Annotated in this window: 49 protein-coding genes (1 of these 49 only partly in view); 27 read left to right on the forward strand and 22 right to left on the reverse strand. The window is 64.0% G+C overall.

Annotated features, from left to right (window positions below; genetic code table 11):
- Positions 1 to 717: 717 nt before the first annotated feature.
- Both MSG32_RS14785 and MSG32_RS14790 read right to left on the reverse strand, forming a co-directional pair.
- On the reverse strand, positions 718 to 3,528 hold the full coding sequence (locus MSG32_RS14785) for a heavy metal translocating P-type ATPase (RefSeq protein WP_348983984.1): 2,811 nt from the start codon (positions 3,526 to 3,528) through the stop codon (positions 718 to 720).
- A complete protein-coding gene (locus tag MSG32_RS14790) occupies positions 3,525 to 3,980 on the reverse strand; it encodes a MerR family DNA-binding protein (protein ID WP_213113556.1) in 456 nt (151 codons plus the stop codon). Before MSG32_RS14790 ends, MSG32_RS14785 begins: the two co-directional genes overlap by 4 nt.
- Before the next feature lie 443 nt (positions 3,981 to 4,423).
- Between MSG32_RS14790 and MSG32_RS14795 the strand changes: the two genes are divergently transcribed.
- On the forward strand, positions 4,424 to 5,677 hold the full coding sequence (locus tag MSG32_RS14795; RefSeq protein ID WP_248380475.1) for an outer membrane protein transport protein: 1,254 nt from the start codon (positions 4,424 to 4,426) through the stop codon (positions 5,675 to 5,677).
- Positions 5,678 to 5,863: 186 nt separating this feature from the next.
- Here MSG32_RS14795 and MSG32_RS14800 read toward each other — a convergent pair whose 3' ends face one another.
- From MSG32_RS14800 to MSG32_RS14825, 6 genes are all read right to left on the reverse strand, one after another.
- Positions 5,864 to 6,946, reverse strand: a complete 1,083-nt coding sequence (locus MSG32_RS14800) for a porin (RefSeq protein WP_165874008.1) — start codon at positions 6,944 to 6,946, stop codon at positions 5,864 to 5,866.
- Between the two features lie 353 nt (positions 6,947 to 7,299).
- Positions 7,300 to 8,895 (reverse strand): ABC transporter ATP-binding protein, encoded by a 1,596-nt coding sequence (locus MSG32_RS14805; protein ID WP_248380600.1) that lies wholly within the window; start codon positions 8,893 to 8,895, stop codon positions 7,300 to 7,302.
- Positions 8,896 to 9,042: 147 nt separating this feature from the next.
- Positions 9,043 to 9,966: an ABC transporter permease subunit gene (locus MSG32_RS14810; protein WP_107335886.1), complete on the reverse strand. Its 924-nt coding sequence runs from the start codon at positions 9,964 to 9,966 to the stop codon at positions 9,043 to 9,045.
- Between the two features lie 14 nt (positions 9,967 to 9,980).
- On the reverse strand, positions 9,981 to 10,907 hold the full coding sequence (gene oppB / locus MSG32_RS14815; protein WP_043337152.1) for an oligopeptide ABC transporter permease OppB: 927 nt from the start codon (positions 10,905 to 10,907) through the stop codon (positions 9,981 to 9,983).
- A gap of 59 nt (positions 10,908 to 10,966) precedes the next feature.
- On the reverse strand, positions 10,967 to 12,604 hold the full coding sequence (locus tag MSG32_RS14820; RefSeq protein WP_248380477.1) for a peptide ABC transporter substrate-binding protein: 1,638 nt from the start codon (positions 12,602 to 12,604) through the stop codon (positions 10,967 to 10,969).
- A 150-nt stretch (positions 12,605 to 12,754) separates the two neighbouring features.
- Positions 12,755 to 14,380 (reverse strand): peptide ABC transporter substrate-binding protein, encoded by a 1,626-nt coding sequence (locus tag MSG32_RS14825; protein ID WP_248380479.1) that lies wholly within the window; start codon positions 14,378 to 14,380, stop codon positions 12,755 to 12,757.
- 419 nt (positions 14,381 to 14,799) lie between these two features.
- Here MSG32_RS14825 and prfB point away from each other — a divergent pair.
- The 6 genes from prfB (at position 14,800) to MSG32_RS14855 (ending at position 20,390) form a co-directional block, all read left to right on the forward strand.
- Positions 14,800 to 15,898 (forward strand): peptide chain release factor 2 gene (prfB, locus tag MSG32_RS14830; RefSeq protein WP_107335890.1). Its coding sequence is split into 2 segments (ribosomal slippage): positions 14,800 to 14,874 and positions 14,876 to 15,898, totalling 1,098 coding nucleotides; the frame shifts between segments, so codons are not numbered across the junction.
- Positions 15,899 to 16,062: 164 nt separating this feature from the next.
- Positions 16,063 to 17,601, forward strand: a complete 1,539-nt coding sequence (gene lysS / locus MSG32_RS14835; RefSeq protein WP_054556548.1) for a lysine--tRNA ligase — start codon at positions 16,063 to 16,065, stop codon at positions 17,599 to 17,601.
- Between the two features lie 367 nt (positions 17,602 to 17,968).
- Positions 17,969 to 18,352 carry a hypothetical protein gene (locus MSG32_RS14840; RefSeq protein ID WP_043336300.1) on the forward strand — a complete coding sequence of 128 codons (384 nt, stop codon included), beginning with the start codon at positions 17,969 to 17,971 and terminating at the stop codon, positions 18,350 to 18,352.
- Between the two features lie 237 nt (positions 18,353 to 18,589).
- Positions 18,590 to 18,901 (forward strand): BolA/IbaG family iron-sulfur metabolism protein, encoded by a 312-nt coding sequence (locus MSG32_RS14845; protein ID WP_043336297.1) that lies wholly within the window; start codon positions 18,590 to 18,592, stop codon positions 18,899 to 18,901.
- 2 nt (positions 18,902 to 18,903) lie between these two features.
- Positions 18,904 to 19,875, forward strand: coding sequence for a hypothetical protein (locus MSG32_RS14850; RefSeq protein WP_248380481.1), 972 nt, complete (start codon positions 18,904 to 18,906; stop codon positions 19,873 to 19,875).
- On the forward strand, positions 19,872 to 20,390 hold the full coding sequence (locus MSG32_RS14855) for a GNAT family N-acetyltransferase (protein ID WP_248380483.1): 519 nt from the start codon (positions 19,872 to 19,874) through the stop codon (positions 20,388 to 20,390). Before MSG32_RS14850 ends, MSG32_RS14855 begins: the two co-directional genes overlap by 4 nt.
- 194 nt (positions 20,391 to 20,584) lie before the next feature.
- On the opposite strand, the gene MSG32_RS14860 is transcribed toward MSG32_RS14855, so the two are convergent.
- Together MSG32_RS14860 and rsmD are read right to left on the reverse strand one after the other, a co-directional pair.
- A complete protein-coding gene (locus MSG32_RS14860) occupies positions 20,585 to 20,845 on the reverse strand; it encodes a cell division protein ZapB (protein ID WP_054556544.1) in 261 nt (86 codons plus the stop codon).
- Positions 20,846 to 21,027: 182 nt separating this feature from the next.
- Positions 21,028 to 21,714, reverse strand: coding sequence for a 16S rRNA (guanine(966)-N(2))-methyltransferase RsmD (gene rsmD, locus MSG32_RS14865; protein WP_248380485.1), 687 nt, complete (start codon positions 21,712 to 21,714; stop codon positions 21,028 to 21,030).
- Positions 21,715 to 21,820: 106 nt separating this feature from the next.
- On the opposite strand from rsmD, the gene ftsY reads away from it, so the two are divergent.
- From ftsY to MSG32_RS18100, 5 genes are all read left to right on the forward strand, one after another.
- The gene (gene ftsY / locus MSG32_RS14870) at positions 21,821 to 23,581 is read left to right on the forward strand and encodes a signal recognition particle-docking protein FtsY (protein ID WP_248380487.1); all 1,761 of its coding nucleotides are present in this window, start codon (positions 21,821 to 21,823) and stop codon (positions 23,579 to 23,581) included.
- Positions 23,578 to 24,246 (forward strand): cell division ATP-binding protein FtsE, encoded by a 669-nt coding sequence (ftsE, locus tag MSG32_RS14875; RefSeq protein WP_248380489.1) that lies wholly within the window; start codon positions 23,578 to 23,580, stop codon positions 24,244 to 24,246. The genes ftsY and ftsE overlap by 4 nt, the downstream gene beginning before the upstream one ends.
- On the forward strand, positions 24,243 to 25,325 hold the full coding sequence (gene ftsX, locus MSG32_RS14880; protein WP_248380491.1) for a permease-like cell division protein FtsX: 1,083 nt from the start codon (positions 24,243 to 24,245) through the stop codon (positions 25,323 to 25,325). Before ftsE ends, ftsX begins: the two co-directional genes overlap by 4 nt.
- 258 nt (positions 25,326 to 25,583) lie before the next feature.
- The gene (rpoH, locus tag MSG32_RS14885; protein WP_043336284.1) at positions 25,584 to 26,459 is read left to right on the forward strand and encodes an RNA polymerase sigma factor RpoH; all 876 of its coding nucleotides are present in this window, start codon (positions 25,584 to 25,586) and stop codon (positions 26,457 to 26,459) included.
- Positions 26,460 to 26,654: 195 nt separating this feature from the next.
- Positions 26,655 to 29,285, forward strand: a complete 2,631-nt coding sequence (locus tag MSG32_RS18100) for a GGDEF domain-containing phosphodiesterase (protein WP_248380493.1) — start codon at positions 26,655 to 26,657, stop codon at positions 29,283 to 29,285.
- 142 nt (positions 29,286 to 29,427) lie between these two features.
- Here MSG32_RS18100 and slmA read toward each other — a convergent pair whose 3' ends face one another.
- From slmA to coaBC, 5 genes are all read right to left on the reverse strand, one after another.
- Positions 29,428 to 30,045, reverse strand: coding sequence for a nucleoid occlusion factor SlmA (slmA, locus tag MSG32_RS14895; RefSeq protein ID WP_248380495.1), 618 nt, complete (start codon positions 30,043 to 30,045; stop codon positions 29,428 to 29,430).
- Between the two features lie 112 nt (positions 30,046 to 30,157).
- On the reverse strand, positions 30,158 to 31,075 hold the full coding sequence (gene argB / locus MSG32_RS14900) for an acetylglutamate kinase (protein ID WP_043336279.1): 918 nt from the start codon (positions 31,073 to 31,075) through the stop codon (positions 30,158 to 30,160).
- A 231-nt stretch (positions 31,076 to 31,306) separates the two neighbouring features.
- Positions 31,307 to 32,689: a phosphomannomutase/phosphoglucomutase gene (locus MSG32_RS14905; RefSeq protein ID WP_054556539.1), complete on the reverse strand. Its 1,383-nt coding sequence runs from the start codon at positions 32,687 to 32,689 to the stop codon at positions 31,307 to 31,309.
- A 171-nt stretch (positions 32,690 to 32,860) separates the two neighbouring features.
- Positions 32,861 to 33,319 carry a dUTP diphosphatase gene (gene dut / locus MSG32_RS14910; protein ID WP_107335897.1) on the reverse strand — a complete coding sequence of 153 codons (459 nt, stop codon included), beginning with the start codon at positions 33,317 to 33,319 and terminating at the stop codon, positions 32,861 to 32,863.
- Positions 33,320 to 34,669 (reverse strand): bifunctional phosphopantothenoylcysteine decarboxylase/phosphopantothenate--cysteine ligase CoaBC, encoded by a 1,350-nt coding sequence (coaBC, locus tag MSG32_RS14915; RefSeq protein ID WP_248380498.1) that lies wholly within the window; start codon positions 34,667 to 34,669, stop codon positions 33,320 to 33,322.
- Between the two features lie 300 nt (positions 34,670 to 34,969).
- Between coaBC and radC the strand changes: the two genes are divergently transcribed.
- From radC to MSG32_RS14970, 11 genes are all read left to right on the forward strand, one after another.
- Positions 34,970 to 35,644: a DNA repair protein RadC gene (radC, locus tag MSG32_RS14920; RefSeq protein WP_192839178.1), complete on the forward strand. Its 675-nt coding sequence runs from the start codon at positions 34,970 to 34,972 to the stop codon at positions 35,642 to 35,644.
- Positions 35,645 to 36,085: 441 nt separating this feature from the next.
- On the forward strand, positions 36,086 to 36,322 hold the full coding sequence (gene rpmB, locus MSG32_RS14925) for a 50S ribosomal protein L28 (RefSeq protein ID WP_043336270.1): 237 nt from the start codon (positions 36,086 to 36,088) through the stop codon (positions 36,320 to 36,322).
- A 92-nt stretch (positions 36,323 to 36,414) separates the two neighbouring features.
- On the forward strand, positions 36,415 to 36,570 hold the full coding sequence (rpmG, locus tag MSG32_RS14930) for a 50S ribosomal protein L33 (protein WP_016417370.1): 156 nt from the start codon (positions 36,415 to 36,417) through the stop codon (positions 36,568 to 36,570).
- Positions 36,571 to 36,726: 156 nt separating this feature from the next.
- On the forward strand, positions 36,727 to 37,542 hold the full coding sequence (mutM, locus tag MSG32_RS14935) for a bifunctional DNA-formamidopyrimidine glycosylase/DNA-(apurinic or apyrimidinic site) lyase (protein WP_043336268.1): 816 nt from the start codon (positions 36,727 to 36,729) through the stop codon (positions 37,540 to 37,542).
- A gap of 130 nt (positions 37,543 to 37,672) precedes the next feature.
- Positions 37,673 to 38,863 carry a class I SAM-dependent rRNA methyltransferase gene (locus MSG32_RS14940; protein ID WP_043336266.1) on the forward strand — a complete coding sequence of 397 codons (1,191 nt, stop codon included), beginning with the start codon at positions 37,673 to 37,675 and terminating at the stop codon, positions 38,861 to 38,863.
- Positions 38,864 to 39,091: 228 nt separating this feature from the next.
- Entirely contained in the window at positions 39,092 to 39,448 is a 357-nt protein-coding gene (locus MSG32_RS14945; RefSeq protein ID WP_213113571.1) for a DUF2007 domain-containing protein, read from the forward strand.
- A complete protein-coding gene (locus MSG32_RS14950; protein ID WP_248380500.1) occupies positions 39,445 to 39,951 on the forward strand; it encodes a thioesterase family protein in 507 nt (168 codons plus the stop codon). Before MSG32_RS14945 ends, MSG32_RS14950 begins: the two co-directional genes overlap by 4 nt.
- Positions 39,952 to 40,094: 143 nt before the next feature.
- Positions 40,095 to 41,216: an alanine dehydrogenase gene (ald, locus tag MSG32_RS14955; RefSeq protein WP_248380502.1), complete on the forward strand. Its 1,122-nt coding sequence runs from the start codon at positions 40,095 to 40,097 to the stop codon at positions 41,214 to 41,216.
- 185 nt (positions 41,217 to 41,401) lie between these two features.
- Positions 41,402 to 42,415 carry a tryptophan--tRNA ligase gene (locus MSG32_RS14960; RefSeq protein ID WP_043333050.1) on the forward strand — a complete coding sequence of 338 codons (1,014 nt, stop codon included), beginning with the start codon at positions 41,402 to 41,404 and terminating at the stop codon, positions 42,413 to 42,415.
- Positions 42,416 to 42,679: 264 nt separating this feature from the next.
- Positions 42,680 to 43,909, forward strand: a complete 1,230-nt coding sequence (locus tag MSG32_RS14965) for a YeeE/YedE family protein (protein WP_348983985.1) — start codon at positions 42,680 to 42,682, stop codon at positions 43,907 to 43,909.
- Between the two features lie 311 nt (positions 43,910 to 44,220).
- The gene (locus tag MSG32_RS14970) at positions 44,221 to 45,900 is read left to right on the forward strand and encodes an NAD-dependent malic enzyme (RefSeq protein ID WP_248380506.1); all 1,680 of its coding nucleotides are present in this window, start codon (positions 44,221 to 44,223) and stop codon (positions 45,898 to 45,900) included.
- 152 nt (positions 45,901 to 46,052) lie between these two features.
- Here MSG32_RS14970 and acnA read toward each other — a convergent pair whose 3' ends face one another.
- Entirely contained in the window at positions 46,053 to 48,812 is a 2,760-nt protein-coding gene (acnA, locus tag MSG32_RS14975; RefSeq protein ID WP_248380508.1) for an aconitate hydratase AcnA, read from the reverse strand.
- Positions 48,813 to 49,188: 376 nt separating this feature from the next.
- Between acnA and MSG32_RS14980 the strand changes: the two genes are divergently transcribed.
- The 3 genes from MSG32_RS14980 to trxB all read left to right on the forward strand — a co-directional run bounded on the left by MSG32_RS14980 (position 49,189) and on the right by trxB (position 51,884).
- Positions 49,189 to 49,554: a CPXCG motif-containing cysteine-rich protein gene (locus MSG32_RS14980; RefSeq protein WP_153636610.1), complete on the forward strand. Its 366-nt coding sequence runs from the start codon at positions 49,189 to 49,191 to the stop codon at positions 49,552 to 49,554.
- A 284-nt stretch (positions 49,555 to 49,838) separates the two neighbouring features.
- On the forward strand, positions 49,839 to 50,441 hold the full coding sequence (locus MSG32_RS14985; protein ID WP_043333044.1) for a peroxiredoxin: 603 nt from the start codon (positions 49,839 to 49,841) through the stop codon (positions 50,439 to 50,441).
- A 486-nt stretch (positions 50,442 to 50,927) separates the two neighbouring features.
- Entirely contained in the window at positions 50,928 to 51,884 is a 957-nt protein-coding gene (gene trxB, locus MSG32_RS14990; RefSeq protein WP_043333042.1) for a thioredoxin-disulfide reductase, read from the forward strand.
- 145 nt (positions 51,885 to 52,029) lie between these two features.
- On the opposite strand, the gene MSG32_RS14995 is transcribed toward trxB, so the two are convergent.
- A complete protein-coding gene (locus tag MSG32_RS14995; protein WP_248380510.1) occupies positions 52,030 to 52,281 on the reverse strand; it encodes a SlyX family protein in 252 nt (83 codons plus the stop codon).
- A 584-nt stretch (positions 52,282 to 52,865) separates the two neighbouring features.
- Between MSG32_RS14995 and MSG32_RS18025 the strand changes: the two genes are divergently transcribed.
- On the forward strand, positions 52,866 to 53,330 hold the full coding sequence (locus tag MSG32_RS18025; protein ID WP_043333039.1) for a cold-shock protein: 465 nt from the start codon (positions 52,866 to 52,868) through the stop codon (positions 53,328 to 53,330).
- Between the two features lie 95 nt (positions 53,331 to 53,425).
- Here the strand turns inward: MSG32_RS18025 and MSG32_RS15005 are convergent, their stop codons facing one another.
- From MSG32_RS15005 to dapC, 5 genes are all read right to left on the reverse strand, one after another.
- Positions 53,426 to 53,839, reverse strand: coding sequence for a hypothetical protein (locus MSG32_RS15005; RefSeq protein WP_248380512.1), 414 nt, complete (start codon positions 53,837 to 53,839; stop codon positions 53,426 to 53,428).
- Positions 53,836 to 55,035 carry a succinyl-diaminopimelate desuccinylase gene (gene dapE / locus MSG32_RS15010; protein ID WP_248380514.1) on the reverse strand — a complete coding sequence of 400 codons (1,200 nt, stop codon included), beginning with the start codon at positions 55,033 to 55,035 and terminating at the stop codon, positions 53,836 to 53,838. The genes MSG32_RS15005 and dapE overlap by 4 nt, the downstream gene beginning before the upstream one ends.
- A gap of 158 nt (positions 55,036 to 55,193) precedes the next feature.
- The gene (gene dapD / locus MSG32_RS15015) at positions 55,194 to 56,219 is read right to left on the reverse strand and encodes a 2,3,4,5-tetrahydropyridine-2,6-dicarboxylate N-succinyltransferase (protein WP_077377814.1); all 1,026 of its coding nucleotides are present in this window, start codon (positions 56,217 to 56,219) and stop codon (positions 55,194 to 55,196) included.
- A 40-nt stretch (positions 56,220 to 56,259) separates the two neighbouring features.
- Complete coding sequence (locus MSG32_RS15020; RefSeq protein ID WP_318833295.1) at positions 56,260 to 56,661, reverse strand: ArsC family reductase; 402 nt, start codon at positions 56,659 to 56,661, stop codon at positions 56,260 to 56,262.
- Between the two features lie 39 nt (positions 56,662 to 56,700).
- Positions 56,701 to 57,255, reverse strand: the final stretch of a protein-coding gene (gene dapC, locus MSG32_RS15025) for a succinyldiaminopimelate transaminase (protein ID WP_248380516.1). The gene runs 645 nt beyond the window's last position; 555 of the gene's 1,200 nt are visible here — the last part of the coding sequence; its start codon lies beyond the right edge, outside the window — the gene reads right to left on this strand; it ends in the stop codon at positions 56,701 to 56,703.

A 57,255-nucleotide genomic window follows, 5' to 3' on the forward strand; every position in this document is an offset into this window, starting at 1 on the left:
TCGGAAGTGAAACCGCTTAGCGCCGATGGTAGTGTGGAGTTTCTCCATGTGAGAGTAGGTCATCGTCAGGCACTTATCCCGAACCGCCCCTGCAGCCTTGCTGCAGGGGCGGTTCTCTTTGTGCGCAGGAAAAATCATAGGCGCGAAGGTCATGCGTGGGAGAAGCCGTGTGTGACATGTGTGGTAAGGCGCGCATAGAGACGTCAGCAGAGACGCTGTGCAGAAAGAAGGCCAAAGGAAACGCCCCTGTCACTGATGTGGCAGGGGCGTTTTTGCATTCTCGGCACTTTGATCAAGCGGGGTAAAGAAGAGGCACGCGGGGTAAAGAAGAGCAAAGCGGCTGTGGAAAACTCAAGATTTGGCAGTGCAGGAGCTATCCACACAGCCTCGCGACAGCTGCTTTCCCTCCAGCGGGCTTGCCGGGTGGCCCAGGTCTCGGAGCCGCAGGACGGCATGTCATGAGCGCTCTCGATACGAGTCTTGCGAGAGCCGTCTGGTGCGCTTTTGATCAGGAAACAGTCACGAAAAAGCCCTGCCACACAGGATGTGACAGGGCTTTGAAATGATGATCTTGCGCGATTGTCTTGTGCAATCATCTTGCTCGATTTCAGCGACTACAGAGCAAGGCCTGGAGTGTGTTTCATGACTTGGCGAGCCAGAACCACCAGACAATGGCGGCGATCAGACCGAGCCCTAGCAGATTGATGGCCATGCAGATCATGCTGACGCTCCTTGTGAGGTGGTGGCGGTATTCTCGGGGTTACTCGTTGCGGATCCAGCTGCACTCGGGGGCGTATATCGACGCAGACGATTGGCATTGGTCACGACGGTGACCGATGACAGGGACATGGCCAGTCCCGCGATTACCGGCGACAGCAACATGCCCGTGAAGGGGTAGAGGATGCCTGCGGCAATCGGGATGCCGATCAGGTTGTAGCCGAAGGCCCCCACCAGGTTCTGCTTGATGTTGCGCAGGGTGGCCTGGCTGATCGCGATCGCATCCGCGACCCCGCCCAGCGACGGCTGCATCAACGTGATACCGGCGGTCTCGATGGCAACGTCGGTACCTTCGCCCATCGCGAAGCCGACATCGGCCAGCGCCAGCGCCGGCGCATCATTGATGCCATCGCCGACCATGCCCACCACATGACCTTCCTGCTGCAGCCGCGCGATCTCATCGTGCTTGTCATCCGGTGAGACGCCGGCACGGTAATCATCGATACCGGTCTCGCGCGCCACGGCCGCTGCCGTGTGAGGGTTGTCACCGGTCAGCATGATCACCTTCAGACCGATGGCATGCAGGCGAGCGATGGCATCGCGGCTATCGTCACGTAGCGGATCGGCCAGTCCGAAGACGGCGAGCAATTCATCGTCGCGGGCCATCAGGATCAAGGTGCGCGCATTGTCTTCCAGAGACGTGATCTGCTCGCTGAGAGGAGCCAGGCTGATGCCGGCCTCTTCCAGCATGGCAGCGTTGCCCATGCGCCAGGTGCGCCCTGTATCATCCTGAGCCTGAATGCCGCGTCCGCTGATGGTCTGGTAGTCATGGAAGGCCTTGCTGCGTGAGGCATCGGGGCGTCTGGCTTCGATATGTGCCAGCAGCGCCGCGGCCAGCGGGTGCTCGGAGCCCCGCTCCAGTGCATATGCTGCATCCAGCACGGCTTCCTCGTCTTCCCCTTCGAGGAGCGAGACCTCGGTGACCTCCGGCTTGCCGCGCGTCAGGGTGCCGGTCTTGTCGACCACCAGCGCGGTCAAGCGACTGGCGGTCTGCAGTGCCTCACCGCTGCGTACCAGCACGCCATGTTCCGCCGCCTTGCCGACCCCGATCATGGTCGAGATCGGCGTCGCCAGACCCAGCGCACACGGACAGGCGATGACGAGCACCGCTGTCGCGACCACCAGCATATGCACGCCGGTCGGCGCAGGCCCGAAGTTGAACCACACCAGCGCCGCGATGATGGCGATGATCATCACGCTGGGCACGAACACGCCGGAGATGGTGTCAGCCAGCCGACCGATCGGCGGGCGCGAATTCTGCGCCTGACGCACCTGGCTGATGATGCGTCCCAGGCGCGTCTCGCTACCGACTCGCTCGACTTCGAAGACCAGACTGCCACGCGTATTGAGCGTACCGGCGGCTACCTCGTCGCCGATACCGCGTGACACGGGCAGTGGCTCACCGCTGAGCATCGATTCATCGATGTGGCTCTGGCCCTCGATGACCCTGCCGTCCACCGGAATGCGCTCACCGGGGCGAATGCGCACCTGGTCCCCGCTGCGGACCTCGTTGATATCGATCTCGCGCTCTTCCCCGTCGCGGATCACGCGGGCCGTGCGAGTCTGCAGATCCAGCAACGTGCGCAGCGCCTGCTGAGTACGGCCCCGGGCGCGGACTTCCAGCGCCTGCCCCAGGCTGATCAAGCCGATGATCATGGTCGAGGCTTCAAAGTAGAGCCCGCGCGCCGCCGGGGTCACGCTGTCGGGAAACAGCAGCACGCCCATGGAGTAAAGCCATGCCGCCCCGGTACCGAGCGCCACCAACGTATCCATGTTGGCCTGATGGTGCGTAAAGGCCTTCCAGGCGCTGGTGAAGAAGCTGCGTCCTGCCGTGGCGAGCACGCCCAGCACGGCGACGCCGATCGCCAGCCACATCCCGCGCTCGAGCCCCTCGAAGCCGGGGTGATGGAAGAACATGCTGATCATCAGGGGGATGCCAATGCCCAGTGACAGCACGCTGTCACGGACACGAGAGCGATATTCCTGATCGGCGTCCTCTTGCTGTTGCTGCTCACCGGCCTGCGCGTCTTCCACCAGGCTTGCCCCGTAGCCGACACCCTCGATGGCAGAGACGATCTCGTCGGGAGCGAGGCGGCTCGTGACCTGGGCGGTGCGCGAGGCGAAGTTGACCTGCGCCTGCTCCACTCCATCCAGGCCATCCAGTGCCTTCTGGATCGTCGCCACGCAGCTGGCGCAGGTGACGCCGGACAGTGAGAACTCGGTGCTTGCGCTATCGGCTGGCTGGCTCTCAGTCGCTGACTTGCTCGCAACGGCCGGCGTATCAGCAGCCGGTGCGGCTTGAGCTTCATCCGCCTCGGCGGGGGCCTCAAGCGAATAGTCCGTCTCGAGGATGATTCTCTCGAGCAGCCCGCGCGGCAGACAGGTGTCCACGTTGAGAGTGTCTTCTTTCGGCGTGCCACTGACTTGCGCGGTGCCATCCCAGTGCTGGATGGCCTCGCGCAATCTGGCGACGCACTTCTGGCAGTGCATGCCGTACACCGACAGATCGTGATGGGCGCGTTCCGGCAGGGCTTCCTCCTTGAGGGGGTAGCCGCTGTCTGCCGCGACTTCCTGTAGTGCCGTGGATGACAGCTGGCTGTGCATCAGCAACAGCTCTGCGTCAGGCGCGCCGAGCAACTCGGCCTGCGGGTCCTGCGCCTGCAGGGCACGACGAATCCTGCTGACACAGCCCTGACAATGGATGCCTGGCGCCTGCAGAAGGCGTGTCTCGGGAAGTGATGTGGTCATCATGATTGCCCCCCGTCGCGGCGTTTGGAAGTGGAAGCGGTGTCGGGCACGTCCTGTGGAAAGCCTTCGATCAGGCAGCACACGCTGTTGCCGTCCGGCACGCCATCCGGCAGGTCCTGCCAGCAATCCAGCGCGTGCTCCATGCGCTCTGCCAGGGCTTCCAGCTCACGAATGCGCTCGCGCACTCTCGGCAGGTGCTGTCGCAGCAGGTCACGAACCAGCGGGCACGGCGAGTCGTGCTGGTCCGCCTGCTCGAGAATCTGTTTGATGTCGGCAAGGCTGAAGCCCAGCTGGCGTGCCTGACTGATGAATTTGAGGCGTACCAGCGCCTGCTCATCGAAGCGCTGGTAGTTGTTGACGGGATCACGTCGGGCCGTGATCAGCCCCTGGCGCGTGTAATGGCGAACGGTTTCGGCGGTGACGCCCCCCGCGCGGGCCAGTTCAGCGACTTTCATTGCATCATCTCCTGGTGATCAAGAGTGGCGGAGAGAGCATTCGGCTGCCCTGAAGGTCTGTCGGCAGCCAATGTTCCGTGACTGATCATCAGTGTAAGACTTATGTGTTGCACATAGGTCAAGCGAGCCGATACATACGCAAAAGCTGATGTTCGACCAATAGGCTAGAGGGGGGAGCAGAGGGGACTGTCGTGTTTTAAACGCTGGCGACAAGGCACTAAATCGTCGTCAGGTCATGGGCTTAGCAGCACGTGACAGTGCAGACATGAATGAAAGTTCCCTGAATACTAGAAATCTCCCTATTCAAACAAACGTTCGCCCTTGACTTGAACGCACGACTCGCCCAAAACGTAGGTGACAGAGCTATGCATCAACGAATGATAACAACAACATGCGGCTCTCCAGCCACCTGCAATGGGACGCCATCCATAATGAAAAACAAGATGAACAAACTCACCCTCGGGGTCGCTCTGGCAACGGTAGCCACGGCTTATGCCGGTGGCGTTCACGCGGGGGCCTTCCAGCTGAACGAGCAGAGTGTCAGTACCCAGGGCACCTCCTTCGCCGGGCGCGCCTCGAACGCCAATGATGCTTCCACCGTGTTCGGCAACCCGGCCGGCATGTCCTTCCTGGATCGTGCCCAGATCACCGGCGGTGTGACCTATCTGGACGTCAATACCGATATTGATGTCGCCAGCGCGAATGATGCACTCGGTCGGCCAGTCTCTGGCGGAGATGACGGTGACATGGTGCCGGGGGCGGCAGTGCCTTCCTTCTATTACGTGCAGCCGATGAATGATCGGATAGCACTGGGCTTCGGGGTCTACGCGCCCTTTGGCGTGATCACCGATTATGGTTCTGATTTCCGCGGCCGTTATTTCGCCAATTACAGTGAAGTCGAGGTGGTCACCGCCCAGCCGACCATCTCCTACCGCATCAATGACAAGTGGGCCATCGGCGCCGGTGTGACCTACAACAGCGTCAAGGGTGAGCTGACGTCGAATACTCTCGATGCTGGCACAGGCGATGGCAAGGTCAAGATCAAGGGCGACGACGCCGCCTGGGGCTACAACGTCGGGGTCATCTTCCAGCCGGTGGAAAGTACCCGTCTCGGTCTGTCCTATCGCTCCAAGGTGGATTACAGCCTGGAAGGTGAGGCCAAGTACAATAATGTCTTCACTGGCACGGGCTTCGCGAATACCGAGCAGGATGCGTCGCTGGACGTGACCCTGCCGGAAAGCATCGACTTCTCCGTGACGCACAAGCTGGATGATCGCTGGACGCTGATGGCGGGCGTGACCTGGGTGCACTGGAGCCGCTTCGACGAGATCGCGGTGGAAGTCGACAACATGAGCGACATCGTCGAGGAGCAGGGCTACGAGGACAGCTGGCAGTACGCGGTCGGTCTGAGCTATCAGCTCAATCCGCAGTGGGTGCTGCGCACCGGCATGGCCTTCGATGACAGCCCGACCGTGGATGAGCATCGCAGCGCGCGTATCCCGTCCGGTGACCGGACCATCTTCTCGCTGGGGGCCGGCTGGACGCCGATGCCGGAGCTGACCATCGACATGGCCTACACCTACCTGTGGGAAGAGACGGCTACCGTCAGCCTGAGCGAGCCCAACCGTGGCACCTATGAAGCCAATTACGAGAATGAAGCGCATGGCTTCGGTCTCGGCGCGACCTATCGCTTCTGAGTGCGTAGCGGCTGAAGTGCTGAGCTGGTCTCGGGACAACCGATACAACCGATACAGCCGATACAAAAACGCCCGGTCATATGACCGGGCGTTTTCTTGTCGTCCTTGCCGGGTTCATCAGGCAAGGGCGGAACTATCGCCTCAGCGCGAGCATTGGCGAACCGTCACCAGCGTCTGACATGACGATCAGAAGTCATAACGCGCCAGGAACATCAGCTGGTCGCGGTCGGCGCTGTACTCGCTGCCGTCTGACTGGCGGCTGTTGTCGAAGCGATACTCGGTGGCCAGCGTCAGGTCCTTGACCCGCCAGGCCGCGCCCAGAATCTGATAGGCGTAGCGTGCTTCGCTGTCGGCGTCCTCCAGGTGATTCAAGCCACCGTAGAGCTCGACACTGTCATCGCCCCAGATGACCTCCTTGAACTTGTAGTTGACCACGAATTCCGCGCCGCGCGCCTTGTCGACGAAATCTTCCGAGGAGTCCAGGGTGCTGCCGGCGATGTGGTTGCGATACTCCCCGCCGACGAGGGCGATGTACCAGTTGCCCGGTGACCAGTGACCGCCGAGCAGCCAGGCATCGATATCGCCGTTCTCGCTGTTGCCGCTCTCGTAGTCGCTCAGCTCCGTATGGTGGAAGACGCCGCCCACCGTGAAGTCCTCGTTCGGGTGCCAGTTGAGCGCGGCCTCATAGCTGTAGTCACGCTCATACCCCGAATACTCGGTCTCGGTGGTGAAGACGCCATCCTCGAAGAGTGAGGTCTCGTTGCTGTGCTGGCCATCATGGCCGAGCTGGTAGAGCAGGCCGACAGTGACATCGTCGAAGCCCTTCTTCCAGTAGAGCGAGTTGTCCGGCCGCCCCGTGCCATGCAGGCCGCCGTCACCGCTGCGGCCTTCGAAGGTGCCGGACGCCTCGCCACCATTGATCCAGAACCAGTCGGTGTTGACGGCCACCATGTCGTACCAGGGGCCATACTGCTTGCCGACCGTGAAGCTGCCCCATTTCTCGTGGGCCGCTCCGGCATAGAGCATGCGCTTGTAGTGAGCATCGGTGCCGTCCTTGAACCAGGGATCGAAGCCCCATTCGGCGCGGATGATGGAGCTCCAGCCCTGCTCGAACTGATGCTCGTGGATCAGGCGCACCCGCGAGCCGCCGTTGTAGATCTCGTCGTGTGCGCCATCCTGGATCACCGCAAACGCCGCCAGGCGGCCACTGAACTCGACGCGGTCGGTATCCGTCTTGTAGACCTCGATGGCCTGGGCCATGGGGCTCATGCTCAGCAGTCCCGTGCCGAGCAGGGCTGCGCCAATCGCGTGACGCAGTCGTGAGTGAGTGTGGAGGGGGATGCTGGCTGTTGTTGTAGGTTGCATCGTCATCCTGTGCATGTCTTTCCATCGGTGTGGGTCATGCCGGAGCGTCCTGCTCCGGCCTCGGTCGGGTGCAAGCACCCGGTTGGCAGCCAATGTCGATTCGTGTGAGCGACTCGGCTGCCCTTGCCCGGGGCGAGGCCGGGCGCTCATCGCCACCCTTCAGGCAGGCAGTGATGAGGCCCTGCGCCTTTTCCCAGGCAAAGCGGGGTCTTGATGGGCGCCGCAGCGCCCATCAGGCATGTCGTCTTTTCAGGGGGTCAGTGGTGCGTCTGGCCCAGGTCCGGGGCGAAGGCAGCCTGCATCAATTCACGCGTATAACGCTCACGGGGTGCCTCGAAGATGGCATGGGTACTGCCGCTTTCCACCACCTCGCCTTCCTTCATCACGATGAGGTGGTCTGACAGCGCACGGACTACCGCCAGGTCATGGCTGATGAACAGATAGGTCAGGCCATGGCGCGCCTGCAGGTCGCGCAGCAGGTCGATCACCGTGACCTGTACCGAGCGGTCCAGCGCCGAGGTCGGCTCGTCCAGCAGCAGGAATTCCGGCTTGAGCACCAGGGCGCGCGCGATGGCGATGCGCTGGCGCTGACCGCCGGAGAACTCATGCGGATAGCGATTGCGCATGCCGGGGTCGAGGCTGACCTCGCTCAGGGCGTCGCAGACCCGCGCATCGCGCTGGGCGCGATTGAGCTCGGGGTGATGCACGCGCAGGCCTTCACTGATGATCTCGCCCACGGTCAGGCGCGGCGACAGGGAGCCGAAGGGGTCCTGGAAGACGACCTGCATGCGCGAGCGCAAAGGACGCATGCCTGACTTGTCCAGCGGCATGATATCGACGCCATCGAAGCTGATCTGGCCCTGGCTCTTGAGCAGGCGCAGCAGGGCGCGCCCCAGCGTCGATTTGCCGGAGCCGGACTCGCCGACGATGCCGATGGTCTGGCCGCGTCGCACCTCGAGATCGATGCCGCGCACCGCCTCGAAGGCGACCTTGGGCCCGAACAGCGGACGCTTGATGGTGAAGCTGACACGCACATCGCGCGCCGACAGCAGCACCGGCGCATCCGCGGCCACCGGCGCCTTCTCGCCGGCCGGCTCGGCATCGATCAGCATGCGGGTGTAGGCATGCTGCGGGCTCTCGAAGACGTCATGGGTGGCGCCGGTTTCCAGCAGCTCGCCGTGACGCATCACGCAGACGCGGTCCGCGAAGTGGCGCACGATGCTCAGGTCATGGGTGATGAACAGGATCGCCATGCCGTAGCGCTGCTGCAGCGACTTGAGCAGCCGCAGGATCTGCGCCTGCACCGTGACATCCAGCGCGGTGGTCGGCTCATCGGCGATCAGCAGGTCCGGCTCGCAGGCCAGCGCGATGGCGATCATCACGCGCTGACGCTGGCCACCGGACAGCTCATGGGGATAGCTGTCGATACGCCGCGCCGGCTCCGGAATGCCGACCTGCTCGAGCAGTTCCTGCGCCTTGTGGCGAGCCGCACGGCCCTTGAGGTCACGATGCAGCGCCAGTACCTCGATGATCTGGCGCCCGATGCGGTGCAGCGGGTTGAGCGAGGTCATCGGCTCCTGGAAGACGGTGGCGATGCGGTTGCCGCGCAGCTCGCGCATGCGGCGCGTCGAGGCACTCAGCAGGTCTTCGCCGCGCAGGCGGATGGCGCCCTTGATCTCGGCGAGTTCCGGCAACAGGCGCAGGATGGCGGTGGACGTGACCGACTTGCCGGAGCCGGACTCGCCGACCAGCGCCAGCGTCTCGCCCTTGTTGAGGGTGAAGCTGACGCCCTTGACGGCGGGTACCGCGCCGTCCGGCAACTGGAAGTCGACCTTGAGGTCATCGATCTCCATCAGCGGCGGCGTGCCAGGCGCCTCGGCGGCCAGCCCCAGGCGAGTCAGGGTGTCGGCGCGGGCCTGGTCGGCGGCGTTGCGTGCTGGCGGCAGGCTGGAGGAGGTGCCGGAGGTAGAGGGTGAAGAAGTCATGATCAGCGCTCCGGTTCAGCGAGTCTTGGGGTCGAGGGCGTCACGCAGCCCATCGCCGAGGAAGTTGAGGCAGAACAGGGTCGCGGCGAGGAAGGCCGAGGGCACCAGCAGCATCCAGGGTGCGGTCTCCATCATGTCCTTGCCTTCGGAGATCAACACGCCCCACGAGGTCAGCGGTTCCTGCACGCCGAGACCGAGGAACGACAGGAAGCTTTCCAGCAGGATGACCTTGGGCACCGTCAACGTGACGTAGACGATCACCGGCCCCAGCGCATTGGGGATCAGGTGGCGGGTGACCACCTGCAGGTCGCGCACCCCCAGCGCATGCGCCGCCTCCACGAATTCACGCTTCTTGAGTGCCAGCACCTGGCCGCGCACGATGCGCGACATGTCCAGCCACTCCACCGCGCCGATGGCGGCGTAGATCAGGAAGATGTTGCGACCGAACACCACCATCAGCAGGATCACCAGGAACATGAACGGCAGCGAATACATGATGTCGACGAAGCGCATCATCAGGTTGTCGGTGCGTCCGCCGAAGTAGCCGGAGACGGCGCCGTAGAGCACGCCGATCACCAGGCTGACGAAGGTGGCGACCAGCGCCACCGACAGCGAGATCTGGCCGCCATGCAGGGTGCGGGTCAGCAGGTCGCGGCCGTTGACGTCGGTGCCGAAGACGTGGCCGGAGGCCAGGTCCGGACCGGTGCCGATGGCGTTCCAGTCGACTTCATCGAGTTCGAAGGGCGTCAGCCACGGGCCGATCAGGCAGGCCAGCACGATGACGGCCATCACCACCAGGCTGCACATGGCAGCGCGGTTCTGCTTGAGACGACGCCAGGCGTCGCGGGTCAGGCTGTCGCCTGCCGGCGCGGCAGGGGGCTGGCCGTCGAAGGCACTGGCACCGCCGGTGCCGTGGGGAGCGGGAGTTGTCTGTGACATGTCAGGGCCTCGGGTCAGTCGTCGTAGCGGATCTGCGGGTCGAGCATGCTGTAGAGCAGATCGACGATCAGGTTGAGCAGCAGGATCAAGGCGCCATAGAAGACCACCGTGCCCATCACCAGGGTGTAGTCACGATTGAGCGCACCCTGCACGAAATAGCGCCCGATGCCGGGAATGCCGAAGATCTGCTCGATCACCACCGAGCCGGTGATGATGCCGGCGATGGCCGGGCCGAGGTAGGAGACCACCGGCAGCATCGCCGGTCGCAATGCATGGCGCAGAATCACCTTCCACTCGCTCAGGCCCTTGGCGCGGGCGGTGCGGATGTAGTGACTGCCGAGCACCTCGATCATGCTGGCGCGCATCATGCGGGCGATGTAGGCGATCTGCTGGATGGAGAGCGCCACCACCGGCAGCAGCAGGTTCTGCCAGGCGCCACCGTTCCAGCCGCCGGCCGGCAACCAGCCGAGCAGCACGCCGAATACCAGTGCCAGCAGCGGGGCGATCACGAAGTTGGGCACCGCGATCCCCGCCAGCGCAGTACTCATCACTACGTAATCCGCCGTCGAGTTGCGCCGGATGGCCGCGATCACCCCCAGTGGTACTCCGATCAGCAGCGCGGCCAGAATCGCCCACATGCCCAGCTCCAGACTGGCCGGGAAGCCCTGGCTGATCAGCTCACTGACATCGAAGTCCTTGTACTTGAAGGACGGGCCGAGATCGCCCTGCACCAGATCGCCCAGATAGCGCAGATACTGCATCGGCAATGGCTCATCCAGGTGATAGGCCGCGCGCAGGTTCTGCTCGATTTCCGGGGGCAGGCGGCGCTCGCCATCGAAGGGGCCGCCCGGGGCGACCCGCATCAGGAAGAACGACAGGGTGATCACGATCAGCAGGGTGGGAATCGCCTGCAGTAACCGTTTGAGGGTGTAGCTCAGCATCCAGTGCTCCGTCCGGGCCGCTGCCCGGGTGTGTCGTTGTTATTGGTGACTGTCGCCTGTCAGTGCGAGGTATCGAGCTGCAGATAGCGACTCGGGTGCACGTCCAGCGCATTGGGCGCCCAGCCGCTGATGGCGGGGTCGACCAGGCTGGAGGTGACATAGTCGTAGAGCGGCAGCACCACATCGTTGTCGAGCAGATACTGCTCGGCATCGTGGAGCTGGCGCTGGCGGGTGCCGACGTCTCCTTCACGCGCCGCCGCCTCGATCAGTGCATCGTAGGTCGGCGAGCTGAGCCCGGGCGCGTTGGAGGTGTTGTCGCTGCTGAAGGCATTCAGGAAGTCGTAGGCATCGGCGATGGTCGCGATCATGCCGTAACGGCCGACCTCGAAATCGCCCAGCGCCAGATCCCGGTAATGCACTGCAGCCTCGGTATTGGTCAGCGTCACCTTCACGCCCAGCGGTTTCCACATCGCCCCCAGGGCCACGGCGATCTTCTTGTGGTCTTCCAGGGTGTTGTAGCGCAGGGTCAGCTCAAGCGGGGTATCCGGGCCGTAGCCCGCGTCGGCCATCAGCTCACGCGCCTTCGCCATGCGCCGGTCCATCGACCAGTCAGCGAAGTCGAAGCGCGCGCCCTGATGCTCACCCAATGCCTTCGGCACGAAGTGCCAGGAGGGAATCTGGCCCATGCCGAGAATGCGCTCGGTGATCACCTCACGGCGCGTGGCCAGATTCAGCGCGCGACGAATGCGCTGGTCGGCCACCGGCGAGCCATCACGCAGATTGAAGACATAGAAGTACTCGCCGAGGATCGGGTAGGTCTGCAGGGCAGCGGCCAGATTGTCCTGGATCCAGGTGTAATGGCTGGCGGGTACGCCGTAGGCGATCTCGACCTCGCCGGCGCGGAAGCGATTGAGCGCGGCATGACTCTCCTCGATGGGCAGGTAGACCACCTCATCGAGCGTGACCGTGTCCGCCGCGTGATAGCGCGGATTGGGCGTCAGGCGAATCTCGGCCTGGGGCGACCACGTCTTGAGCACGAAGGCGCCTGAGGTGGCCATGTTGGCCGGTCGGGTCCAGTCAGCGCCCTTGGCCGCGATCACATGGCGTGGCAGCGGGGCGGCTTCGCTCATCGCCAGTGTCTGCTCCAGCGTCGCCGAAGGGTGGCTGAGGGTGATGGTGAGCGTGCGCGCATCCGGTGCGGCCACGCCGAGTTGCTCCGGTGCCAGCGCACCGGTATTCACCGCGCGGGCATTGACGATCGGGTAGTAGAGCGTGGCGTTGTGGGCCGCGGTAGCGGGTGTCAGCAGGCGGCGCAGCGCGAAGACCGCATCCTGGGCGGTCAGCGGCGTGCCGTCTGACCATTCGAGCCCCTCGCGCAGATGAAAGGACCAGCTCAGCCCATCGGCGGACGACTCCCAGCGCTCTGCCAGCCCGGGAATCAGTTCGCCATCGGCGGAGTAGGCGATCAGCGGCTCGAACAGATCACGCGTGATGCGTGTCTCCCAGGTGCCGTTGGTCTGTTGCGGGTCCAGCGAGCCGGGCTCGGCGCCATTGGCGATACGCAGGATCTGCTCGCTCTGGCTGGTGGATTCTGCTGCCATGGCGCTGCCGGAAGCGCCGAGGGAGAGGGGGAGAACGGACAGCAGCAGGCCTGCGCTGAGGCTTGCCGCGCATTGCATCGGTGAGGTGGGGGACATGCATGAACTCCTTGTCACGCCCGTGGGGCGCGACGTCATCTTCTGGTGCCATCCTTGGCAGATGCCACGCTCCTGCCCTGACGGACACGAGCGTGGACCCATGACGATCTAGAGAGCGGCGAGCCGGGTCAGAGGCTCACAGGGCTCGCCTCACTCGGAGAACGAGACCCAGCGCGAGCGGTGGGTATCCTCGATGTTGTTCTTCCAGCCGCTGAGCTTGGGGTTCACCAGATTGCGCGACACGTAGTAGTAGATCGGCAGCACGGCGTAGTCATCCAGCGCCTTGCGCTCGGCGTCCTGCATCAGCGCCTCGCGATCCTCCATGTCGAGCGTATTGGCGGCCTTGTGCATGTCCTCATCCAGCGCACTGTTGGAATAGGCGCCGTAGTTGTTGGGCACGCCGCTTTCCAGCAGGTTGAGGAAGTTCTGGGCGTCGTTGTAGTCGCCTATCCAGCCGGCGCGGCCGACATCGAACTTGCCCTGGCGCATGTCCTCGTAGTGCACCGCGACTTCGGCATTCAGCAGATTGACCTTCACGCCCAGCGGCTTCCACATCGCGGCGGCGGCGATGGCCACCTTCTTGTGGTCTTCGCTGGTGTTGTAGCGCAGGGTCAGCTCCAGCGGATTGTCCGGGCCATAGCCGGCGTCTTCCATCAGGGACCTGGCCTTCTGCATGCGCTCATCCATTGACATGTCCTTGAAGGCCATCTCCTGGATGTCGTAATGGTTCACGCCGGTGGGCACGAAGCTGTAGGCCGGCACTTCGCCGGTGCCGAGAATCTTGTCGGTGATGATGTTGCGGCGGATGGAGAGGTTGAGCGCCTCGCGCACGCGCGGGTCTGCCGTGGCATGACCATCGCGCGAGTTGAGCACGTAGTAGTAGATGCCCAGGTAGGGCGCGACGTGGGTGGCGTCCGGCAGGTTGTCCTTCAGCCAGCCGTATTGCTGGGTCGGGAATTCGCGCGCGATGTCGATCTCGCCGGCGCGGAAGCGCTTCAGGGCGCTGTTGCGCTCCTCGATGGGGTAGTAGATCACCTCATCCAGCGCGACCTCATTGGCATCGTGGAACTCAGGATTCTTGAGCGCGACGATGCGGGTCTGCGGCTGCCACTCGCTCAGCTCGAAGGCACCGTTGGAGACCATCTTGCCGGGGTCGGTCCAGTCCTTGCCGTATTTCTCCACCACATGTTTCGGCAGCGGGTAGGCGGTGTAGTGCGACAGCTGATCCAGGAAGTAGGGCGTCGGGCGCTCGAGGGTGATCTCGAGGGTATGATCATCCACGGCACGCACGCCGAGGGTGTCCGGCTCGGCCTCGCCGCTGTTGATGGCCTTGGCATTCTTGATCGGATACAGGATGTAGGCGTAATCCGAGGCATTTTCCGGCGTCATGATGCGCTTGAGCGCGTACACGAAGTCCTCGGCGGTCACCGGCTCACCGTCTGACCACTTGCCGTCCTCGCGCAGCGTGAAGGTATAGGTCTTGCCATCGTCGGAAATCTGCCACGACTCGGCCGCGCCGGGGATGCGCTCGCCATCGGCGGCTTCGGTGACCAGGCCCTCGAAGAGGTCGCCCACCACGTCATTTTCCCAGGTGCCGGAGATCTGCTGCGGGTCCAGCGAGGCCGGTTCACCCATGATCGCCAGCTTGAGCGTGTCGGCCATGATGCCCTGGGAGGCAACGATGCCCCCGGCCAGCAGCAGAGAGCCTGCCAGGCGTTTGAGCGCGAAGCGTCCGGGGAGCACCGGGGTGCGAGAGGGGGAGTACAGTCGTGCCATGATAGGGAGGCTCGCTATTGTTGTTAGGGGTAATACGAGTGTCGCCTTCTACCATCGAATCTTTTCCTGCCCGCTGTCCATGTTAAAAAATGGATGGCTTATGCATGCATTCGATAAACGTCATGCAAGGCGTGGAAACTCGGGCCATTCGGGGCTGACGGACCTTTGAATCACTTTGGTCGTATTCGTCGCCTGCCCGCTGATGGGTGGCATGCCTGGCAGCCGAGAGCCGCCGCTTGCCCGCTGGCCACGGATGATGGGCCGGGCATGGTCGCCACGCCGGGAAATGGCTACAATATCGGGCTTTGCGCGCTGTCGATCTGCACATCCACCCTCGGGTGGCATGTGGCGGAGCCCGTCGCTTGCGACAGGATCGCCGCGCACCCATTCACGCATCATCGCCTCAAGACAGGACGACCATGCAAGAGATCAATCCGATCACCAACCTCATCAAGGACCTGTCCGAAAGGGCAGAAGTCCTGAGGGGGTACCTTTGACTATGCCGAAAAGCAGGATCGGCTAGAGGAAGTCACTCGCGAGCTCGAGAATCCGGATGTCTGGAATGACCCGGACTACGCGCAGAAGCTCGGCAAGGAACGTGCGTCGCTGGAGCTGGTCGTCAAGACCCTCGACGACATGAGCAACGGTCTGTCCGACTGCTCCGACCTGCTGGAAATGGCGGTCGAGGAAGAGGACGAAGGCACCGTGGACGAAGTCGTCCGCGAGCTGGACCAGCTCAAGGCCAGTCTCGAGAAGCTCGAGTTCCGCCGCATGTTCTCGGGTGAGATGGACGCCAACAACGCCTACCTCGACATCCAGGCAGGCTCCGGCGGTACCGAAGCGCAGGATTGGGGCAACATGTTGCTGCGCATGTACCTGCGCTGGGCCGAGCATCACGGTTTCAAGACCGAGATCGTCGAGGCGAGCGCCGGTGAAGTCGCCGGCATCAAGTCCGCGACCATCCACGTCGAGGGCGATTACGCCTTCGGTTGGCTGCGCACCGAGCTTGGCGTGCACCGTCTGGTCCGCAAGAGTCCCTTCGACTCCGGCGGCCGTCGTCACACCTCGTTCGCGTCCGTGTTCGTGTCGCCGGAAATCGATGACAACATCGAGATCGACATCAATCCGGCCGACCTGCGCACCGATACCTACCGCTCCTCCGGCGCCGGTGGTCAGCACGTCAACACCACCGACTCCGCGGTACGTATCACCCACGTGCCGACAGGCATCGTGGCGGCCTGCCAGACCGAGCGTAGCCAGCACTCCAACCGTGACCGCGCCATGAAGATGCTGAAGGCGCGTATCTACGAAGCCGAGATGCAGAAGCGCAACGCCGCCAAGCAGGAACTCGAGGACTCCAAGTCCGATATCGGCTGGGGCAGCCAGATCCGCTCCTACGTCCTCGATGACCAGCGCATCAAGGACCTGCGGACCAGCGTCCAGTCGAGCAACTGTGACAAGGTGCTCGACGGCGACCTCGATGACTTCATCGTCGCCAGCCTCAAGATGGGGCTCTGAGCGCGAGTACCCTCGCGGCCCAGCGCCTATTCGCCTCCGCCGGTCTCGCCGGCGGAGGCCACGAATCCCCGTATCGCGGTCAGCCCTGATGGTCACAATCGTCAGGCTGACCATGATCTGTCGTGGCCCAGGCCATGACCCTTTGACACGAGACAGGCCCCTCCATGTCGACAGAGCAGACCCCCGCCATTGATGAGCAGCAGGCCGCCGAACAGGCTCAGGAAGAGAACCGCCTGATCGCCGAACGTCGCGCCAAGCTGAACGCCCGCCGTGAGCAGGCCGCCGCCGAAGGCAAGAGTGCCTTCCCGAATGATTTCCGTCGTGACAGCCTCGCCGCTGACCTGATGGAAGAGCTGGGCGAGAAGGACAAGGCCGAGCTGGAGACGCTGGACCGCAAGGCCGCCGTCGCCGGGCGTATCATGCGCAAACGTGGCCCCTTCATCGTGCTGCAGGAAGTCTCCGGCCAGATTCAGCTCTACGTCGACAAGAAGGGCCTGCCGGAAGCGCTGCTCGAGGACATCAAGAGCTGGGATATCGGTGACATCGTCGGTGCCAGTGGCCCGGTGCACAAATCCGGCAAGGGCGATCTGTATGTCATGATCGAAAGCGCCCAGCTGATGACCAAGAACCTGCGTCCGCTGCCGGACAAGTTCCATGGTCTGTCCGATCAGGAAATGCGCTATCGCCAGCGTTATGTCGACCTGATCATGAACGAGCAGTCACGCCGCACCTTCGCGCTGCGTGCCGGCATCGTCGCCTCCATCCGTCGCTTCCTCAGCGATCGCGGCTTCATGGAAGTCGAGACGCCGATGCTGCAGCAGATTCCGGGTGGCGCGACCGCACGTCCGTTCATCACGCACCACAATGCGCTGGACATGGAAATGTACCTGCGCATCGCGCCGGAGCTGTACCTCAAGCGTCTGGTGGTGGGTGGCTTCGAGCGCGTGTTCGAGATCAACCGCAACTTCCGCAACGAAGGGCTGTCGACGCGTCACAACCCCGAGTTCACCATGCTCGAGTTCTACTGGGCCTACGCGGACTACCGTGACCTGATCGCGCTCACCGAGGACATGATCCGCACCGCCGCCCAGGAAGTGCTCGGCACCACGCAGATCACCTGTCAGGGCAGCGAGTACGACCTGAGCCAGCCGTTCATCCAGATGACCATGCGCGAGTCGATCATCAAGTACGGCGATGGCATCACCGAAGCCGACCTGGCCGATTATGACGCCGCGCGCGCCACGGCCGAGCGTCTCGGTATCCAGGTCAAGCCGATCTGGGGGCTGGGCAAGCTCGAGACCGAGATCTTCGAGGAAGTCGCCGAGCACCGTCTCGACCAGCCGACCTTCATCACCGAATATCCGGCCGAAGTCAGCCCGCTGGCGCGTCGCAACGATGCCAACCCGCACGTGACCGATCGCTTCGAGTTCTTCGTCGGTGGCCGCGAGATCGCCAATGGCTTCTCGGAGCTCAACGACGCCGAGGATCAGGCCGAACGCTTCCAGGCCCAGGTGGCCGAGAAGGACGCCGGTGATGACGAAGCCATGTTCTACGACGCCGACTACGTGCGCGCGCTGGAATACGGCATGCCGCCGACCGCCGGTGAAGGCATCGGCATCGACCGTCTGGTGATGCTGCTGACCGACAGCGCCTCCATCCGCGACGTGCTGCTGTTCCCGGCGATGCGTCCGCAGCAGGGCTGAGCAGTCGGCCGCCAGCCCGTCACGATGGCGCATCATGACGCGTCATCGTGACGGGCCACGCTGAGGGCACTCACAACGCCTCCGATCCCTGATCGGGGGCGTTGTGGTCTCTGCCTCACACGAATGGCTGACGACGAGTGCCTCGCGGGGCATGATCGGTGCCGATGAGGCAAGGTGGCGCTTGGCTTTGTTGCCCGCGAGCGGCCATAATGGTCGGCGTCCAGTCTGCTGGCGCCCTGGCACTGCCAGGGTGACGCGCTGGACGCCTCGAGGCTCACCCGCATCGCGTGCCTGCTTTATGAGCGGCGCTGCCATCCACGGTGTGTCCTGTCTCGGAATTGTCCCTGAATGTCCTGGAGAGTGCAGAATGAAGCTGCTTAACCGTTCCGCCCTGAGCGTCAAGCCGACCCAGGCGTTTGTCGACTGGATCAACTCGCTGGAATCCGAAGGCGAGGGAGGCGAGGATCTGGCGCTGGAGGATGTCAATCAGGAGAGCACCGTCTACCTGATTCCCGAGATGGACACGCGTGAGGCGCTGGACGGCTTCGTCTCCGAGCGCTGGCTGGACGTGCTGGAAAGCGAGCTGCGCGCCTGGGAAGAAGACACCCGCCATTGGCCGGAGCCGATGGACAAGGCACTCTTCGAGCGCTTCCTGACCGTCGAGCACAGCTATCTGGCGGTCGACCTGGACGACGAGGCACCGCTGGAAGTCAGCGAAGTCGATGACGAGCTGCTGGCCGATCTGGACTGAATCTCCGGTGTGATCGCGCCGATTGGCCGATTGCCAGACGCGTGATGAACGCCGTCGCCGTACTTTCCGCAAGAGCCGCCAGCAAGCGCCGTCAGCAATGACTGTCAGTGATGGCGACAGACGCTACAATGGCCTCGGGCAAAATGCCCGAGGCCATTTGCGTTGTGGCGATCGCATCGTCACCCTCATTTTTCCGCATGTCCGTCGTGCGGCTTCCCCCCTTCAAGGAGATTGCGCATGAGCATCCAGACCCAGATAGACACCAAGCTCGCAACGCTTGACCCGTTGATGGTCGAAGTCGTCAACGAGAGCCATATGCATAGCGTGCCGGCCAATTCCGAGACCCACTTCAAGGTCACCCTGGTCAGCGATCGCTTCAGCGGCCTGTCGCGGGTCAAGCGTCACCAGCAGCTGTATGCCTTGCTTAGCGAAGAGCTGGATGGCCCGGTGCATGCACTGGCACTGCACCTGTACACCGCGCAGGAGTGGGCGGCACGCGGCGGCGAGATTCCGGATTCCCCCAACTGTCTGGGCGGCGGCAAGCACTGACCATGACCCCTGAACCGCAACGCCTGCAATATCTGGACGCGATGGGACTGACCGCCTGGGTCGGTCGCTATCAGCTGCCCAATGCCTTGCCCACCCAGGCGTGTGACTGGCCCGAGCCGCAAGCGGCGGAGGCGGTCGCGCCTCAGGCGCGCCTGCACGCGCTGATCGATGAGGCGCCGCGTCCGCCTGCTGCCCACCAGACGGCGGATGCCAGTCATGGCTCCTCCGCTCAGGCTGGCGGCATGGCCGGCAGCGCGACGCCACGCCCGGCAGGGCCTTCTCCGGCCTCGAGTGCACGCGCCTTGCTGGGCATGGCGCCGGCGGCGGTCGAGGCCCCCGCTGCGGCTGCCTCACCGGCGCCCGGCGCTGCCGAGACCAGCAGCACCGCCTCGTGGGGGACGCCGCCGACGCAGGCCTCGGCCGAGGCGCCGGCAGCAGATGAGGCAGTGACACCGCCAGCGGCAGACAAGCCGCCACTGCGCTTCAGCGTTCAGCTGGCGGCGCTGGAAGGGCGCTGGTTGATCATGCTGCCCGGTGACGAGGCACCGCATCTGGAAGGGGAAGCCTTGCTCAAGGCGTTGTGGCGCGCCGCCGGCATCGAGGCAGCATCAGGGCTTTCCTTCAGTCATTTCCGCTGGCCGCTGTTGCCCAACCTCAAGGCCAGTGCGCCACTCGAGGAAGCCCGCGAAGGATTGCATGCCTTCCTGAGTGGCCCGGCGCGGCGCGGCTGGCAGCCGGAGCGGCTATTGATCTTCGGCAGCGATGAGGCCAGCGAGACGCTGCGCGAGGTGCTTGGCATCACCGCTTCCCAGCGCGGCGAGGCGACTTCAAGTCTGCTGAACCTGCCGGTCTGGCAGGGGCCGGCACTGCCGGCGCTGGCGCGCTCCAGTGAGGCCAAACGCAAACTGTGGCCGCTGTTGATCCGCTGGGGGCGCGAGTGGCAGTCGGCATCGCCGCAGACGGGCGCCTCATGAGCGAGTCAGCTGCCCGGCGCCTCGAGCTGCGTGAGCTGGCCGATGATCAAGCGACTCTGCTGGCGCTTGAGGCCATCGAGGCCAGCCAGGCACACGGCCTGAGCCAGTCACAGCTGGTCGATGTGCTCAACGATGACGCGCGCTGCGTGCTGGGCGCCTGGTGGCAGGCCTGTGAGTCGTCGGACGGTGAGTCGTCGGCCGCGGAGCTGATCGGCTTCGTGGTGCTGGCGCGCGGTCCCTTCGAGGCCGAGATCGAGGCGATCACCGTGCACGCTGCGCAGCGCGGGCAGGGCGTCGGTGCACGCCTTTTGGCCGCCGCCATCGCGCGGGCGCGTGACTGGCAGCGTGACTCGGGGCTTGAGCGTCTGCTGCTGGAGGTGCGCGCCAGCAATGCCGCCGCCGCAGCCCTCTATGCGAAGGCCGGTTTCACCCGGGATGGAGTGCGCAAGGGCTACTATCCGCTGGCGGATGGCGGGCGAGAAGATGCCTGGCTCATGTCGCTGCCGCTGGTGTGATCCTGGCCCTTCTGTCTTGGGTTCCGGCTATCTCCCTTGTGCTGGTGCCGACACGAAAACGCCGCCGACAGTCTCCTGTCGGCGGCGTTTTCATGAGGCCCTGTTCATGAACTCTTGTTCAAGCGCTCCTGTTCAAGAGCCATTGTTCAAGAGTGCATGTTCACGCGGCCCAGCGCGCAGGACGCGCGGGAGCATCAGGCGCTCTGGGTTTCACTCTCGGTCTCGCTGAAGCGTGCGACCAGCGCTTCCAGACGCTGTGCCCACTGGTCACGCTCTTCCTGCAGTTGAGCGTTGGTCTGGCGCAGCTGCTCCAGCTCTTCGCCCTGACCTGTCTTGGCTTCGGTCAGGCGCTGGTTCTCTTCCTTCAGCTCTTCGACTTCCATCTTCAGCATCTCGATGCTGTCGATGGCCTGGCCGACTTTCTGCTCAAGTTGGGTAAAGAGTTCGGTGCTCATGCTATCTCCTTGTCGAGTCACGGTCGTGGCCCGAGGGGGTTCGTTGAGGGCGGTAAAGGTATGCGGTAAATGCTGGTGCGATGAATATCGGCCATGTCGGGAATCCTTGCCGGATGGCGCAGCGATACCCGCCTGCAGGCAGACTACGACGCCGCCTGAGTCGACACAAGTGGGAAGGTGGCTCAGGCGGGCGGATGGCGCCGATACAGGCGGCCATGACTGTCGCCGGCGCGGCTTTCCCGGTGCAGCTGCCAGTTGGCGGGCACCACGGGGTCGAGTCCGGATTCCACTTCCAGATAGATCATGGCGTCATCGCTCAGCCAGCCATGCGCTTCGAGCAGTGCGCAGCTCGCGGCGGCCAGCTCGAGCCGGAAGGGCGGGTCGAGCAGCACCAGGTCCATGCCGCCCGCGGCGGGAGCGGCCGTCTCGAGCCAGTGCAGGACATCGCCGGTCACCACCTGTGTTGGCAGGCTGTCGCCGTTGGCGAGGGTCGCGAGATTGGCCTCGAGCGCACGCGCGACGCGGCTGTCGCGCTCCACGAAGGTGACGTGAGCCGCCTCACGCGACAGCGCCTCGAGACCCAGTGCGCCACTGCCGGCATAGAGGTCAAGCACACGGGCGCCGCCGACATGAAAGCCCAGCCAGTTGTAGAGCGTCTCACGCACGCGGTCGGGTGTCGGGCGCAGACCCGGTGCGTCGATCACGTTGAGCAGGCGGCGCTTGAAGCGCCCGCCGATGATGCGCAGGCGACCTGGCCCGCCGGCGGCCTGGCCACGCTTGCCGCTCTGCTTGCCGTGCTGTTTGTCAGCGCGCGAGGGCGCGTTGGATTTTCCCCGTGCGGGGCCTTGGGAGGATGCGCGTTTTTTCATGCCGCGAGTCTAGCATGTGCGACGCCGGATGCCGCGCGGTGCGTACCTTCAGCCCCGAAGGGATGGTAGGATGACGCCACTTTCACGAGTTCAGGACTGTCTCGCCATGTTCGGTTTTTTCAAGCGCAAGAAACACAAGGCTCAGGAGCAGAAAGCCTCCGAGCAGCAGGCCCTCGAGCAACAGGCTCTTGAACAGACACAAGACGCCACGCCCCACGAGCAAGCCGATGCCGAGCAGGCAGCGCGGCTCGAGGCGAAGCGTCTCGAGGCCGAGAAGGTAGAGGCAGAGCGCCTTGCCGGTGAAGAGGCCGCTCGGGTCGAGGCTCAGAAGGCTGAAGAACAGCAGGCTGAGGCTCAGAAGCTCGAAGAGCAGAAGGCCGAAGCTGAAGCCGAGCGCCGCGCCTCTGAACAGGCGGCTGCCGATCAGGCCGCCAAGGCCGAAGCCGAGCGCATCGCGCAGGAACGCGCAGCGCAGGAGCAGGCCGCTCAGGAACAGGCCGCCCGAGACGAAGCGGAGCGCATCGCCCAGGAGCAGGCCGCTGCAGAACGCGTCGCCGCCGAAAAGGCCGCCCGGGAAGAGGCGGAACGTCTGGCTGCCGAGCAGGCCGCCCAGGCAGAGGCCGAGCGTATCGCTGCCGAACAGGCCGCTCAGGCCCGTGCGGAAGAAGCCGCCAGTGAAGCGCGTGCCGAAGAGGCGCGTATCGCGGCTCGCGAGGAAGAAGAGCGTCAGGCCGCCGCGCAGCTGGCCGCCATCGAGGCCGAAGAGCAGGCCGCGCTGGAACAGGCTCGCCAGGAAGAGGAAGCACGTGCCGCCGAGGCTGCCGCCGCTGGCGCAGACGCCGTGGTCGAGGATGACGCTGCGCGTGACACGGCCCGTGATGGTCGGGAAAAGCCGCGTCGTGGCTTCTTCGCGCGCATCAAGGCCGGTCTTGGCAAGACACGCGCCAATCTGACCGAGGGCGTCGCCAGCCTGTTCCTCGGCAAGAAGCAGATCGATGATGAGCTGATGGAAGACCTCGAGACCCAGCTGCTGATGGCAGACGTGGGCATCGAGGCGACCACCGAGATCATCGACAACCTGACCGCGCGTATCTCGCGCAAGGAATTGAAGGAGCCGCAGGCGCTCTACGAAGCGCTGCAGGAAGAGCTGCGCGTGATGCTGGCGCCGGTCGCCAAGGATCTGGAGCTGCCGGCCAAGGGCAGCGGTCCCTTCGTGATCTTGATGATCGGCGTCAACGGCGTCGGCAAGACCACCACCATCGGCAAGCTGGCCAAGCGCTATCAGAGCCAGGGCCGCAGCGTGATGCTGGCGGCGGGCGATACCTTCCGTGCCGCGGCGGTAGAGCAGCTCAAGGTGTGGGGCGAGCGCAACAAGGTGCCGGTCATCGCTCAGCATACCGGCGCCGACAGTGCCTCGGTCATCTATGACGCCCTGGAAGCCGCCAAGGCGCGTAACGTCGATATCCTGATCGCCGATACCGCGGGCCGCCTGCACAACAAGAGCCACCTGATGGAAGAGCTCAAGAAGGTGCAGCGCGTGATGGCCAAGCTGGATGTGTCTGCGCCCCACGAGGTGATGCTGGTGCTGGATGCCGGTACCGGCCAGAACGCGCTGTCACAGGCCTCCACCTTCCATGAAGCGGTCAACATCACGGGCCTTACGCTGACCAAGCTGGATGGAACCGCCAAGGGCGGCATCATCTTCGCGCTGGCCAAGCAGCTCAATCTGCCGATCCGCTATATCGGTGTCGGGGAAGGTGTCGATGACCTGCGTCCCTTCGCGGCTGATGACTTCGTCAGTGCCCTGTTTGCACGTGCGGGCGATGAGGCAAGCGAAGAGGCCAACGCCGAGTCGCGCGAGGCATGATTGCCTTCGAGCATGTCGGCAAGCGCTATGGAGGGCGCTTCGATGCACTGGCCGGGCTCGACTTCAGGGTCGAGCGTGGCGAGATGGTCTTTCTGACAGGCCATTCCGGTGCCGGCAAGAGCTCGTTGCTCAAGCTGATCATGCTCCTCGAGCGCCCCTCGCGTGGGCGCATTCTGGTGGCGGGGCATGATATCGGGCGGCTGCATACCGCCCAGGTGCCGTATTACCGCCGCCAGATCGGCGTGGTCTTCCAGGACCACCAGCTGCTGACCGACCGCAACATCTTCCACAACGTGGCCCTGCCGCTGATGATCCAGGGGGTTCCGCCGCGTGAACAGGCGCGGCGGGTACGGGCGGCGCTCGACAAGGTCGGCCTTCTGCATCGTGAGAAGGCGCTGCCGATCGAGCTGTCCGGTGGTGAGCAGCAGCGGGTCGGCATCGCGCGCGCCGTGGTCAACAAGCCCGCGCTGCTGCTGGCCGATGAGCCGACCGGCAATCTGGACCCGGCACTGTCCGCCGACATCATGCGTCTGTTCGAGGACTTCAATCGCATCGGTACCACGGTGATGATTGCCAGTCACGATCTGGCGCTGATCGCCCGCCTGCACCATCGCACGCTGGAGCTGTCCGATGGTCGTCTGATCGCCGACAAGGATGCCCGATGAGCCCCCCGCGTTCCCGCAACGAGTTTCCCTCTTCTTCACGCGAGCGTGGCCAGTCCCGCGCCGAGACGCGTACCCGCAAGGCCGCCGCGCAGGCGCCTGAATCACCGGAGGCCGCCGAGCGTGCGGCGCGCAAGGGTGCGCGCTCCAGTCGTGTCTCGGTCGAGAGCCGCTACCGCAGCTGGCTGCGTCATCACGCTGCCATGGCGCGCGACAGCGCACGCCGCCTGCTGGTCGCGCCCATCGCCAGCCTGCTGACCATGCTGGCCATCGCCATCGCACTGACGTTGCCGGCGGCGCTGTGGCTGGCACTGGACAGCGCGCGCCTGCTCGACAATGAACTCAATGACAGCGCCCAGCTCACCCTCTATCTCGAGACCTCGGTCGACGAGAGCCAGGCGCTGACGCTGTCGGACTCGCTGCGCGACGCTGCCGGTGTCGGGGGAGTGCGGCTGATCACCGCCGCCGAGGGCATGCAGGAGTTCGCCCAGGCGCTGGACCTCAAGCGCTCGCTGAGTCTGCTGGATGATAACCCCCTGCCGGCCAGCATCGTCATCACGCCGCTGGACACCACGCCGGACTCCGTCCGCGCCCTGGCCACGCGCCTCGAGGGCGAGCCGGGTGTCGCCAGCGCACGTCTGGATCTGGCCTGGCTCGAGCGTCTGCGCCAATTGGGTGAGCTGGGTCAGAAAGTGACACTGGGACTCGCGTTACTCTTCGGGCTGGGCGTGTTGCTGGTGGTGGGCAATACCATTCGCCTGTCCGTGGAGAGTCGCCGCCAGGAGATCGAGGTCGTGACCCTGATCGGAGCGACCCACGCCTTCGTGCGGCGTCCCTTCCTCTACAGCGGTGCCTGGTACGGTCTGGGAGGAGGGCTGCTGGCCTGCGGAATCCTGGCACTTGGCGGCAACTGGCTGGCGGCACCCGTGACGGCCCTTGTACAAAGTTATGGCGGCAACTATGTGTTGCCCGCGCTGGGCGTTGCAGGGGGTGCCACGCTGCTGTTTTCGAGTACAATATTGGGCTGGATAGGGGCTTGGATCGCGGTCGGACGTCATCTGGCGAGTATTTCTCCGCGCTGATTCCGATTATTTTTCGCGGTTTTCAGCCAGTATTTCTGCCCAGGAAGGTCAAAAGTTACGTTCCGACAACATTCCTGTCGGGCGTCAGTGAAGGGGGCTGGTGGGTGGTTAAACGCACCACACACCCGACAGCGTTACGAAGTGCTACTCGTCATGACAATTGTACACGCCATGTACAGCTATTGACGGGAACCTGTCCCACCCTTCACAGTCTCACTACTTGCATGCGTGTTAGGCAACCATGGAGACATCTGCACTATGAGCACCAGTCTTCAGCCACTTGGCCACCTGTCACCGGGTCAAGATCTAAACGGCTATATTCAGTCGGTGAACCGTATCGCTGTGCTTACTGCCGAAGAAGAGCATGAGCTGGCCCTGCGGTTGCATGAAGAGAATCATCTGGAGTCGGCCCGCCGACTCGTCATGTCGCACCTGCGCTTCGTCGTGCATATCGCGCGCAGCTACAGCGGCTATGGCTTGCAGCAGGCGGACCTGATCCAGGAAGGTAACGTCGGCCTGATGAAGGCGGTCAAGCGTTTCGACCCGCATCAGGGCGTACGCCTCGTCTCCTTTGCCGTGCATTGGATCAAGGCCGAGATTCACGAGTTCGTGCTGCGCAACTGGCGCATCGTGAAGGTCGCGACCACCAAGGCTCAGCGCAAGCTGTTCTTCAACCTGCGTGGCGCCAAGAAGCGTCTTGCCTGGTTGAACAACGATGAAGTGGATGCCATCGCGGGCGATCTGGACGTCAAACCTGCCGTGGTGCGTGAGATGGAAAGCCGTCTCTCCGCCCACGATGCAGGCTTCGACGCCGGCCCCAGCGACGACGAGAGCTCTGCCTATCAGGCGCCGGCCAACTATCTGGAAGATCACAGCCTCGATCCGGCTGCCCAGGTGGAACAGCAGGACCTGGAAGACGACTCCCACGGTCGTCTGCTCAAGGCGCTGGCGGCACTGGATGAGCGCTCACGCGACATCCTCCAGCAGCGCTGGCTGAGCGACAACAAGTCGACTCTGCACGAGCTTGCTGACATCTATGGCGTCTCTGCCGAGCGTATCCGTCAGCTCGAGAAGAACGCGATGAAGAAGCTGCGTGAATCGATGGGTGACATGAGTGAAGGCTTCGCTGCCTGAGCTGGATGACCCCATGACATGAGCCCGCGATTTTCAGGCTCGCTGTCACGTGAAAATGCCCCGCCGGGTTTCCCGGCGGGGCATTTTCGTTGAGGGAGAGTGGATCCCGAGGAATCCGTCGTTATTGGTTGAACACTGCAACACAATGTTTCATTCTGTCACACTAAGACATGAAACATTTCTACTGGTGACCCCGTGGACCCGACTTCCTCGCACGTCAATGGCACACATTCGCTGTGGCGAATCTTTGGGCTCAATGCGGCCTTGATGGTGGTATTGGGTGGCCTGTTTCTGGCCAGCCAATGGTTTGATGTGCGTGAACAGGAAATGCGTCGCCTGGAGCTGCTGGATACCCAGCTGCATATCTCCACCGAGCAGCTGATCGCCAATGTCTCGCGCGAGATGATGGTGCTGGAGCGCGTGTTGAGCAGTGAAGGCAAGGAGCTGTGGCGTGGCTCGCTGGACAGCGCGCTGGGCCGCCATCCCTCTCTGGTCTCGCTGATGGTAGTGCCGTTTGCCGATTACCGCGGCAGCAGCCTGCGTCAGATCGGCGTGGGGCGCAGTTGCAGCTGGCAGCTGACCCAGCCGGAAGCCCAGGCGCTGCCCGGACGCAGCAGTCTGCTGTTCGGCTCCGCACTGCCGCTGGCCTCCGGTCAGCCGGGCTTGCCGTTCTACCGTCACATGGATATCGAAGGCATGTCCTGGCTGATGATCGGCTGCCTGGATTTCTCCGAGTCACGCAGCCTGCTGGCCAACCCGAATTCCGATGATGGGCAGCGCCTGCGCCTGTTTTCCACCAACGGTCTGCTGCTGTTCTCGAGCCCCCAGGAGCATGCGCTGGGCGTGACCGGCAAGCTGCCGCTGTCCTCGATGGCCAACATGGGCAAGTACATCTCCGAGCGTGGTGTGCGTCGCTATCATGTGCCGGGCTTTGACGGCCGGCCGCGCATGGCGGCGGGCAGCTATATCGCACCGCTCAAGCTGTTCAGCGTCGTGAGTCAGCCACTCTCCAGCCTGTGGTGGCTGTGGTGGAATCGTATCTGGTTCGGCATGCTGCTCGGCGGCATCTTCCTGGTCGTGCTGGTGGTCGTGGTGGCGCGTGCCGAGCGCAAGCGCGCTGAGCGCCACGATGAGCTGGAGGGCGCACTCGAGTCGATGACGGCGCGCTCTCGCACCCTGGTGACGCTGATGGATAACCTGCCGGGCGTGGTGTATCGCATCGAGGTCAACACCGGTGTGCTGACCTTCATCAGCAACGGCTCGGCCGAGCTGTTCGGTCGCTCGGCCGAATCACTGGTCGGCGCCGGCATCACCCTGACCGAGCTGATCCATCAGGAAGACCGCCAGTCCGTCAGCGCCGCTCGCCACTGGGCGATGTGCGCGCAGATGCGCCATGAGCAGGTCTTCCGCATCATCGCTGACCATGAGCGTTGGGTGCTGGACCGCAGCGTGATGATCGAGGGCGAGGATGGCGTGCGCTACTGGGAAGGCCTGCTGCTCGACATCAGTGCGCACAAGGAATCCGAGCGTCAGCTCGATTTCCTGGCGCGCCATGACGCCCTGACGGGGCTCTATAACCGCAAGGCCTTCATGGCGGCGGCCGACGAGCGCGTCGCGGCGGGTGGCTTGATGATCTACGCCGATATCGATCGTTTCTCGACCGTCAATGATGGTCTGGGCCATGAAGCCGGTGACCAGCTGCTGGTCGCGGTCGGCGAGCGTCTGCGTCGTCTGCTGCCACCGGGTGGTCTGGTGGCACGTCTGGGGGCCGATGAGTTCGGTCTCTACCTGCCGCATGGCAATGATGATCCGGCGCAGGTGGTGGAAGAGATCCAGCAGAAGGTCGAGCGTCCCTTCACGATTCTGGGGCGCCCGCTGATCGTCAGCCTGACCGCCGGCTACGTGCTGTCCGAGACCAATGGCGATGCCCAGGCGCTGATGCTGAATGCCGATGTGGCGCTCTATCACGCCAAGTCGCGCGGCGATCATGCGCTGCGCTGGGAGTCCTCGCTGGACAAGCATGTCGCCTCGCGCATGACGCTGGAGCAGGATCTGCGTCAGGCCATCGGCAGCGAGCAGCTCTATCTGCATTACCAGCCGCAGCTGGATAGCCACGGTGAGCTGCAGGGTGTCGAGGCGCTGCTGCGCTGGCAGCATCCGGAGCTGGGCATGATCTCGCCGGCCCAGTTCATTCCGCTGGCCGAAGAGACCGGTCTGATCTTCCGCCTCGGACGGTTCGTGCTCGAGGAAGCCTGTGCCCAGATGGTGCGCTGGCAGGAAGCCGGCCTTCACATGCCGCGCATGGCGGTCAATCTGTCGGCGCGCCAGCTGACCTCGGGCTACGAGAACGAAGTCTTCGGCGTGCTGGAAAGCCAGAAGCTGTCGCCGACGCGGCTGGAAGTCGAGGTGACCGAGACGCTGCTGATCCAGGACATGGAAGGGGGGCTTGCCGTGCTCGGCGCACTGCGCGAGCTGGGCGTGCGTGTGGCGCTGGATGACTTCGGGCAGGGCTATTCGTCGCTGTCCTATCTGTCCTCCCTGCCGCTGGATGTGCTCAAGGTCGACCGCAGCTTCGTGATGAAGATGGATGCGGTCGCCGGCTCTGATGGCGGTATCCGCTGCCCCAATCAGCAGGCCATCCAGCTGGTCGGCGCCGTGATCAGCCTGGGGCACTCGCTGGGCCATGAGATTGTCGCCGAAGGGGTCGAGACGGACGTGCAGTTCGAGGAGCTCAAGCGACTGGGCTGCGACACCTATCAGGGCTACCTGCTGGCGCGGCCGATGTCCGCCGAGGCCATACTGGAGCGCTTCAGCGTCAACGCCTGAGGCGCCGTCCGTGCAGTCCGACCCCATCCCACCCCACCCGGTGGTGACATGAGAAGGCCTGACCCACAAAAAACGCCCCGCCTGCAATGACTGCAGGCGGGGCGTTCGTCTTGGTGCGGCTCATGCGCGTGAGGCAAGACCCTCAGACGGCAATGCGTTCCTTACTGCTCAGCAGCAGATCGCGGCTCAGCAGCTGCCACTGGTCTTCCCAGTGCTCGGTCGGGCGCTTGCGATAGTCGCTGCGCACGTACTGACCGATACGGCCTTCCGCACACGCCAGCAGCAGATTGGCCGCTGCCGTGACGGTGATGGCCGGTCGCAGCCCTTCGCGAGGCTCGGCTTCGCGCAGCACCTGCTTGATCTGCGTCTCGAGACGCTCGAACAGCTGCGCCATGCGCGTGCGCAGGCGTGCCGTCTCGCCGGTGAGAGCATCACCATTGAGGAGGCGACACAGCCCCGGGTTCTTCTCGGCAAAGCCCAGCAGCAGGCTCAGGATGTGATGCACCCTGGCATGCGCGGTGTCGTTGTCCTGAATGATCAGCGCGATACGCTCGAACAGCGTGCTCTCGATGAATTCGATCAGTCCTTCGAACATGCGGGCCTTGCTGGGGAAGTGACGATAGAGCGCCGCTTCCGAGACACCGACCTGTCGTGCCAGTGCTGCAGTCGTGATGCGTTTGCCGCTGTCCTCTTCCAGCATCAGAGCGAGTGCCTGGAGGATCTGTTCGCGACGTGATTGTTTTGGATTCGCCTGCGTCATGGAATCTTGTCGTTTATCGCGGCCTGCAGCAGTGTGCTACGGGCGGGTCCGTGTCCTGAGGCATGTCGCTTGCCTCGCGCGAAACACCGGGGCCGAGCCCCGGCTTGTCACCTTACGCCTTGTCAGTGTCCGCTTCCGCGTTGCTGATCAACGTGCCGACCCCGGCATTGGTGAAGATTTCCAGCAGGGTCGCATGTGGCACGCGGCCATCGATGATGTGAGCACTGCGCACGCCTTGCTTCACGGCGTCCAGTGCACAGCTGATCTTGGGCAGCATGCCACCGTAGATGGTGCCATCCTCGATCAGGCCATCCACCGCCTCAGTGGTCAGGCCGGTCATGACTTCGCCTTGTGCGTTCATCAGGCCAGCCACGTTGGTCAGCAGCATCAATTTCTCCGCGCCCAGTGCCTCGGCGACCTTGCCGGCGACCAGGTCGGCATTGATATTGTAGCTGCGACCCTCGGCATCGACCCCGATGGGTGCGATGACGGGAATGAAATCGTTGCGTGTCAGCAGTTCGATCAGGTCCGTGGAGACATGCTCGACTTCACCGACATGACCAATGTCGATGATTTCAGAGGCATTCATGCCCGGCGTCTGGCCGCTGACCTTGAGCTGGCGGGCGCGAATCTGGCCGCTGTCCTTGCCGGTCAGGCCGATGGCCTTGCCGCCACTCTGGTTGATCAGGTTGACGATGCCCTTGTTGACCAGGCCGCCCAGCACCATCTCGACCACGTCCATGGTCTCGGAATCCGTGACGCGCATGCCATCGACGAAGCGCGATTCGATGTTCAGCTTCTCGAGCAGCGCGCCGATCTGCGGGCCGCCGCCATGCACGACCACCGGATTGATGCCGACTTCCTTCATCAACACCATGTCGCGAGCGAAGGAGTCGATCAAGGCTTCTTCGGTCATGGCGTTGCCGCCGTACTTGACCACCACGGTCTTGCCCGAGAACTGCTGGATATAGGGCAGGGCTTCGGACAGGACCTCGACCACCTGATGCGGGTCGCGGTTGGCGTGGCTCATCAGCGTATCACTCCACAGAAAATGGTCCGGAAAGAGAGTCCGGACACTGTCACTCGAAACGGTCTTTCAGCGCGCGCGGTGCGCGCTGTCATGCAAATCGGTTGCTTCAGGCACCTGATGCGCCCGGATGAGCGGCTGCAGTGCCTGGCAAGGCGAGGGCGGCGATCAAGCGGCAGACCGCCGCCCCCGTTGCGACTCATGCCATCCTGTCGATGGCGAGCGAGTGCGGGATCAGAACGGTGCCTGGATGCTCGGCTCGGCCTGCTTCAGCGCGGCGCGGAAGCTGTCCTTGATGCGCTCCAGTGCGGCTTCCGACTTGCCTTCGAAGCGCAGCACCAGCATCGGCGTGGTGTTGGACGCGCGGCACAGGCCCCAGCCATCGGCGTAGTCGACACGAATGCCGTCCAGCGTGGTCTTGACGCCGTCGCTGCCGAAGTCGCCTTCACTGGCCAGTCGCTCGACGATAGCGAACTTGTTCTCGTCGGTCACTTCCACATTGATCTCGGGGGTGCCGAGGTCCTGCGGGAAGCGGGCGAAGAAGGTGTCGGCATCGACATCCTGCTTGGCGAGGATTTCCAGCAGGCGCGCGGCGCCGTAGATGCCGTCATCGAAGCCGAACCAGCGCTCCTTGAAGAAGATGTGGCCGCTCATCTCGCCGGCCAGTGCTGCGCCGGTTTCCTTCATGCGTGCCTTGATCAGCGAGTGGCCGGTGCGCCACATTTCCGGCGTGCCGCCGGCTTTCTCGATCACGGTCGCCAGGTTGCCGGTGCACTTGACGTCGAAGATGATGCGCGCGCCCGGCACGCGTTCGATCAGGTCTTCCGACAGCGCCATCATCAGGCGGTCCGGGTAGAGGATCTCGCCCTTGGGCGTCACGACGCCGAGGCGGTCGCCGTCACCATCAAAGGCCAGACCGATGTCCGCGCCGGTTTCCTGCATGGTCTTGATCAGGTCCTGCAGGTTTTCCGGCTTGCCCGGATCCGGGTGGTGATTCGGGAAGTTGCCGTCGATCTCGTCGAACAGCGGCACGGTGTCGACGCCCAGGCGACGGATCAGCTCCGGGCCCAGCTCGCCGGCCACGCCGTTGCCGCAATCGACCACGGCCTTGAGCGGACGCTTGACGACCACATCACCGGTTATCTGCTCCAGATAGCGCTCACGCACGTCCTCTTCACGCAGGCTGCCTTCGCCTTGCGCCAGATCGCCTTCCTGCAGGCGACGATAGAGGTCGGTGATGGTGTCGCCGGACAGGGTCTCACCGGCCAGCACGATCTTCAGGCCGTTGTAGTTGGCCGGGTTGTGGCTGCCGGTCAGCATCACGCCGGAGCGGGTGCCTTCCAGGATATTGGTGGCGTAGTAGAGCACCGGTGTCGGCACCATGCCGATGTCGACGACATCACGGCCGGCATCGCGCAGACCCGCGATCAGCGCCTTGGACAGGCGCGGGCCGGAGAGACGGCCGTCACGCGCGACCACGACGGTGGATTCACCGCGTGCCGCGGCTTCGCTGCCGATGGATTGGCCGATGGCGCGCACGCCGTCTTCGGTGAGGGTCTCATCCACGATGCCACGGATATCGTAGGCGCGGAAAATTGAAGCGGGTACCTGACTCATGGTGCATCCCTGTCGGTTGAATCAATCGTGAAGTCGCTTGAGGCGTCATGCGTCTCGAACGCTATCGCTGCATGACGATCAGTGTGGAAACCTGCATGGCTTCCTTGTGACCGGAAGCCCGGCAGCCGGCGCGAGCTTGCCGCTCGGCTGCCCTCTGGCATGACGGGTCAATCAGTGGCGACCGGAGTGGCCGAAGCCGCCTTCGCCGCGCTGGCTGGCCTCGAATTCAGAGACTTCCACCAGCTCCGCCTGTACCACTGGCACTAGCACGTACTGTGCCAGACGCTCGCCGGGTTCCAGCACGAACTCGCTGTTGCCGCGGTTCCAGACCGAGATCATCAGTTCGCCCTGGTAGTCGGAGTCGATCAGGCCGACCAGATTGCCCAGCACGATGCCGTGTTTGTGCCCCAGACCGGAGCGCGGCAGGATCATGCCGGCCAGTGCGGGGTCGGCGATATGGATCGCCAGCCCGGTGCGCACCAGCTCACAGGCGCCCGGCGCCAGGGTCAGCGGCGCGTCGAGCAGTGCGCGCAGGTCCATGCCGGCGCTGCCGGGAGTTGCGTGATGCGGCAGCGGGTAATCGCGAACGCGCTCGTCGAGAATCTTGAGTTCGAGCCGGGGGCGGGTCATCTAAGGTGCTTCCTGATCGTCGGTGACAGTCGGTGTAACGGTCTGGATGGCAGGGTCGAGGCTGACCCTGTGCTGATGGAGTGCCAGGGCGCGCTTCAGAATCGCGCGCGCCAGTTCCGTCTTGGGACAGGCCGCGATGGCCTGTTCGTGTTGCGTGTTCGTGTTCTGATCGAGCGGCTGCCACAGCAGGGTGGCGGCATTGCTGTCGCTGCCGAAGCCAAGGCCCGGCGTGCTCACATCATTGGCGACGATCATGTCGAGCTGTTTACGTGCAAGCTTGTCGCGTGCATAGCGCAGCACATCGCGGGTCTCGGCGGCGAAGCCGATCACCAGTGGCGCCCGCTGACCGGCGGCGCGGCGTGCCTGCGTCTGGGCGGCGATACCGGCGATGATGTCCGGATTGCGGGTCAGCGTGACCTGCATCTGCTCCTCGCCCGACTGCTTCTTGAGCTTGTGGTCGGCGACCGTGGCCGGGCGGAAGTCGGCGACTGCCGCGCAGCCGATGAAGAGGTCGCTCTCGCTGGCGGCTGCCTCGGCGGCGGCCTGCATGTCCAGCGCGGATTCGACATCGATGCGCTCGACGCCGGCCGGGGTCGCCAGCGCCACCGGGCCACTGATCAGGCGCACGCTGGCACCCAGCGCCGCGGCCTCGGCGGCCAGCGCGTAGCCCATCTTGCCGGAGCTGTGATTGCTCAGATAGCGCACCGGGTCCAGCGGCTCGCGGGTCGGGCCGGCGGTGATGGTCACCGTCAGGCCTGCGGCCGGCAACGACATCTCATTGCCCTGGCGGCTGGGGTCGCTCTGGCTCATGAGATCTCTCAGCGCCGCGACGATCTCTTCCGGCTCCAGCATGCGGCCCGCGCCCACGTCGCCACAGGCCTGTTCGCCGCTGGCCGGGCCGAGCAGCGTCCAGCCATCGGCGGTGAGCTGGCGGGCGTTGCGCTGGGTGGCGGGGTGCGCCCACATGGCCTGATTCATCGCCGGGGCCATCACCCAGCGCGCGCTGTTGGCCAGGCACAGGGTAGTGAGCAGATCATCGGCATGCCCATGCACCAAGCGGGCCATCAGATCGGCGGTGGCAGGCGCGATCAGGATGACCTCTGCCCAGCGTGCCAGCTCGATATGCCCCATGCCGGCCTCGGCCTCGGGGTCCAGCAGGGAGGTGTGCACCGGATTGCCCGACAACGCCTGCAGGGTCAGCGGTGTAATGAAGGCTTGAGCCCCTTCGGTCATGGCGATGCGCACTTCACAGCCCGCCTTTTTCAACAGGCGGGTGATCAGAGCGGCCTTGTAGGCCGCGATGCCGCCACTGATGCCCAGCAGAATGCGCCGTCCGGCGAGTGAATGCATGGTGTGTCCTGCGTCCCTGATGCGTCGATTGCTACGCTCGCGCGTTTGCCCTCTACCATATCACCGTGATGCAACCTTGCGTAGCGCCGCTGGCCCGCGACGCCGAGTGTCGCCATGGTCCCTGCGAGTGCTCGCTTCATGGGGCGGGAGCTGTCATCAGGTGGCATGCAGGGGCCAGACGCAGGCCCTCGGGGCGGCAAGCGTTGATGCTCACAATGGCGAAAGAGGCGGCATCTGACCACGCTTCTCATGCTTTGGACTGTCAGCCATTCGGGGCGACAGGCGATGGGAGAAGAGTGCATGGGGATTCGAGAGTGGCCGGTCGGGGAGCGTCCGCGCGAGAAGCTGTTGTCGTCAGGGGCAGGGGCCTTGTCAGATGCCGAGTTGCTGGCCATCTTTCTGCGCGTGGGCATAAAAGGACGCTCGGCGGTGGATCTGGCGCGCGACCTGCTGAGCACCTTCGGCGGTCTCAGGCCGCTGCTGGAGGCGACCCAGCAGGACTTCTGCGCGGCGCGCGGACTGGGTGATGCCAAGTACGTGCAGCTGCAGGCTTCGCTGGAGCTGTCGCGTCGCCATCTGGAGAGCCTGTTGATGCGCGGGGCCGCCCTGACGTCGCCCCTGCTGGTGCGGCGCTATCTGTCCTCGCATCTGCGCGACCTGCCGCATGAGGTGTTCGCCGCGCTGTTTCTCGACAGCCAGCATCGCGTCATCCGCTTCGAGACACTCTTCACCGGCACGCTGGATGCCGCTGCCGTCTACCCGCGCGAGGTGGTCAAGCGGGCGCTGGCGCTCAATGCCGGCGCCCTGATTCTGGCCCACAACCATCCCTCCGGCGTCGCGGAGCCCAGCGAGGCTGACCGACGCATCACGCAGCGCCTGGAGGAGGCGCTGGGGCTTTTCGATATTCGCGTGCTGGATCACTTCGTGGTCGGAGATGGCGAGGTGGTCTCGTTTGCCGAGCGTGGCTGGCTCTAGTTGGGGCGTCGAGGAGGCTGAGCCGCTGAGTGCCCGATGACGGTACAGCCCCCGCCAGATGCGGTCGCCGCTGGCGTGAGAAATGCGCAGGGATTGCAAACCAGGGCACTGGTTGTGGTAATGTTGCGCCTCCCGTATCACCCACCACAGAATTCGCGACCACTCTGGCCGACATTGGCTGAGTGAAGCGTTTGGCTGAGAAGCGTCTGTACCGATGTGACACGTCGGGCATGGGCGTGCTGGCGAAAAAAATCCGTATAGGACGTGCTTTCACGTTCCTCTTCGGGTAAAATGCTGCGCCTGCACGTTCCAGCACCCGAAAGCTTGTCTTCCGGAACGGACGTAAACACTTTGAAATCAGGGCATGAGGCGGCGCCTGCCACTTCCGGTTTGCCCGACAGGTTTTGAACAACTTAGCCAACGCAGCGGTTGGAGGCTCCAATGTCCAAAGTATGTCAGGTTACCGGCAAGCGCCCGGTGACTGGTAACAATGTTTCTCACTCCCAGCGCAAGACTCGTCGCCGGTTCCTGCCGAACCTGCACACCCACCGTTTCTGGGTTGAATCCCAGCAGCGCTTCGTCAAGCTGCGCGTCTCTACCAAGGGCATGCGCATCATCGACAAGAAGGGTATCGACGAAGTCCTCAAGGACCTCACTGCACGTGGCGAGCGCTTCTAAACACTAGAAGACAGCCCCTGTAGCAATGGCAACCGAGCCGAGGGCAGTGCTCTCAATCGTTCGGTGAATGCGACTGTGGAAGGAAACTGAAAATGCGTGACAAGATCAAGTTGGTGTCAAGTGCCGGTACTGGCCACTTCTACACCACCGACAAGAACAAGCGTAACACTCCGGACAAGCTTGAATTCAAGAAGTACGATCCGGTTGTTCGCAAGCACGTGATGTACAAGGAAGCCAAGATCAAGTGATCTTGTCTCCCGCCAGCGTGCTGTCGGAACCCTCGAAAACCCGGTCCTGACCGGGTTTTCGAGTATCTGGATGTCGCTGTTCTGGGCATCCTGCAACAGGGTGGCGGCTTCTGTCGTCACCCTGTTGTGCGTCTGGCGGTCAGTCGAGGAGAGAACATGCCCGAATTACCGGAAGTCGAGACGACCCGTCGCGGTATCGCGCCGCTGGTCGAGGGCCAGGAGGTCACCGAGGTGATCGTGCGTCAGCCGCGTCTGCGCACCCCTGTACCCGGCGAGCTCGCCGAATGGCTGGTGGGTCAGCGTTTCGGCACGCTTGCGCGTCGCGCCAAGTACCTGCTGTTGCCGATCGCCGATGGCCATCTGCTCTGGCACCTGGGCATGTCCGGTAGCCTCAGGCTGGTGCCCATCGGCACGCCGCCACGCACGCATGATCATGTCGATGTCGTGCTCGGCAACGGCCATGTGCTGCGCTATCACGATCCACGTCGCTTCGGCTTCGTCGACTTCGTGCGCGGTGACCCGCATGCCGATACGCGCCTGGCGCGACTCGGGCCGGAGCCGTTGTCCGATGCCTTCAATGGCGAGCACCTCTTTGCGCGCTCCCGCAAGCGCCGCGTGGCGATCAAGCCGTTTCTGATGGACAACGCCAATGTGGTGGGCGTGGGCAATATCTACGCCAGCGAGGCACTGTTCATGGCCGGTGTCGACCCGCGCCGTCCTGCCGGTGAAGTGACGCGCGAGGAGTGCGAGCGCCTCGCCAACGCCGCCAGCAGCGTGCTGGCCGCGGCGATCGCCCAGGGCGGCACCACGCTGCGTGACTTCGTCGGCGGAGATGGCAAGCCGGGCTACTTCGCGCAGAGCCTCAACGTCTACGGGCGGGGTGGCGAGCCATGCCGCGAATGCGGCCACGAGATCATGAGTCTGGTGTTGGGCCAGCGCGCCAGCTGCTTCTGCCCGTATTGTCAGCGCTAGCGGCGAGCCGCATCAGACCACTGCTTGACCGGGGGCTCCGTGACCGGGGCCGCCATGACGACTAGAATAGGCCCGTTCGGGCGCGTCCTGTCGTCGTCCTGTCCCTTCCTCTGCTTTCTGGATATTTCCCGTGACTGAACGTCTGCGCCTGAAGAAGAATGCTGATCGCCGCCTCAAGGCCGGCCATCTGTGGCTGTACTCCAATGAAGTCGATACCGTCGCGACGCCGCTCAAGAACTTCGAGCCGGGCGCCCAGGCCATCATCGAGGCCAGCAATGGTCGTGCGATGGGTGTTGCCTACGTCAACCCGAACTCGCTGATCTGCGCGCGCATCGTGTCGCGCAACCCGGAACAGCGTCTGGATCGCTCGCTGCTGGTGCACCGCTTCAACCAAGCGCTGTCGCTGCGCGAGAGCCTCTATGACAAGCCGTTCTATCGTCTGGTCCACGGCGAAGGCGACCTGCTGCCGGGGCTGATCGTCGATCGCTTCGGCGACGTGCTGGTTTGTCAGCTCAACACCTTCGGCATGGAGCGTCTGGCGGAAGTGATCGTCGATGCGCTGCTCAAGGTCGTCAAGCCGACTGCCATCGTGTTCAAGAACGATTCCAGCGGTCGCCGCCAGGAACAGCTCGAGCGCAACGTCGAAGTCGTCTACGGCGAGCTGCCGGAAAGCGTGCTGCTGGAGGAGAACGGTGTCCAGTTCACGGCGCCGGTACTCGATGGCCAGAAGACCGGCTGGTTCTACGACCACCGCGCCAACCGTGCCTGGTTGAACCGTCAGGTCGAAGGCAAGCGCGTGCTGGATCTGTTCAGCTACGTCGGTGGCTGGGGCGTGCAGGCGGCGGCGCATGGCGCCAGCGAAGTGCTGTGTGTCGATGCTTCCGGCGCGGCACTCGAGCGTGTCTCGGGCAATGCCGTGCTCAATGGTGTCGAGGATCGCGTCTCCATCGCGGAATCGGATGTCTTCGAGGCCCTCTCGGCCCTGCGTGCGGAAGGCGAGCAGTTCGACGTCATCATCGCGGATCCGCCCGCCTTCATCCGCAAGCGCAAGGACATCACCAACGGCGAGCGCGCCTATGCACGCCTCAACCGTGAAGCCATGCGTCTGCTGGGTCGTGACGGTCTGCTGATGTCCGGCTCCTGCTCCATGCATCTGGCGCCGGAGCGCCTGATGGATGTGGTGCGTGGCGCCGTGCGTCACCAGGACCGCCATGGTCAGGTCATCTTCCAGGGTCATCAGGCCAGTGACCACCCGGTGCACCCGTCCATCCCCGAGACGTCCTACCTCAAGGCCCTCGGTGTGCGCGTCTATCGCGACTGATGACGCCTGACGGCTATCAGGACTGATGGCTGTGCCATTCGGCATCGACGACAACGCCGCCCTTCGGGGCGGCGTTGTCGTCTGTGGCTTGTGAGTCGTCTGTGGCTTGTGAGTCGTCTGTGGCTTGTGAGTCGTCTGTGGCTTGTGAGTCGTCTGTGGCTTGCCTATCGACTTCAGCTCGCTTTTGGCTAATCGTCCATGGCTCATGGACTCTGATAGTCTGACGGCATGTATAGACGACTGACATCTCATCACAATCTCGTGCTGCTCGATCACTGGCGCAACCTGCTGGAAAGCGAGGGCATCCCCTGTGAGCTGCGCAATCGCCTGCTCGGCTCGGCCGCGGGCGAGCTGCCCGTGCTCGACTGCGAGCCCCAGCTGTGGGTGGCAGAGCATGACCTTGCGCATGCCCGCCGCCTGCTGGCGAGTATCGAGGCCGCGCCGGCCCTGCCGGATTGGCAGTGTGCCTGTGGCGAACGTCTCGAGGGCAGCTTCAGCGAGTGCTGGGCGTGTGGGGCAAGCGCGCCGCAGCAGCCCGCGCCACAGGCGCGTCCGCGCGATGAGGACCCGGAGTTCGTGGCATGAGCAAAGGCACCCCGAAGGCGAGTGACGCGCCGCCGTTGACGCAAGATTCCCCCGGCTGGGCGTTGCCACGCCCGTTCCTGTTGCCGATCAGCGTGAAGAAGAAGGCACTGGATGGTTATGGTCACGTCAACAATGCCGAGTATGTGCGCTGGCTGGAGGACATCAGCTGGGCACACTCCGAAGCGTTGGGGCTTGGCCTGACGCACTACCGTGAGCAGGACCGCGGCATGGCGGTCCACCGTCACGAGATCGACTATCTGGCCAGTGCGCGACTTGGCGATTCACTGATGCTGGCGACCTGGCTGGTGGATTGCGATGGTCGCCTGAGTCTGACGCGTCGCTTCCAGTTGCGCCGGTGCTCGGATGGCCAGACGCTGCTGGAGGCGCGCACGCGCTTTGTCTGCATCGAGCTCTCGAGTGGACGGGCCCGGCGCATGCCCGGCGCCTATCGTGAATGCTATTCGGCGGCGCTGGTGAGTGAGGAAACTGCCAGTCAGCGATGATTCCTCGCATTCCACTGCATCATTGGTGTGTTTTGGTGAATCTTGCTGGTATCTGATTGGCGAGACGCTGACGAGTCTGCTGTGCTTGTAGCAGGCGTCGTGATGACGTCAGTGTATTCCGCCAGCAGTGCAAGGAGTCCGCCATGCAGATCGCCGTGCCGAAGGAAATCAAGAACCACGAGTATCGCGTCGCCCTCACGCCTGCCGGTGTGCGTGAGCTGATCGCCCAGGGACATGAGGTGATCGTCGAGTCTGGTGCCGGGGAGGGCAGTGGCTACCCCGATGTCGAATATCAGGGCGTGGGCGCGCGTCTCGAGTCGGACGTCGAGCGGGTCTTTCGCGACGCCGAGCTGATTCTCAAGGTCAAGGAGCCGCAGCCGGCCGAGGTCGCGCGGCTCACCCGCGGTCAGACCCTGTTCACCTATCTGCATCTGGCCGCCGCTCGTGAGCTGACCGAGAGCCTGCTGGAGAGCGGCGTGACGGCCATCGCCTACGAGACCATCACGGATGCCGACGGTGGCCTGCCGCTGCTGGCACCCATGAGTCGCGTCGCCGGGCGCATGGCGATCCAGGCCGGCGCACACGCGCTGGAGAAGGCGCAGGGCGGTATGGGCGTGCTGTTGCCCGGCGTGCCCGGCGTGCCGCCGGCGCGGGTCACGGTGATCGGCGGTGGCGTGGTGGGGGAGAACGCCGCGCGCATGGCGTTGGGGTTGGGCGCCGAGGTGGTGATTCTCGATACTTCACTGGCGCGCCTCGAGACGCTGGATCATCGCTATCAGGGCCAGATTCGTACCGTCTATTCGACCTCCGAGGCGCTGGAGGAAGCGGTGCGGCAATCGGCGTTGATCATCGGTGCCGTGCTGGTGCCCGGGGCGGCGGCCCCCAAGCTGATTCGCCGCGAGCATCTGCGCAAGATGACGCCGGGCGCCGTGCTGGTGGATGTCGCCATCGATCAGGGCGGCTGCTTCGAGACCAGTCAGGCGACCACCCACGCCGAGCCGACCTACGTGGTGGATGGCATCGTGCATTACTGCGTGGCCAACATGCCCGGCGCGGTGGCACGTACCTCGACCCAGGCGCTGACCAGTGCGACGCTGCCGTATATCGTGCGCCTCGCCAATGGCGGCTATCGCGAGGTGCTGAGCCGGGACAGCCACTTTGCCGCGGGCCTCAATGTGCACGCGGGGCAATTGATCCTGCCGGAAGTCGGCGAGGCCTTCGACATGCCGGTCACCGCGCTCGCCGAGGCACTGGCGAAGGGGTGAGCCGGGCGCGCCGGCCCTTACGAAGGCTGCACGCCTCAGGGTAAGATGTGGGACATATAGCGACAGGTCATGGTGGCTGCGTTCGAGGACTTCGAGCGGCGCTGCCGCGACCTGTCGCGATCCATTGTGAGCGAGTGCAGCCCCGCGGCACGACCTCCCGACCCAGACGCCCAAGAAGTGCATCCATGACCAAGACCCGCGTTCTTACCGGCATCACGACCACCGGCACCCCTCATCTCGGCAACTATGTCGGCGCCATCAAGCCTGCCATCGAAGCCAGTCAGGACCCGACGGTCCAGTCCTTCTACTTCCTCGCCGACTTCCACGCCCTGATCAAGTGTCAGGACCCGAAGCGCGTGCAGGAGTCGCGTCGTGAGATCGCCGCCACCTGGCTGGCACTGGGCCTGGACACCGACAACGCCATCTTCTATCGCCAGTCGGACGTGCCGGAAATCCCGGAGCTGATGTGGCTGCTCAACTGCGTGTGCGCCAAGGGCTTGATGAACCGTGCGCATGCCTACAAGGGCGCCGTGGCCGAGAATGAAGAGAGCGGCATCGAGGATCTCGATCGCGGTATCAGCATGGGCCTGTTCAGCTATCCGGTGCTGATGGCGGCGGACATCCTGATGTTCAATGCGCACAAGGTGCCGGTGGGGCGTGACCAGATCCAGCATATCGAGATGGCGCGCGACATGGCCGGACGCTTCAACCACCTCTTCAAGGGCAACTACTTCACCATGCCCGAGGCGGTGACCGACGAGAAATCCCAGCTGCTGCTGGGCCTCGACGGTCGCAAGATGTCCAAGAGCTACAACAACACCATCCCGCTGTTCGGCACCGAGAAGCAGCTGCTCAAGAGCGTGCGCAAGATCAAGACCAACTCGCTGGAGCCGGGCGAGCCGAAGGACCCGGATACCTGTTCGCTGTTCCAGATCTATTCGGCCTTCGCCACCGAGGCGGAAGTCGCCGCCATGCGTGAGCAGTACGCCGCCGGCATCGGCTGGGGCGACGCCAAGAACCAGCTGTTCGAATACCTGAATGATCACCTCAAGGCGCCGCGCGAGCGTTACGTCGAGCTGATGGAGGACCCGGCGCATGTCGAGGCGATCCTCAAGCGTGGCGCCGAGCGGGCCCGCGAAGAGGCCGCACCGATGATGGAGCGCCTGCGTCGCGCCGTCGGCCTGGGCAACTTCCTCTAGATCGCCCGTCCACGCTGCTAGATCGGCCCCCGTCATCTTCCCGGATGGCGGGGGTTTCTGTTGCTGGCACCGTCGTTTCAGAGGGTGGCGTCATCGGGGCTGACGGGCTGATGGCACCCGGGGCGTGATGTCAGGCATATACCTGCGGGGAATGAAAAGCGTGCTGGAAATTCATTCACAGCTATAAAGCGACGCGTTAGGCTTGCCGCATAAAAGCTTCAAGCATGCTGAATACACAAGGGGTACGACATGAGTCAACACGCGATGCCGGGCAAGGCCAGTGAGCCTGCCCAGCCATCTAGCACCATCAACCCTCGCGCCGTCTGGGCGGGTGGGCTGCTGGTCATTGCCTCAGTGCTGCTGAGCCTGGTCGCCGGCTGGCGCCAGGGCCTGCTGCTGCTGATCGGCGGCGCGCTGGGCGTGGTGCTATACCACGCGGCCTTCGGCTTCACCTCCGCCTGGCGAGTGTTCATCACCGAGCGTCGTGGCCGCGGCCTGCGCGCGCAGATGCTGATGCTGGCGATTGCCGTGGTGCTGTTCTTCCCGGTATTGGCAGCAGGCAGCCTGTGGGGGCAGGACGTCTCCGGCTTCGTCTCGCCGCTGGGCACCTCCGTCGTGGTCGGCGCCTTCCTGTTCGGTCTCGGCATGCAGCTGGGCGGCGGTTGCGCCTCGGGCACGCTGTTCACCGTCGGCGGCGGCAATGCGCGCATGGTGATCACCCTGATCTTCTTCTGCGTCGGCTCGGTGATCGGCACCGCGCACTTCAGCTGGTGGCAGAGCCTGCCGTCGCTGCCCGCCGTCTCGCTGGTGGACAGCTTCGGTGCGCTGGGCGGCATCATCGTCAGCCTGGCGCTGTTCGCCATCATCGTGCTGGTGACACGCACGCTGGAGAAGCGTCGCCACGGTGAGCTCGAGAAGGCCGCCGTGACCGACAGCCAGCCGCGCGGCCTGTCACGTTTCCTGCGCGGCCCCTGGCCGCTGCTGGCGGGCGCCGTGGCGCTGGCGCTGCTCAACTTCGCCACCCTGGCGCTGGCCGGGCGTCCGTGGGGCATCACCTCGGCCTTCGCGCTGTGGGGCACCAAGGTCTACACCACGCTGGGCTTCGATGTCAGTGACTGGGGTTACTGGCAGGCGGCGGGCAATGCCAAGGCACTGGCGGCACCGCTCTACACGGACATCACCACGGTGATGAACATCGGCATCGTGGTCGGGGCGCTGGCGGCAGCGCTGCTGGCCGGCAAGTTCGCGCCGAAGTGGAACATTCCGCTGCGCTCGCTGGTGGCTGCCGTGCTGGGTGGTCTGCTGCTGGGTTACGGCGCGCGCCTGGCCTTCGGCTGCAACATCGGCGCCTACTTCGGCGGCATCTCCTCTGGCAGCCTGCATGGCTGGCTGTGGCTGGTGATGGCCTTTGTCGGCAACATGCTGGGCGTGAAGCTACGTCCCTTCTTTGCCCTTGCGCCGCGCAAGCCGGCATCGCGTGCCGATCTGGCCTGAGCCATACCCCGCACGTGACCGCGAACGCCTCGCTCCTTCCCCGTCAGGGGGATGAGCGAGGCGTTTCTCGTCATGCAGTACCCTTGTCTGCGCAACGCATGCCGACCTTGCACAGGCTGCCGGAGATAGCACTGCGCGTGCTATCATCATGCCTTGTTCGCACGTGGAAACTGCACGTCGAAAGGTCCCTCGGACGCCCGGTTGCCAGCAGGTCTTCTGCGGTGCTTCAGCGGGCATGCTGCGCTTGTCTGCCGGCATGCCGAGAAGCTTGCCGAGCGTGAGGTCGTCCCCACTGATTCAAGAGTCTCGCCATGACGGATACTTCCAAGCGCGCCCTGTACGTTCCTTACGCCGGCCCGAGCCTGCTCGAGATGCCGCTGCTCAACAAGGGCAGCGCCTTCAGCCTAGAGGAGCGTGTCAGCTTCAATCTGATGGGCTTGCTGCCGCAGAATGTCGAGAGCATCGAAGAGCAGGTCGCGCGCGTCTACAGCCAGTATCAGCAGTGCGCCACCGACCTCGACAAGCACATCCTGTTGCGCTCGGTGCAGGACGACAACGAGACCCTGTTCTTCCGCGTGATCGAGGAACACCTCGAGGAGATGATGCCGATCATCTACACCCCGACCGTCGGTCAGGCGTGCGAGGAGTTCTCCAACATCTACCGCAACCACCGCGGCCTGTTCATCTCCTACCCGGACCGCGAGCACATGGATGACATCCTGCGCTCCGCGACCAAGGACAACGTCAAGGTCATCGTCGTCACCGATGGCGAGCGTATCCTGGGGCTGGGCGATCAGGGCATCGGCGGCATGGGCATCCCCATCGGCAAGCTGTCGCTGTACACCGCCTGTGGCGGCATCAGCCCGGCCTACACCCTGCCGATCTCGCTGGACCTGGGCACCAACAACCAGAAACTGCTCGACGACCCGCGCTACATGGGCTGGCGTCACGAGCGCGTCACCGGTGATGACTACAACGCCTTCGTGGCCGAGTTCATCACTGCCGTGAAGCGTCGTTGGCCGAAGGCCATGATCCAGTTCGAGGACTTCGCGCAGGCCAACGCCATGCCGCTGCTCGAGCGTTACCGCGATGAAGTCTGCTGCTTCAATGACGACATCCAGGGCACCGCCTCCGTCGTGGTCGCGACCCTGATGGCGGCCTGCAAGGCCAAGGGCGAGAAGCTCTCCGACCAGCGCGTCACCTTCCTGGGTGCCGGTAGCGCAGGTTGCGGTATCGCCGAGATGATCGTGGTGGCGATGGTCAAGGAAGGCATGGATGAGGCAGAGGCCCGCAAGCGCGTCTTCATGGTCGATCGCTTCGGTCTGCTGACCAGCGACATGGAAGGCCTCTACGACTTCCAGAGCCGTCTGGCCCACGATGCTGAAAGCGTGGCCGACTTCGGTGACCGCGGCCTGCTGGATGTGGTCAAGGCTGCCAAGCCGAGCGTGCTGATCGGAGTGTCCGGCCAGCGTGGCCTGTTCAGCGAAGACGTGATCCGTGCCGTGCAGGCCGGCTGCGAGAGCCCGCTGGTGATGCCGCTGTCCAACCCGACCTCACGCGTCGAGGCGACACCGGCGGAAGTCATCGAGTGGACCGACGGCAAGGCGCTGGTCGCCACCGGCAGCCCGTTCGCGCCGGTCGAGCACAACGGCCACACCCACGCGATCGCCCAGTGCAACAACGCCTACATCTTTCCGGGCATCGGACTGGGTGTGCTGGCGTCCAACGCCTCGCGCATCACCGACAACATGCTGATGGCCGCCGCCAATGCGCTGGCCAACAACGCCCCCATCGTCCTGAAGGGCGAGGGTGCGCTGCTGCCGTCACTGGGCGACATCCAGGACATCAGCCGTCAGATCGCCTTCGACGTGGCGCGTCAGGCTCAGACCGATGGCGTGGCGCTGACCTCCAGCGACGAGATCATCCAGGCCAATATCGAGAAGAACTTCTGGCAGCCGCGTTACCGCGCCTACCGTCGCAAGGCGTTCTGATCGCGCCTGCGTCTGACCCGTCAGTGAGCGCATGAAGCAGATTGCATGAAGCAGGTTGCATGAAACAGAGTGCGTAAATGAAGAAGCCCCCGCAGGCCATGCCTGCGGGGGCTTTTGTGTTGCAGTCAGCGCTGCGGTGAGTGGCTGGCGGGTTACAGCATGCCGCGCAGCACGTAGTGGAGGATGCCGCCGTGACGGTAGTACTCCAGCTCGTTGTCGGTATCGATGCGGCACAGCGCCTCGATCTTCTGCTCACCCTTGTCGCTCTTGAAGGTGACCTGGACCTTGCCGCCGGCCGTCAGGTCATTCAGGCCGCTGATGCTGATTTCCTCATCACCGGTCAGCCCCAGCGACTGGCGGCTCTCGCCTTGTGGGAACTGCAGCGGCACCACGCCCATGCCGATCAGGTTGGAGCGGTGGATACGCTCGTAGGACTCGGCGATCACCGCGCGCACGCCCAGCAGCAGGGTGCCCTTGGCGGCCCAGTCACGCGAGGAGCCAGTGCCGTACTCCTTGCCGGCGACGACCACCAGCGGCGTGCCTTCCTCGGCGTACTTCATGGCGGCATCGTAGATGGCCATCTGCTCGCCGGACGGCACGTGGCGGGTCTCGCCGCCCTCGACACCATCGAGCATCTCGTTGCGGATACGCACGTTGGCGAAGGTGCCGCGCATCATCACTTCGTGGTTGCCGCGACGCGAGCCGTAGGAGTTGAAGTCCTTGACCTCGACCCCGTTCTCCTTGAGGTAGCGACCCGCCGGGCTGTCCGGCTTGATGGCACCGGCCGGAGAGATGTGGTCGGTGGTCACCGAGTCGCCGAGCATCGCCAGCACGCGGGCATTCTCGACATCCTGAATGGCTTCCGGCTCACGCTGCATGCCTTCGAAGAACGGCGGATGCTGGATGTAGGTGGAGTCCTTCCACTCATACACTTCGGCTTGCGGCACGTCGATGGCCTGCCAGGTCTCGTCACCGTCGAAGACCTCGGCGTACTCCTTGCGGTACATCTCGGTACGCACCTGCTCGACGGCCTCGGCGATCTCGGCCTGACTCGGCCAGATGTCCTTGAGGAAGACGTCATTGCCGTCGGTGTCCTTGCCCAGCGGCTCCTTGGAGAGGTCGACCCGCACGGTGCCGGCGAGGGCATAGGCGACCACCAGGGGCGGCGACGCCAGCCAGTTGGTACGCACGTTTGGATGCACGCGACCCTCGAAGTTGCGGTTGCCCGACAGCACCGAGGCGACCGTCAGGTCACGCGTATTTATGGCGTCCTCGACCGGTTCCGGCAGCGGGCCGGAGTTGCCGATACAGGTGGTGCAGCCATAGCCGACCAGGTTGAAGCCCAGCTCGTTGAGGTCATCCTGCACGCCGGCAGTCGCCAGGTAGTCGGTGACGACCTTGGAGCCCGGCGCCAGTGAGGTCTTGACCCATGGCTTGCTGCTCAGGCCTTTCTCGCGTGCCTTGCGCGCCACCAGGCCAGCCGCCAGCATCACGCTGGGGTTGGAGGTGTTGGTACAGGAGGTGATGGCGGCGATGACGACATCACCGTGATCGAGGCGGAAGGTCTCGCCATTCAGCTCGCTGTAATCGCCGTTCTTCACCTCGCTCTGCTTGTCGTAGCTCTGCTCGACATCGACGGCGGTCTGGCCACCCTCGGACAGCCACTTGCCGTCCTCGATGTCCGGCACTTCGCCCAGCTGATCGCCGAGAATCTTCTCGAAGGTCTGCTTGATGTCGGTGAGGGCGACGCGGTCCTGCGGGCGTTTGGGGCCGGCGAGGGAGGCGACGACCTCGGTCATGTCCAGCTCGAGCGTATCGGAGAAGACCGGCTCGTGGCCCGGCTCGCGCCACAGGCCCTGCTCCTTGGCATAGGCCTCGACCAGCGCGACCTGCTCATCGGAGCGACCGGACAGACGCATGTAGTTGAGCGTCTCGTCATCCAGCGGGAAGAAGCCGCAGGTAGCGCCATACTCCGGGGCCATGTTGGCGATGGTCGCGCGGTCGGCCAGCGGCAGGTCGTCCAGGCCATCACCGTAGAACTCGACGAACTTGCCGACCACGCCACGGCTTCTCAGCATCTGGGTGACGGTCAGCACCAGGTCAGTCGCGGTGATGCCTTCGTTGAGCTTGCCGGTCAGCTTGAAGCCGACCACTTCCGGAATCAGCATCGAGACCGGCTGGCCGAGCATCGCGGCTTCCGCCTCGATACCGCCGACACCCCAGCCCAGCACGCCGAGGCCGTTGATCATGGTGGTGTGGGAATCGGTGCCGACCAGGGTGTCGGGGTAGGCGAAGGTCTTGCCATCTTCCTCGCGGGTGAAGACGGCGCGGCCGAGGTATTCCAGGTTCACCTGGTGGCAGATACCGGTGCCCGGCGGAACGACGGAGAAGTTGTCGAAGGCCTGCTGGCCCCAGCGCAGGAATTCGTAACGTTCGCGGTTACGCTCCATCTCGATGCGCACGTTGTCCTTGAAGGCGCTCGGATCGCCGTAGTGGTCCACCATCACCGAGTGGTCGATGACCAGGTCCACCGGGGTCAGCGGATTGACCTTCTCGGGGTCGGCGCCGAGCTTCTTGACGGCGTCACGCATGGAGGCCAGGTCGACCACACCGGGCACGCCGGTGAAATCCTGCATCAGCACGCGCGCCGGACGATAGCCGATCTCGTGGGTGCTGGAGGCGGTCTTCTGCCAGTCGGCCAGTGCCTTGATGTCTTCCTTGGTCGCGGTTTCACCGTCCTCGAAGCGCAGCTGGTTCTCCAGCAGCACCTTGAGCGTGAAGGGCAGTCGCGTCAGGTCGCCAAGCGTGTCGGCCGCCTTCTTGAGCGAGTAGTAGTGATAGCGCTTGTCTCCGACTTCCAGCTCGGAGAGGGTGTCAAGCGAATCCAGTGACTGAGAGCGCTGGGAACCCATGATTCTCCTCCTTGTCGTTGTCTTCACCGGCCAGACTGCTGAAGTGTCGTTCAACAGGCGCGTCAGGTGCCTCGGCCGGATGCGACGCGTCGCGAGAGCGACTGCCAGGTCGCGGATGGTTGCCTACACAAGGCTATGGTCATCATGTGACAGGAATTCAAGCGCACACCATCATCGAGGATAGTGTGAAGCAAGGAACCCTGCGTCGCGTTCGCTGCCATAGAGATTGCCGCCACGACTCTCGCGCGGCGTGAATGCGGCCCCTAAAGTATCCGGGACGGGGTATCCGGGGCAGGGGGATCCAAGACGGTGGCACCCCAGGCGGTGTCACCCGCAACGTCCGTCGCGTTCACCATCAGGCACAACGGAGGCTGTCATGAACGAACAAGGGCGCAGGCCGAGCGAGTCCGGCGAGCTGCCGGAAGATGATGAGGTTCTGGATGCGGCGGTCGAGCAGTGGCTGGCGGAGCATTCCTCGGGGCAGTCCGATGAATGGCCGGGCCATGAGTTGCTGGAAGACAAGCAGGAAGGAGTGGTCAATGAGGCGCTGCATGAGGCGGAAATCAACTGCCCCTACTGCGACACGCCCTTCACGGTGTTCCTGGATCTGGACGAGGGCAGCCTGACCAACATCATCGACTGCGAGCGTTGCTGTCAGCCGATCCAGGTGCGCCAGCAGGTCGACCCGGTCAGCGGTGAGCTCGAAGGTCTGGACATCGGCCAGGATGACGACGTGCTGTGACGGCATCTCACCTGCGCGGCACGCTGGCACCGGCGCCGGCAGGCGTCAGTGACCCAAAGTGACTAGCTTGCAGGGTAGGGCGCGGCAGATGCTGTATTCTGCAGCCAAGGTCACTTATGATCCCGACACCCGCTGTTGGCGTCATCGAGCTGCCATAGGCAATCTCTATGGTGGTGATTGCAGCAAACATTTGGCATCTGCCACACGTGGCGATTAGTCTGTGTGGCGATTCATCACAAAGGCGGCCCGCTGCCTTTATCATCATTATTCCTCAGGAGATCACCATGAGCGTATTGGTCGGACGTCAGGCCCCGGATTTCGAAGCCGCAGCAGTGCTGGGCGACGGTACCATCGTCGACAACTACAAGCTGTCTGATTCCAACGGCAAGCTGCGCGTGCTGTTCTTCTGGCCGCTGGACTTCACCTTCGTTTGCCCGTCTGAAATCATCGCCCACGACAACCGTCTGGCGAAGTTCAAGGAACTCGGCGTCGAAGTCATCGGTGTGTCCATCGATTCCCAGTTCACTCACCACGCATGGCGCAAGACCTCTCCGGACGCTGGCGGCATCGGTGAAGTCGGCTTCCCGATCGTGGCTGACGTCAAGCACGAAGTCACCCAGGCATACGGCATCGAGCATCCGGAAGCTGGCGTCGCTCTGCGCGCTTCCTTCCTGATCGACGAAGACGGTGTCGTTCAGCACCAGGTCGTCAACAACCTGCCGCTGGGCCGTAACGTCGACGAGATGGTCCGCATGGTCAAGGCCCTGCAGTTCCACCAGACCAACGGCGAAGTCTGCCCGGCAGGCTGGGAAGAAGGTCAGGAAGGTATGAAGGACACCGCTGAAGGTGTTGCCAAGTACCTGGCAGGCCACTCCAGCAGCCTGTAAGTCGCTGTCTGGACGAGATCAGCTCACGCGTTCGCGCTGACTGATCCCGCGACTGCCTTTCGAACCTTCGGTAATGAGTGTCTCGAGAGGTAGGCGAACCGGAAGCCGTCGCCCCTGGCGGCGGCTTCCGCGCATCTGGGCAATGCCATCCTGCGGGCTCGTGCTTGAGCATAAGCTTCTGCGATGCCGGTCTGAGTCCGGTGCTGAAAGCTGGCGGCGTCTGCGCTACTCTGCGCAGTCCTTGTTCGCCTCAACCAGCCCGGCGAGCCAGTCAGCCCGCCGAGCCAGTCAGCCAGCGAGTAAAAGTGCTTCCAGCGGGAAGCCTGCACGGGCGCCAGCGGGCCCAGGTCATCACGCCGTGTCCTGAACCATGTCGATCGCATGCGCCGTCTGCAGCGCTGTCGGTATCGTTCAGTACATTGATCGCCAGCAGCCGCCATTGCTGCTGGTGAAATCCTCCGCCTTCATCTGTCACTGAGGTCATCCATGAGCAATGTCCGTCACGAACGTCTGATCATTCTCGGTTCCGGCCCGGCGGGTTACACCGCTGCCGTCTACGCTGCACGTGCCAATCTCAAGCCGCTCCTGATCACCGGCATGCAGATGGGTGGTCAGCTGACCACCACCACCGACGTCGACAACTGGCCCGGCGACGATGCTGGCGTGCAGGGGCCGGAGCTGATGGAGCGCATGCGTCGCCACGCCGAGCGCTTCGAGACCGAAGTCCTGTTCGACCACATCAACGAAGTGACCCTCGGCGAGCGTCCGTTCCTGCTCAAGGGTGACAACGGCAGCTACAGCTGTGACGCCCTGATCATCGCCACCGGCGCCAGCGCGCAGTATCTGGGCCTGCCGAGTGAGCAGCAGTTCATGGGCCAGGGCGTCTCGGCCTGTGCGACCTGCGATGGCTTCTTCTATCGCAATCAGGAAGTCGTGGTAGTCGGTGGCGGCAACACCGCTGTCGAGGAAGCGCTGTACCTGTCCAACATCGCCTCCAAGGTCACGCTGGTGCATCGCCGTGACAGCCTGCGTGCCGAGAAGATCCTGCAGGACAAGCTGTTCGACAAGGTCGAGAACGGCAACATGGCGGTCGAATGGCACCACACCCTCGACGAAGTGCTGGGCGACAACTCCGGTGTCACCGGCGTGCGTCTGCGTCATGTCGAAAGTGGCGCCACCAAGGAGTTGAGCTCGATGGGCGTGTTCATCGCCATCGGCCACCGTCCGAATACCAGCCTGTTCGAAGGCCAGCTCGACATGCAGGGCGGCTATCTCAAGGTCCAGTCGGGCCTGGAAGGCAATGCCACCCAGACCAGCATCCCCGGCGTCTATGCCTGTGGCGATGTAATGGATCACGTCTACCGTCAGGCGATCACCTCTGCCGGTACCGGCTGCATGGCGGCGCTGGATGCCGAGCGTTATCTGGACGGCCTCATCGCCTGAGATCGCCCTGTCTGTAGCAACAGTGTCTGATTCGAGAAAGTCTGATTCAGCACTGCCCGACCGGCCCCGCAGCCTCGCTGCGGGGCCGGTCTGCGTTCAAGGCCCTGCCAGGGCTTGGCTGGGAGGGATGAGTGCCGCCGGCGGCTCAGTAATGGGGCGGCAGCTCGTCGTGTGGTTGTGCGGCGAATGGTGCTGTCGAGTCTGTATCGCCTTGCTGCTCGCGCAGGGTGCGTAGCTGGCTGGCCATCAGCGCGGTGAGGCGCTCGAGTGTCTCTATCTGACGCTGCTGGGTGATGACGGTGCGATCGAGGGTCTCGAGCCAGTCATCCTGATGCGCGAGGCGCGATTCCAGTGCTTCCAGTCGGGCTTCCAGGCCGGGATCAGTCGAGGTTGTCATGCATCTGGGCTCCAGAGGGTGAGGGAATGGTCCGCGTGGGCAGTGGGGGAAGAGGGTGAGGTGGCCGGCGATGGATGACGACTCCTGCCACGATTCTTAAGCGATGGCACGCCGAATCATCGCTGCGGTCGTTGCCTGGATCGTTGTCGAATTACCGCAAAGTGTTGAAGGATTGTCACTGAGTTGCCTCAGACGCATCAGGAAGAGGCGTGATAGACTGTTGACAGTGCGATTGACTTATTTTTCGTATATCGCACCCATTGACGGCCTTCGATTGCCTGCGCTTCGCGCGTCATTGACAGGGCCGGTTCCATCGACTGATGTGGAGTTACCTGCATCACGAGCCACGACGTCACCAGAGCGATGCACAGGCATCTTCGCGTGTATCAGTGATGGTGACGGGCACCGCCGTGAGGCGCTGCATTCAGGCAGTTTCCCGACTGACGATAGCTGCTGTAACCCTGTCGTGCGGTCAGGCGCTGTCCATTGCGATCAAGGGCAGAACATTCTGATAGGGATCATCCGAAGCACTCATTTCTGCCCTCGCGTTACACCTCCACCCATTACCTAGAGAGTTTATCTTGATGAGTTCCAAGACGTTCTTCCGTTGTTTCATCATCAGCCTGCTGCTGGCACTGCCGGCACCGTTGCTGATTGCTGTCTTCATCACCCTGACCGGCGGCCAGCTGGCCGACACCCTGAGCCAGGCGCTTAGCGTCGAGGGCTTCGAGCTGGCGTACGCGGCTGCCGTCGCGGCCGTGTTCATCCTGCTGTTGATCGCGACGCTTGCCATTCCGGTGCTGTCTCCGCGCTCTGCAGTACTGGCTGAAGTCGAGGACGACGATCGTGAGATCGGCGAGGTCAAGTGGTTCAACGTCAACAAGGGCTACGGTTTCGTGACCCGTGAAAGTGGTGAAGATGTCTTCGTTCACTTCCGTGCCATTCGTGGCAAGGGCCACCGTACCTTGGCCGAAGGTCAGAAAGTGCGTTACCACGTCATCAGCAATGAGCGTGGCCTGCAGGCGGATGACGTGACGGTCATCACCTGATCGCTGACTCGCTCAGTGAAAGACGACAACGCCCCGCAGGCTAGCCTGCGGGGCGTTGTCGTTTCATGGACTTGTCACCAGAAGAGGCGGGTCACTCAGCCCTTGTCCGGCCAGGTGAAGGCCTCTTCGCTGCCGTCGGCCATGACGCGGTAGAAGCGGTCCGGCTCATCACCGGGCTGCCAGCTGCCCAGCGAGCAGCGCGTCTCGACCTGCAGGGCCCTGGCGGCGGCGCGTGCGCAGTCGACATCGCGCGCCCAGGGGGTACTGGCGCTGTCGAACCACAGGCTGGCGAAGCCATCGGCGACCTTCTCGACCACCAGTACCGCGATCTCGGCGCCATCACGCGTGAGGCGCGTACGGTGCTGCAGCTTGCCGGCCGGCTGGAAGACGACGACCTGACCGAACTGCTCGCCCAGCCAGGCGCCCAGCGCCTCCAGGCTCAAGGGCTTGAGGTAGATCTCGATGTCAGGGTACTGCTCATCGGCGTCATTGTGCGGGGTGTCGCTCATGCCGTGGTCTCTTGGGTCGCGGGGACAAACAGGTATTCCAGGATGTGCTCGTAGGCGCTGGAGAGTCGGTCCAGATCGCTGGCCATGACGCGTTCATCGATCTTGTGGATGGTCGCGTTGACCGGCCCCAGCTCGACGACCTGAGTGCCGAGCGTGGCGATGAAGCGACCATCGGAGGTGCCGCCTGAGGTGGACAGCACCGGCTTGCGGCCCAGCGCGCGTTCCACGCCGTGCACGGTGGCATCGACCAGCGCGCCCTCCGGCGTCAGGAAGGGCTCGCCGCTCAGGTTCCACTCGATCTCGACGTCCAGACCGTGCTTCTCGAGGATCTCATAGGTGCGACGCTTGAGGTCATCGGCGGTCAGCTCGGTGGAGTAGCGGAAGTTGAAGACCACTTCCAGCTCGCCGGGGATGACGTTGGTCGCGCCGGTACCGCCACGGATGTTGGAGATCTGGAAGCTGGTCGCCGGGAAGAAGTCGTTGCCGTTGTCCCAATGCTCGGCGGCCAGGGCGGCCAGTGCCGGAGCGGCTTCGTGGATCGGGTTGCGCGCCAGATGCGGGTAGGCTACATGGCCCTGGATGCCCTTGACGTGCATGACCGCACCCAGCGAGCCGCGACGGCCATTCTTGATCACGTCACCGGCGTAATCGGTGGAGGACGGCTCGCCGACGATGCAGTAGTCGAGGCGCTCGTGATGCTCGCGCAGATACTCGACCACCGCACGGGTGCCGTGAACCGCCGGGCCTTCCTCGTCGGAGGTGATCAAGAAGGCGATGCGGCCTTCGTGGTCCGGGTTGGCGGTCACGAAGCGCTCGGTGGCGGTCAGCATCGCGGCCAGCGAACCCTTCATGTCGGCGGCGCCACGGCCACACAGGAAGCCGGCATCGTCGATGCACGGCGAGAACGGCGGATACTGCCAGTTGGCTTCCGGGCCCGTCGGCACGACATCGGTGTGGCCGGCGAAGGCCAGCACCGGACCATGATGGCCGCGCACCGCCCAGAAGTTGTCGACATCGCCGAAGGGTAGCCGCGTGATGGTGAAGCCCAGCGCCTCGAGGCGTTCGATCATCAGGGTCTGGCAGTCCAGGTCGTCCGGCGTGACCGAGGGGCGTGAGATGAGATCGAAGGCCAGCTCCAGCGTCGGAGACAGATCGGCGGGGCGTGGCGGAAGCGGTGCGTTTGAATCAGTCATCATGGGCCATCGCTGCAGGCGTCATCGCGAGGAGCGACAGCGCGAAATTCGGGGGGAGAGACGAAGTGTCTTCACGCCGGCTCGGACACTGCTGCCCGAGCCGGGAAATGCCACGACGGCCTGCCAGAGGTGCAGCCCCTGACAGGCCATGGTCACGCGCCTCAGTTGTGGGCGTGCAGGGCATCGTTGAGCGCGATGGCGCTCTTGTTGGTGCGGCACTCGACACGGCCGGTGACGGAGTTGCGACGCAGCAGCAGGTCGTCCTGGCTCGCCAGCTCACGGGCCGCGACCGTCTCGACTTCCTGGCCTTCGTTGTCGAAGACCATGACCTTGGTACCGGCGGTGATGTAGAGGCCAGCTTCCACGGTGCAGCGATCGCCCAGCGGGATGCCGATACCGGCATTGGCGCCGATCAGGCAGCCTTCGCCGACCTTGATGACGATGTTGCCGCCACCGGACAGGGTGCCCATGGTGGAGCAGCCGCCGCCCAGATCAGAACCCTTGCCGACGAAGACGCCCGCGGAGATGCGGCCTTCGATCATGCCCGGGCCTTCGGTGCCGGCATTGAAGTTGCAGAAGCCTTCGTGCATCACGGTGGTGCCTTCGCCCAGGTAGGCGCCCAGACGCACGCGTGCGGTGTCGGCGATACGAATGCCGGTCGGCACCACGTAGTCGGTCATCTTCGGGAACTTGTCGACGCAGTCCACGGACAGGGTGCGACCTTCCAGGCGTGCCTTGAGGCGACGCGCCGGCAGCTCCTCGATGTCGATGGCGCCTTCGCTGGTCCAGGCGACATTCTTGAGCAGACCGAACATGCCGGTCAGATCGATGCCGTGCGGACGCACCATGCGGTGAGACAGCAGGTGCAGCTTGAGGTAGACCTCCGGCACGCTCTGCGGGGCGGCGTCTTCCTCGATGAACATGGCGACCAGCGGGCGCTGGCTGGCGGCCAGGCTCTCGGCCAGTTCGGCCTGGGCGCTGTCACCGGCGTCGCGCAGGGCGCTGGCCAGGGCGGCGCAGTGTTCCGGCAGGAAGCTGGTGGCGGTGGTGCCAGCCGGTGCGTCCAGTGCCTTGCGAGCGGCGTCAGCAACGGCAGCGGTCGGCTTGAACAGCGGGGCAGGATAGTAGACTTCCAGCCAGTCGCCGGTGGTGTTCTGGGTGCCGATTCCGAGGGCAAGGCTCAACATCGTGTCAATCTCCGGGGTGTCCAGTGGTGTAAGGGGTAACTCAGTCCTGCGGTTCGTAGACCGCCTTGTCATAGCCGATCACCAGATCCATCTCATTGTCGGCGGGATGACGCTCGAGAATGGGACGCTTGATCAGGGTCGGGTGCTCCAGCATCAATGCGCGTGCCGAGTTGGCATCGAGGCTGTCACGTTGTTCATCGCTCAGGTTGCGCCAGCTGGTGCTGCGCTTGTTGAGCAGGCTGCTCCAGGCGGTCTGCTCCAGCCAGGATTCCAGCAGGCTGGCGGAGAGGCCATCCTCGCGCAGGTCATGCCAGCGATAGGGCACGCCCCGGTCGTCGAGGGCGCGGCGCGCCTTGCGGCAGGTATCACAGGTCTTGATGCCGTAGAGCACGTGCATGGCGGTCTCCTTGAGCCAATCCACCCCGCCGGGCGGGGCTGTCATCCAGTGTTGGGCTGCTGTCAGCCCGTGCGAGCCTGGCGTTCAGCGCAGGCGTTCGACGAAGCGACGCAGGCGCTGGGCGGCTTCAACGGTCTGTTCCAGTTCGGCCACCAGCGCCAGACGAATGCGTCCGGCGCCCGGATTCACGCCGTCCACCTCGCGCGCCATGTAGCTTGCCGGCAGCACGCCGACCGCCTCTTCACGCAGCAGTTCGCGGGTGAAGGCGGCGTCGTCACCGCCCGGCACGGCGGGATACAGGTAGAAGCTGGCTTCCGGAGTCGGGAAGTCCATCACCGGCGCGAGGATTTCGGTCACGGCGGCAAACTTCTCGCGGTAGGCATCGCGATTGGCCAGCACGTGGGCTTCATCATTCCAGGCGGCGATGGAGGCGTGCTGGTGATGCAGTGGCATCGCGCAGCCGTGATAGGTGCGGTAGTGACGGAAGCGACGGATCACCTCGCCATCGCCGGCCACGAAGCCGGAGCGCAGGCCCGGCAGGTTGGAGCGCTTGGACAGCGAATGGAAGACCACACAGCGCGCGTAGTCATCGCGGCCCATGGCGGCACAGGCCTGCAGCAGGCCCGGCGGCGGCGTCGA

The sequence above is a fragment of the Cobetia sp. 1CM21F genome (genome assembly GCF_023161745.1).
GTDB classification, from domain to species: Bacteria; Pseudomonadota; Gammaproteobacteria; order Pseudomonadales; family Halomonadaceae; genus Cobetia; species Cobetia amphilecti.

Bases quoted from the DNA above. Each gene is read 5' to 3' on its own strand.
- lysS (WP_054556548.1), top strand. From the start codon at position 16,063: ATGTCGACAGAGCAGACCCCCGCCATTGATGAGCAGCAGGCCGCCGAA.
- rpoH (WP_043336284.1), top strand. From the start codon at position 25,584: ATGAGCACCAGTCTTCAGCCACTTGGCCACCTGTCACCGGGTCAAGAT.
- rsmD (WP_248380485.1), bottom strand. From the start codon at position 21,714: ATGAAAAAACGCGCATCCTCCCAAGGCCCCGCACGGGGAAAATCCAAC.
- MSG32_RS14800 (WP_165874008.1), bottom strand. From the start codon at position 6,946: ATGAGCCCCATGGCCCAGGCCATCGAGGTCTACAAGACGGATACCGAC.
- argB (WP_043336279.1), bottom strand. From the start codon at position 31,075: ATGAGCCACGCCAACCGCGACCCGCATCAGGTGGTCGAGGTCCTGTCC.
- rpmG (WP_016417370.1), top strand. From the start codon at position 36,415: ATGCGTGACAAGATCAAGTTGGTGTCAAGTGCCGGTACTGGCCACTTC.
- MSG32_RS14855 (WP_248380483.1), top strand. From the start codon at position 19,872: ATGAGCGAGTCAGCTGCCCGGCGCCTCGAGCTGCGTGAGCTGGCCGAT.
- MSG32_RS14995 (WP_248380510.1), bottom strand. From the start codon at position 52,281: ATGACAACCTCGACTGATCCCGGCCTGGAAGCCCGACTGGAAGCACTG.
- ftsE (WP_248380489.1), top strand. From the start codon at position 23,578: ATGATTGCCTTCGAGCATGTCGGCAAGCGCTATGGAGGGCGCTTCGAT.
- MSG32_RS14785 (WP_348983984.1), bottom strand. From the start codon at position 3,528: ATGATGACCACATCACTTCCCGAGACACGCCTTCTGCAGGCGCCAGGC.
- radC (WP_192839178.1), top strand. From the start codon at position 34,970: ATGGGGATTCGAGAGTGGCCGGTCGGGGAGCGTCCGCGCGAGAAGCTG.
- MSG32_RS14985 (WP_043333044.1), top strand. From the start codon at position 49,839: ATGAGCGTATTGGTCGGACGTCAGGCCCCGGATTTCGAAGCCGCAGCA.
- MSG32_RS18025 (WP_043333039.1), top strand. From the start codon at position 52,866: ATGAGTTCCAAGACGTTCTTCCGTTGTTTCATCATCAGCCTGCTGCTG.
- trxB (WP_043333042.1), top strand. From the start codon at position 50,928: ATGAGCAATGTCCGTCACGAACGTCTGATCATTCTCGGTTCCGGCCCG.
- ftsX (WP_248380491.1), top strand. From the start codon at position 24,243: ATGAGCCCCCCGCGTTCCCGCAACGAGTTTCCCTCTTCTTCACGCGAG.
- rpmB (WP_043336270.1), top strand. From the start codon at position 36,086: ATGTCCAAAGTATGTCAGGTTACCGGCAAGCGCCCGGTGACTGGTAAC.
- acnA (WP_248380508.1), bottom strand. From the start codon at position 48,812: ATGGGTTCCCAGCGCTCTCAGTCACTGGATTCGCTTGACACCCTCTCC.
- MSG32_RS14980 (WP_153636610.1), top strand. From the start codon at position 49,189: ATGAACGAACAAGGGCGCAGGCCGAGCGAGTCCGGCGAGCTGCCGGAA.
- coaBC (WP_248380498.1), bottom strand. From the start codon at position 34,669: ATGCATTCACTCGCCGGACGGCGCATTCTGCTGGGCATCAGTGGCGGC.
- dut (WP_107335897.1), bottom strand. From the start codon at position 33,319: ATGACCCGCCCCCGGCTCGAACTCAAGATTCTCGACGAGCGCGTTCGC.
- MSG32_RS14805 (WP_248380600.1), bottom strand. From the start codon at position 8,895: ATGGAGATCGATGACCTCAAGGTCGACTTCCAGTTGCCGGACGGCGCG.
- dapD (WP_077377814.1), bottom strand. From the start codon at position 56,219: ATGTTGAGCCTTGCCCTCGGAATCGGCACCCAGAACACCACCGGCGAC.
- MSG32_RS14810 (WP_107335886.1), bottom strand. From the start codon at position 9,966: ATGTCACAGACAACTCCCGCTCCCCACGGCACCGGCGGTGCCAGTGCC.
- oppB (WP_043337152.1), bottom strand. From the start codon at position 10,907: ATGCTGAGCTACACCCTCAAACGGTTACTGCAGGCGATTCCCACCCTG.
- MSG32_RS14860 (WP_054556544.1), bottom strand. From the start codon at position 20,845: ATGAGCACCGAACTCTTTACCCAACTTGAGCAGAAAGTCGGCCAGGCC.
- ald (WP_248380502.1), top strand. From the start codon at position 40,095: ATGCAGATCGCCGTGCCGAAGGAAATCAAGAACCACGAGTATCGCGTC.
- MSG32_RS14950 (WP_248380500.1), top strand. From the start codon at position 39,445: ATGAGCAAAGGCACCCCGAAGGCGAGTGACGCGCCGCCGTTGACGCAA.
- MSG32_RS14790 (WP_213113556.1), bottom strand. From the start codon at position 3,980: ATGAAAGTCGCTGAACTGGCCCGCGCGGGGGGCGTCACCGCCGAAACC.
- slmA (WP_248380495.1), bottom strand. From the start codon at position 30,045: ATGACGCAGGCGAATCCAAAACAATCACGTCGCGAACAGATCCTCCAG.
- MSG32_RS15005 (WP_248380512.1), bottom strand. From the start codon at position 53,839: ATGAGCGACACCCCGCACAATGACGCCGATGAGCAGTACCCTGACATC.
- MSG32_RS14965 (WP_348983985.1), top strand. From the start codon at position 42,680: ATGCCGGGCAAGGCCAGTGAGCCTGCCCAGCCATCTAGCACCATCAAC.
- dapE (WP_248380514.1), bottom strand. From the start codon at position 55,035: ATGATGACTGATTCAAACGCACCGCTTCCGCCACGCCCCGCCGATCTG.
- MSG32_RS14970 (WP_248380506.1), top strand. From the start codon at position 44,221: ATGACGGATACTTCCAAGCGCGCCCTGTACGTTCCTTACGCCGGCCCG.
- MSG32_RS14945 (WP_213113571.1), top strand. From the start codon at position 39,092: ATGTATAGACGACTGACATCTCATCACAATCTCGTGCTGCTCGATCAC.
- MSG32_RS14795 (WP_248380475.1), top strand. From the start codon at position 4,424: ATGAACAAACTCACCCTCGGGGTCGCTCTGGCAACGGTAGCCACGGCT.
- MSG32_RS14820 (WP_248380477.1), bottom strand. From the start codon at position 12,604: ATGTCCCCCACCTCACCGATGCAATGCGCGGCAAGCCTCAGCGCAGGC.
- MSG32_RS14905 (WP_054556539.1), bottom strand. From the start codon at position 32,689: ATGAGTCAGGTACCCGCTTCAATTTTCCGCGCCTACGATATCCGTGGC.
- MSG32_RS14825 (WP_248380479.1), bottom strand. From the start codon at position 14,380: ATGGCACGACTGTACTCCCCCTCTCGCACCCCGGTGCTCCCCGGACGC.
- mutM (WP_043336268.1), top strand. From the start codon at position 36,727: ATGCCCGAATTACCGGAAGTCGAGACGACCCGTCGCGGTATCGCGCCG.
- ftsY (WP_248380487.1), top strand. From the start codon at position 21,821: ATGTTCGGTTTTTTCAAGCGCAAGAAACACAAGGCTCAGGAGCAGAAA.
- MSG32_RS14845 (WP_043336297.1), top strand. From the start codon at position 18,590: ATGAGCATCCAGACCCAGATAGACACCAAGCTCGCAACGCTTGACCCG.
- MSG32_RS14850 (WP_248380481.1), top strand. From the start codon at position 18,904: ATGACCCCTGAACCGCAACGCCTGCAATATCTGGACGCGATGGGACTG.
- MSG32_RS14840 (WP_043336300.1), top strand. From the start codon at position 17,969: ATGAAGCTGCTTAACCGTTCCGCCCTGAGCGTCAAGCCGACCCAGGCG.
- MSG32_RS14960 (WP_043333050.1), top strand. From the start codon at position 41,402: ATGACCAAGACCCGCGTTCTTACCGGCATCACGACCACCGGCACCCCT.
- MSG32_RS15020 (WP_318833295.1), bottom strand. From the start codon at position 56,661: ATGACAGCCCCGCCCGGCGGGGTGGATTGGCTCAAGGAGACCGCCATG.